The sequence below is a fragment of the Ramlibacter sp. genome (assembly GCF_035627355.1).
In the GTDB taxonomy this organism is placed as follows: Bacteria; Pseudomonadota; Gammaproteobacteria; order Burkholderiales; family Burkholderiaceae_C; genus Ramlibacter.
Genome location: NZ_DASPLW010000002.1, coordinates 1 through 55,986, shown reverse-complemented (window position 1 = coordinate 55,986; position 55,986 = coordinate 1). Strand labels below are relative to the sequence as shown.

The window sequence follows — 55,986 nt, the reverse complement described above, 5'->3', positions numbered from 1 at the left end:
CGGGAGCCGGCGGCTCTGGCACCGTCAGCTGCGGTGCCGGCACGGCGGCTACAGCTGGTGGCGCCTCCACCGGGGACGGCGGCGCGGCGGTCGGCGCGGCGTCGTCACGCGTCCATTGCCAGGCCGCCAGGCCGCCCAGGCCTATGGCCAGCACCACCACTGCGGCCATTCCCGCCGTGCGCGTAGCCGGCCGGTCCGCGGCACTCACCGCGGCCGAATGGGGCTGCGCCTGCAAGCCGGGCAGGCGGCTGCGTTCGCGTTGGGCGTCGGCCTTGCGCAAGGCCTCGAGGATGTAGGACATGGGTCAGGGCAGCGCACGCAGGCGCGGTTCGTCGACGCCGGCACTGCGATTGAGTTGCATGAAGGTCAAGGGGCCCAGCACGCCATCGGCCGGCAGGCCCTGGGCGAGCTGGAACAGCCGGATGCGTTCGCGCAAGCCGCCGCGGGTGTCCTTCGCCTCGCCGCCGGCCTTGGCGAGTTGCGAGGCCACCCACGCGGCTGCCGCGGCGCTGCTTCGCTCGGGCACCTGCGCATCGAGCCCGGGCGGCGCGCGCCACAGCGTCGCCCACTCGCCGTTCCAGCGCGAAGCCAGGGCCGCCAGCGTGACCGTCTGTTCGGAGCCGCCGCCGGCCGACAGCGTGGCGGCCTTGTCGCCCAGCGCGGTGAGCAGCGCATAGGACGGCTTGCCACTGGCGCGATCGAGCACCACGATGCCCGGCCGGTCGAGCTGGCGGATCAGCGCCAGCGGCAGCACTCGCGTGAAGCAGTTCAGCGATTCGCGCGCCAGCGCCCCGCAGGGCTCTCCTTCGCCGGGCTGCGCCTGCCAGGCCTTGGCCAGTTCGCGCCAGGCCTGCCGCTCGTCGGTGAAGAGGGCCGGTGCGGCGGACGCGGCCGCCACGGCGGGAACCGGTGCAGGGGCACGATCCGGTTCGACTGCGACCGGCGCGCTGGCTGCCGCCGAGGCCGGCGCGGCCGCTGCCTGCGCCACGGGCGCAGCCGCCGCCGGCGCATCCACGGCGTTCGGTGGCGGCTCGGACCGGAACCGGGTTGCGGCCAGCAGGCCGGCACCGGCCAGGAATCCGATCCCGAGCAGCATGGCGGGTCGCCATCTCGCCGGCTGCGGCACGGCACGCGATTCGCCGAACACCTCGCGCGCGGCCTGGTCGACGATCGCGGGCGTGACCGCCGGTTCGCTGCGGCCGAAGGCACCCAGCAGCGCCCGGTCGCACAGCAGGTTGATGCGCCGCGGCACCCCGCCGCTGCGCCGGTGGATGCGCTCCAGCGCCCGGCGCTCGAACGGCAGCGCCCGCGAGAGCCCGGCGACTTCCAGCCGATGGCGCACGTACTGCTCGGTCTCGTCCCGCCGCAGCGCATCGAGGTGGTAGCGCGCGATCACGCGCTGGGCCAGTTGCTCCAGGTGCGGCTGCGCCAGCAGCTCGCGCAGCTCGGGCTGCCCGATCAGGATGATCTGCAGCAGCTTGCGTTCGCTGGTCTCCAGGTTGGTCAGCAGGCGCAGCTGCTCCAGCACGTCGGCCGAGAGGTTCTGCGCCTCGTCGATGATCAGCACGCTGTTGCGGCCCTGCGCATGCGACTGCAGCAGGAACGCATTGAGCGGGTCGAGGTAGTCCTTGACCGTGGGCGAGCCCCCGTCGCGGCGCGGCACCTCGATGCGGAACTCGTCGCACACCGACTGCAGCAGCTCGATCACCGTCAGCTTCGGGTTGAAGATGTAGGCGACGTTGCAGTTGTCCGGGATCTGCTCCAGGAAGCAGCGGCACACGGTCGTCTTGCCGGTGCCGATCTCGCCCGTCAGCAGCACGAATCCGCCGCCCCCGCCCAGCCCGTACAGCAGGTGCGCCAGCGCCTCGCGGTGGCGCTCGCTCATGAACAGGTAGCGCGGGTCCGGCGCGATCGAGAACGGCTCCTGCGACAGCCCGAAATACGGCGCGTACATGGGCGGCAAGGATAACCGTCGAGACAGGCGCGCGGGTCTTCCGCGCGCGACCGAACGCGACGGCAGCGATCAGGCCGCGGCCAGGGTGGCGCGCCGCGTCCTTCGCACGTTGAACGCGCTGGCGATCAGCAGCAGTTGCATCAGGGCCAGCCCCAGCCACACGCCGGCGAAGCGGCCGTGGTCCATCAGGCTGCCGAACACCAGCGGCGCGACCGCCTGCCCGATGTCCAGCCCCGAGTAGACGATGCCGAACACCCGGCCGCTGGCATTCGGCGGCGTCGAGCGCTTCACGATCAGGTCGCGCGAAGGGCCGGCGATGCCGCTGGTGAAGCCCATCACGCCGAACAGGACCGGCACCGCCAGCGCCGGCAGCGGCGCCACGCCGATGGCCAGTGCGACCAGGGCCGCCATGCCGAAGCCGGCCCCGACGATGCGCTCGCAGCGCGTGGGATCGGACGCGAGGAACCCGCCCAGCACCATGCCGCCGGCGCCGCAAACCATGTAGATCGTCAGGCAGGCGGCCGCCAGTCCGACCGGCACCGCATGGAGCTGCCGCGCGGCTTCCGGAGCGAAGGCCTGGACCACGCTCAGCACCACCGCGTACACGAAGAAGAACGCGAAGCACATCCACACGGCGGGCATGCGGAGGAAGCCGAAGGTGTCGCTGCCGCTGCCGCCGCTTGCGGCCGATGCGGCAGGCGCTGGCGCGGCCGGCAGGTCCAGCCGGTGCCGGTGCACCCAGAGGACCAGCAGCACGACCCAGGCCAGCACCCCCGCCGCGGCCAGCGCCACCCGCCAGGAGAAGGCGATGGCCAGCGGCACCACCAGCGCCGGCGCCAACGCCCAGCCCAGGCTGCCGGTGATCCCATGGAAGCTGTAGGCATGGCCCAGCCGCGGGCCGCTCACCTTGCGGTTGAGCAGCGTGTAGTCGACCGGGTGGAACACGCCGTTGCCCAGCCCCGCCACCATGGCGAAGCCGGCCATCATCCAGTAGCTGGTGCTGGCGGCGAAACCGAAGGCCGCCACGCCCACCAGCGCCAGCCCGCCGAACAGCACCGGGCGCGGCCCGTGCCGGTCGACCAGAAAGCCCGAGGCCGCCTGCACGCCGCAGGACACCACGAAGAACAGCGTCATCAGGAAGCCGAGCTGCACGTAGTTCACGTCCAGCGCGTCCTTCAGCCACGGGAATAGCGGCGGCAGCAGCAGCTGGCTGAAGTGGCTGATCAGGTGGGCCAGGCCCACCAGGCCGATGACGCCGGCATCCTGTCGCAGCGGTGGGAGGGTGGCAGCGGCTGAACTCATGGCCGGAATGCTATCGGCGCGACCTCGGTTCCGGAATGCGATGGTTTGCCAGCTTCATGCGGATTCCTGCCAGAATGCCGCGGTGCCCCGCAAGCCCCTCCTGCCCCAGCCGCTGGGCGATGCCGAGCCTTTCCGGCCCACGCCCGGCAGGCCGGTGCGGCTGCGCACCCGCTCGCTGCCGGCCGATTCCCACTTCGACCCGCACCGGCATCCCTGGGCCCAGCTGGCCTACTGCGCCAGCGGCGTGCTGCAGGTGACCGCCGAGCGCGGCTCGGGCGCGGAAGACGAAGTCGCCTGCATCGTGCCGCCGTCGCGCGCCGTGTGGATCGCGCCGGGCGCGCGACACTCGGTGCACGTGCTGGAGGAAGCCCAGTTCCGCACCCTCTACCTGCATGCGGGCGTGACGCCCCCTGGCTGGACGGGCTGCCGGGTGCTGCGCGTCTCGCCCCTGCTGCGCGAGCTGGTGGAGGCGCTGGACCAGTTGCCGATCGACCGCGCGCGCGAGCAGCTCCTGAGCGAACTGGTGCTGGAGGAACTGCGGCGCGCCGACCCCCAGGCGCTCGGCGTGCCGCTGCCGCCGCCCGGCGGCGACAAGCGCCTGCGCGCCTTGTGCGAAGCCGTGCTGCGCGCGCCCGGCGAACGTGCCGGACTGGCCGGATGGGCCGTGCAGGTGGGCGCCAGCGAGCGCACCCTGGCGCGGCTGTTCCGGGCCGAGCTGGGCACCGGCTACCAGCAATGGCGCCAGCAGGTGGCGCTGGCCCATGCCCTGCCCCTGCTGGCGCGCGGCACGCCGGTGCACCAGGTCGCGGCCGCCACCGGCTATGCCAGCGAGAGCGCGTTCAGCGCGATGTTCAAGGCCGCCATGGGGCAGCCGCCGCGGCACTTCCAGGCCAGGTCCGCCACGCCATGAATCCCGCCAGCGCCGGGCTGCTGATGTTCCGCCGCCCGGCGGGCGGCTTGCAGGTGCTGCTGGCGCATCCCGGCGGACCCTTCTGGGCACGCCGCGATGAAGGCGCCTGGTCTCTGCCCAAGGGCGAAGTGGGCGAAGGCGAGGACGTTTTCGCGGCAGCCCTGCGCGAGTTCGAGGAAGAGACCGGCTGCAGTCCCTCGGGGCCTTTCATCGACCTCGGCGAAGTCCGGCAGAAGAGCGGCAAGCGGGTGCGGGCCTGGGCCTTCGAGGCGGACTTCGACCCGGCCCGGCTGCGCTGCAACCTGTTCGAGATCGAGTGGCCGCCCCGCTCCGGCCAGCGGCGGCAGTTTCCCGAGATCGACCGGGCCGAGTGGTTCACCCTGGACGCGGCGCGGCGCAAGCTGCTGGCGGCCCAGCATCCTTTCCTCGAACGGCTGGAGCACGCCGTCGCCGGGCACGACCACCCGGCCGACGACCGCCCATGACCGGCAGGCGATAGGCGCTCAGCTCTCCGTACCGCGCGTGGCGGCCGCGTGCAGCAGCGGCTCCAGGTCAGCCAGGTCCACCGGCTTGGTCAGGTGGTGGTCGAAGCCGGCCGCCTGCGAGCGCCGGCGATCCTGCTCGGTGCCCCAGCCCGTGATCGCCACCAGCAGCGTGCGCACGAAGCGCCGGTCGCTGCGCAACTGGGCCGCGACCTCGTAGCCGTTCATGCCCGGCAAACCGATGTCCAGCAGCACGGCATCGGGCTCGAACTCGCACGCCGCCGCCAGCACGCCCTCGCCTTCGTGCAGGACGCGCGTCTCGCAACCGGCCATCTGCAGCACCAGCGACAGCGTCTCGGCGGCATCCACGTTGTCGTCCACCAGCAGCACCTTGAGCCCGCCTGTGGTCGCCGGCCCCTGCGACGCGGGCTCGGCCGGCAGCGGCTGGGCCGTGGGCGGCAGGCAAGGCAGGCGCGCGGTGAAGCGGCTGCCGCGACCCGGCCCGCCACTGCTGGCGATGACGCTGCCGCCGTGCAGGGCGAAGAGGCTGCGCACCAGGTACAGGCCGATGCCCAGCCCGCCCTGCGAACGGTCCATGCTGCCGCGCACCTGCGCGAACAGCGAGAAGATCCGCTCCAGCATGTCGGCCGGGATGCCCTCGCCGGTGTCCTCCACCTCGATCACCGCCGTCTCGCCTTCGCGCCGCACCCGCAGGTCGATCCGCCCGCCCGGCGGGGTGTACTTGGCGGCGTTGCTCAGCAGGTTGCCCACGGCCTGGGCCAGGCGGGTGGGATCGCCCATCAGTTCGATGCCGCCGGCCGGGAAGTCCAGGTGCAGTTCGTGCCGGCCGGCCTCGACGGCCGGCCGGACGATCTCGATCGCGCTCTCGATCACCGAACGCAGCCGCACCCGCGAGATGTCCAGCCGGATCTTGCCGCTGTTGATGCGCGAGATGTCCAGCAGGTCGTCGATCAGGCGGACCAGGTGCGTGAGCTGGCGCTCCATGGTGGCGCGGGCCCGTTCCGAAGCGGGGCCGTTCTGCTTGTCCTTCTTCAGGATCTCCAGCCCGGTGCGGATAGGCGCCAGCGGGTTGCGCAGTTCGTGGGCCAGCGTGGCGAGGAATTCGTCCTTGGCGCGGTTGGCCTCCTGGATCTCGCGCTCGGCCTCCTTGCGCTCGGTGACCTCGATCACCGAGCCCGCCATGCGATAGGGCTGCCCGGCCGGATCCCACAACGCCGCGCCGGCGATGAAGAACCAGCGCCAGTTTCCACCGCGGTCGCGCAGGCGGCACTCGAGCTGGCAGGGCACGCGCTCGCGCAGGTGCCCGCGCACGGCGGACCGCAGCAGCGGCAGGTCGTCCGGATGCATGATCCTGCCCACCGATTCCAGGCGGTCGGGAACCTCCTCGTCGGTGTAGCCGAGCAGCGCCTTGAAGCGCGGCGAGAAGAACATGGTGCCGGCGGCGATGTCCCAGTCCCACAGGCCGGCACTGGAGCCGCGCACCGCGAGCTGGTAGCGCGCCTCGCTGGCGCGCAACGCGCGGTTGGCGTCCTCCAGCGTCTGCGCCCTGCGCCCGAGCTCGTCCAGCATGGCGTTGAAGGCGTCCACCAGGTCGCCCACCTCGTCGTCGCTGGTGCGCACCGCGCGCAGGTCGCGCGTCTCGCCGCGCAGGATCTTGCGGGCCACCTCGCTCACGCCCAGGATGGGCGCGGTCAGCGTCCGTTGCAGCCGGTGCGACAGCAGCAGCGCCACCACGAGGCTGCCGCCGATGACCAGCGCCAGCACGCCCAGGTACTCCAGCGTCTGGCGCTGCCGGTCGTGGCGAAGCTGAAGCCACACCGTGCCCACGTGATCCTGGTTGGAGAACACCGGGCGCCACACCACCGCCCAGTCGCCGTCCACGTGCACGCCGATGACGCCCGGATGCGCGGGGAGCGGCGGCCCCCCCTCTTCGCGGCGGTAGCTGGCGAAGAGCCGGCCCCGCTCGTCATACAGGGCCGCGGCGGTGATGCCGCTTCTCGCGCGCAGCACCGCGAGGTTTTCCGTGGCGACGGCCGGATCGGCAAAGGCCAGCGCCGGCGCGCTGGCCAGAGCGATCACGTCGGCCTGCGCGACCAGGTCTTCGCGCATGTCCTCCAGCTTGGTGCGCAGGTCCACCACCAGCAGCACCACGGCGGCCAGCACCAGCGCGATCAGCGTGGTTCCCGCCAAGGCGAGATTGAGCTTGCTGCGGATGGAGCGCGAGCGGGCCGGCTTCATCGGTTGCGCCCTTCCACCGTCTCGGCCACGGCCAGCAGCCGTGCGCTCAGCTTGAGGCCGCGTGCCTCGGCCGCCGGCAAGGAGGCAGCAAAGCGGACGCGACCGCCGCCCGCCACCAGGTTGAGCACGCCACCGAGCTCCAGCCCGCGCGGCTGCTCGGTGACGACCAGCACCGGGCCCATTGCCTCGGCCGCCTGTTCGCGCACCCGCTCGTCCGGCCCCGCCCCGATGAGGAGGACGTGCAGCGGGGCGGCCGGCTCGTCGGCCTGCAGGCGGCGCACCGAGATGGGCCGGCCTTCGACGCGGCGCCCGACCACGATCTGCTCCAGGTCCGCCGCCACGGCCTCGTTGCCGGCGACGCCGATGACGAGGGGCTCATCCGGGCGCTGGAAGGTGCCGGCCGGCCACTCGACGAAGCCGGCGAACTTGTACAGGAAGGCGGCCTTGACGGCGCTCTCCCGCGCGCTGCCCGGCAGCTGCGCCGACGCCGTCACCATCGACAGCAGGTACAGCAGCAACAGCCACCCGAACCGGGACAGGTGACGCGGCAGGCCCCTGATCACCGTCCGCCCGCCTCGGGTTGCCAGGTGAGCTGCACGAGGAAGCGGCGGCCGATCTCGCTGCCGCCGGCGAACTCCACGTGGCGCCGGTCCAGCAGGTTGGTCGCCAGCACTTCCAGGCGCAGGTCCTGGCGCAAGTGCCAGCCCAGGCGCGCGTCGACCGACGTGTAGCCCGGAATGCGCGGATCGGCCAGCTCGCCGACACGGCGCACGGCCAGGTCGAAGGCGCCCTGGTCCCCGATGTCCAGGCTCGATCGCAAGGACAGTTGCGACCGCGGGTCGTTGCCCAGCCCTGGGAATGAACGCGTCGCGGGGCTCAATCCACCGGAGAAGCGCAGGTCCTTGTGCAGGGCCAGGTACCCGGCCGACAGACGCCATCGCCCTGTCGCCTGCCACTGACCCCAGGCTTCCAGCCCGTCCACCGGCCCCTCGACGAGGTTCTCCACGGTGGCCGGGAACTGCCCGGGCCGGCCGGCCCGCAGCCCCTCGAAGGACTGGCGGAACACCGTCACGGACCCGCTCAGCGTCGGCGACAGCTGGGCACGATGTCCGATCTCCAGCACGGTGGCCGTTTCGGACTGGAAGTCCGGCCCGCCGGCGATTGCCAGCACCCCGGGCGGCAGCGTGACGAAGAAGTCGCGGTCGATCCGGGAGGGCGCGCGCACGGCGCGCGAGAGGGATGCCCAGGTCGTCGCCTGCGGCGAATGCAGCCAGGCCAGGCGCACGCTGGGGAGCAGTTCGGTGCCGCTGTAGCTGTTGCGCTCGACCTTGGCGCCCACGGTAGCCTGCAGCCGCTGCGCCGGCATCCACTGGTACTGCGCGAAGGCATGGGCCCAGCTCAGCGTCCTGCGCGAGGGCATGAAGGCGAGCAGCGGCGTGGCCTGGTTGTCGTCGCGCGAGCGGCGGTAGCCGGCCCCCCAGAGCAGTTGCCCGGGACCGGCGGTGCGCGGTTCGTGGGTGAACTGGAGGTCGAGCGTGTGGGCGCGGTGGCGAAACAGGTTGCCGTCCTCGCGATCGACGGCGTCGTACCCGGCCTGGACCGAATAGGGTGAGCCATCGTCCAGCCGGCTGCTCCAGCGGCCGAGCAGGTGGTGCCCGCTCATCTTCGGCGCCAGGTTGTTGGCCGGCAGGTCGCCGGCGCGGTACGCCTCGCCCTGCAACATGAGGCCGGATGCGCCCTCCTCCCAGTCGGAACGGAACCCGAGCTGGACGCGGCTGCTGGCGTCGGGGCGCTCGGCGCCGCCCGGCAGGCGGGTGTTGCCGCGATCGACCGCCAGGCCATGGAGTCGCAGGTGCGTGTTCTCGCCGACGCGTCCGCCCCAGCGGGCCAGTTCCCGCCCGCCTTCACGCGATCGCGCGACCGACACCAGCGGGCCCTGCGTCTGCGCGGCATGGCGGGTCACCACGTTGATGACGCCGTTGACGGCATTGGCGCCCCAGAGGGTGCCGCCCGGACCGCTGATCACCTCGATGCGGTCTATGTCCTCCAGCACCACGTCGTCGGCATCCCAGAACACGCCGGCGAACAGCGGCGAGTAGAGGGATCGACCGTCCACCAGCACCAGCAGCTTGTTGGAGATCGAGTCCTGGAAGCCGCGCGCGCTGATCGCCCACTGGCCTGAACTCGTCTGCGCCACCTGCAGGTTGGGCGCCAGCCGCAGCGCCTCGGGCAGGGTCGTGGCGGCGGATCGGCGGATGTCCTGCGCCGTGATCACGTAGATCGACGCCGCGGCCTGCTGCAGGCCTTGCGGGCGCCCGGACACCGAAGTGACCGTGATGTTGCTCAGCTGCTCGAGGGTGAGGTCGGCCAGTTGCGGTGCCGATGCGATTTCGAGTGGGGCGCCCTGCACGCCCGCAGCCCAGGCGAGGAGACAGGACGCCAGCTGGGTGGCGTGGGTCGGCTTCATGGTGGCTCGGGAGCGGCGAATCTTAGGTGGACGCACGCAGCCACATGGGCCAAGCACAACAATTGTCGAACTTGTCCTACGCGCACGAAGCCACATTGCGGCCGACCCGCAACAGATGGGCTCGACGGCGCGACTCGACGGTGCGGCAAGGGAGACGCTAACGGCCGTGGGCCGGGTCGGCCGCTCGCGAATCGCGCGCCTCCCGTTCCCAGGCGGCGCGGAAGGCCGCCCGCGCCTCCTGCGGTGTCAGGCGCGAAGCGCCCTTGATCCGTTCCCAGTTGGCGAACAGCGAGCGCTCGGCCTGCTCGTACTCGCCGCCGTACTGCGCATAGCCGACATAGCCCACGCAATAGGCCGGCGCATAGTCCTCGTACTCGCAGCCGGCGCGGAAGTAGCGCTCGCGCCGGTAGGTTGCCCGCCAGTAATCGTCCTGGCGCTGCGGATCGGCCACGATGCACGGAGTGGGCAGGTCATCGTCCTCGTCGGCAACAAGGTGGGGCATGGCGGCCTCGCTGGGTGCGTTGCCCGCGAATGCTGGCGGCCGTCCACACCGCACCACGTAGGACGGGGCCGCAGCCATGCGGCAGCGACCACCCGGAACCCGGCAGTGGATGAACCAGGAAGGGCGCGGCCCCTGCGCGAGGACGCGCTACTTGGGTTCGACGTCGGTCACGTCGACCGGCACGCGCACGCGCCGCGGCTCGAACCCCGGCGCCGGCCGGGTGCTCGCGGCAGTGCGGAAGCGCTGGGCGGCCGCGAAGCCCCGCATGCGCCACACGGCCGAGAGGATGGGCGGCACGGGCTTCCCGGTCAGCCGAGCCCACCCCGCCTTCAGCAGCAGGAACGCGACCGCCACCAGGCCGGCCGCGAGCAGGCTGGCAGCAAGGACGAGGCCGGCGGCAAGGGCCAGCAGGCGGGCAAGGAAGGAAAGGACCAGGGGCATCAGGAATTCAGGCTCGACAGTCGGGCGGTTGGATGGTCCAGTGTGACCGCAGCGCGGCCACGCGGCAACCCGGCGCGGCATTCAACCCTGCCGCGCGTCGGGTACGAAAAGGCCGCCCCCGCCGGAGCGGCCCGGTTCAGGCGGCCGATTCGGCCGGCTCCTGGAGCTCGCCGAAGTGGAACACGCCGGGCTCGAGCACCGGGTTCACTTCCACCGGGATCACGCTCTTGGGCGGGAACCGCCCCTCCAGGATCAGCCGCGACAGCGGATTCTCGATCCGCTGCTGGATCGCCCGCTTGAGCGGCCGTGCGCCGAACACCGGGTCGAAGCCGACCTTGGCCAGTTCCTCCAGCGCCGCCGGCGAGACCTGCAGCGTGAGGTCCATCTTCGCCAGCCGCTGCTCCAGCACCCTGAGCTGGATCTTCGCGATCTGCGCGATGTGCTCGGCACCCAGGCCGTGGAACACCACGGTCTCGTCGATGCGGTTGAGGAACTCGGGGCGGAAGTGGCTCTTGAGCTCGTCCCACACCGCTTCCTTGATGTCCTCGTAGGGCTTGCCCACCATGGCCTGGATCATGTGCGAGCCGATGTTGGACGTCATCACGATCACCGTGTTCTTGAAGTCCACGGTGCGACCCTGGCCGTCGGTCAGCCGGCCATCGTCCAGCACCTGCAGCAGCACGTTGAAGACGTCGTGGTGCGCCTTCTCGACCTCGTCGAGCAGGATCACGCTGTAGGGCTTGCGGCGCACGGCCTCGGTCAGGTAGCCGCCCTCCTCGTAGCCGACGTAGCCGGGCGGCGCGCCGATCAGCCGGGCCACGGAGTGCTTCTCCATGAACTCGCTCATGTCGACGCGGATCAGGTGCTCCTCGCTGTCGAACAGGAACATCGCGAGCGCCTTGCACAGCTCGGTCTTGCCGACGCCGGTGGGGCCCAGGAACAGGAACGAGCCGGTCGGCCGGTTGGGATCGGACAGGCCCGAGCGCGAGCGGCGGATGGCGTTGGACACGGCGCTGATCGCCTCGTCCTGGCCGACCACGCGCTGGTGCAGCCGCTCCTCCATCAGCAGCAGCTTCTCGCGCTCGCCCTGCATCAGCTTGGCGACCGGGATGCCGGTGGCACGCGCCACCACCTCGGCGATCTCCTCGGCGCCGACCTGGGTGCGCAGCAGCTGCGGCTTGCCGCTCTTGCCCTTGGAGGTCTCGGCGGCCTGCGCTTCCTTCAGCTGTTTTTCCAGCGACGGCAGCTTGCCGTACTGCAGCTCGGCGACCTTGTTGAAGTCGCCCTTGCGGGTGGACTCGTCGATCTCGCGGCGCAGCTTGTCGATCTCTTCCTTGACCTGGGCGCTGCCCTGGGCCGTGGCCTTCTCCGACTTCCAGATCTCCTCCAGGTCGGCGATCTCCTTCTGGAGCGTGCCGATCTCGTCCTCGATCAGGGCCAGGCGCTTCTGCGAGGCCTCGTCGGTCTCCTTGCGGACCGCCTCGCGCTCGATCTGCAGCTGGATCAGTCGCCGGTCGAGGCGGTCGATCGCCTCCGGCTTGGAATCGATCTCGATCTTGATCCGGGAGGCCGCCTCGTCGATCAGGTCGATCGCCTTGTCGGGCAGGAAGCGGTCGGTGATGTAGCGGTGCGAGAGCTCGGCCGCGGCCACGATGGCCGGGTCGGTGATCTCCACGCCGTGGTGGACCTCGTACTTCTCCTGCAGCCCGCGCAGGATGGCGATGGTGGCCTCCACCGTTGGTTCGCCCACCAGGATCTTCTGGAAGCGGCGCTCCAGCGCGGCGTCCTTCTCGATGTACTTGCGGTATTCGTCCAGGGTGGTGGCACCCACGCAGTGCAGCTCGCCGCGCGCCAGCGCCGGCTTGAGCATGTTGCCGGCGTCGATGGCGCCTTCGGCCTTGCCGGCGCCCACCATGGTGTGCAGCTCGTCGATGAAGACGATGGTGTTGCCCTCGTCCTTGGCCAGCTCGGTCAGCACGTTCTTCAGCCGCTCCTCGAACTCGCCGCGGTACTTGGCGCCGGCCAGCAGCGCCGCCATGTCGAGCGACAGCACGCGCTTGCCCTTGAGCGTCTCCGGCACTTCGCCGCCGACGATGCGCTGCGCCAGTCCTTCGACGATGGCGGTCTTGCCCACGCCCGGCTCCCCGATCAGGACCGGGTTGTTCTTGGTGCGCCGCTGCAGCACCTGGATGGCCCGCCGGATCTCCTCGTCGCGGCCGATCACCGGGTCGAGCTTGCCCTGGCGGGCCCGCTCGGTCAGGTCCAGCGTGTACTTCTTGAGCGCCTCGCGCTGGCCTTCGGCCTCCGCGCTGTCCACGTTCTGGCCACCGCGCACGGCATCGACCGCCGCCTCGAGGGACTTGCGCGTGAGCCCGTTCTCGCGGGCGATGCGGCCCAGGTCGGACTTGCTGTCGGCCAGCGCCAGCAGGAACAGCTCGCTGGCGATGAACTGGTCGCCGCGCTTGAGGCCTTCCTTCTCGGCCGCCTGCAACAGCCCGACCAGTTCACGGCCGACCTGCACCTGCTCCTGGCCCTGCACCTGCGGGCGCCTGTGCATGGCCGCCTCCGCCGCCGCCAGCAGGCCGGGCGTGTTGGCACCGGCGCGCTGCAGCAGGGCGCGCGGCCCGTCCTCCTGGCGCAGCATGGCCACGAGCACGTGCTCGGGTTCGATGTACGCGTGGTCATTGGCGAGCGCCAGCGTCTGGGCTTCGGCCAGCGCCTCCTGGAACTTGGTGGTGAGCTTGTCGAGTCGCATGGGTGTGGGGGAAATCTCCGGACTGCGTTCCAGCTTGCGCCTTTCCCCGCGGATTTCAAGGGTCTATCAGCGCGTCCGTGGCGCCCGATGGGCTGACTAGAATCAAGCGATGCAGATCCACCAGTTGTCGGTGACCTACCAGGCCGAGCAGGACCGCATCCTGCTGCGCGTGAACAGCATCGGCGGCGAGGAGATGCGCATGTGGCTGACGCGCCGCCTGATGCACGGCCTGTGGCCCCTGCTGGGCAAGCTGCACACCGACCAGGTGTTCAAGAGCGAGCCGTCCGCCAGCGCCGTCGGCAGCGGCGACGAGGAAACCAAGCGCCTGTTCACGGAGTTCCGCAAGGAGGAGTTCCTGCAGAAGGCCGATTTCGACACGCCCTACCAGGACAAGCCCAAGCTCCCCCTGGGCACCGAGCCGCTGCTGGTCACCGACGTGGATGCCACGCCGCTGGCCAATGGCCGGCTCCGGCTGGCCTTCAACGAGCGGGCATCGGTCCGGGGCGCGGCCAAGCCGCGCGGCTTCCAGATGGAGCTGGACCCCAAGCTGATGCAGGGCCTGATGCACCTGCTGGAGCAATCGCTGGCGCGATCGCAATGGCGCGACGCCTTCGCGACGCCGCCGGTCATCGAAGGCGCGACCGCCGAAGAGACCGGCGCCGAGCGTCCGCGCTACCTGAACTGACGGCCAACTGTATACATCCGAGCTGCTGATCGACTCGGCGCCTCGGGTTCCGTTCTTCCGCGCCGACGAGCGGAGACCTCCGCGTTTACCCTGATTTCAGCCGCCAAACGGGGGCGACTTTGCGCTGGATCAAGTCCCGCAAGGGGAGGCTCTTGATCATCCCCATCCACGTTTTCTGTATACAACGTGGATACGAACTGGCTCCTTCCTGACCGCTGCCTGCCAGCGGCGCCCCGATGAAGCGGCTGCGCCACTGGTCGGTACGCCACGCCCGCGGGCTGGCGCGGCTGTACCGCTGGCTGGCGGGACTGGCGCCCCGCTTCGCGCCGCTGGCGCGGGCGATCGGCGTCCAGCGGCTGGCCCGCTGGCTGGTGCCGCTGGAACGCGGCGCGAAGGGGCTGCTGTTCGATTGCCAGATGTGCGGCGACTGCGTGCTGTCGGTCACCGGCATGGCCTGCCCGACCCATTGCGCGAAGCAGATGCGCAACGGGCCCTGCGGCGGCGTGCGCACCGACGGCGGCTGCGAGGTGCGGCCGGAGATGCGCTGCGTCTGGCTGGAAGCCACGGACGGCGACAACCGCATCCAGCCGGGCCACACCGCCACCTGGACCCGGCGCGTCGCGACGCTGGATCATCGGCGCCGCGGCCAGTCCGCCTGGATCCAGGTGATCGCGGGGCGACCGGCCGCACCCGCGCCAGCACCGGCGACCGCGACGGACGCAAACCCTGCGAGTGGGCCGCTCGAAGCGGCGTGGCGAGAGGGCCGCTTCCTCGTGACGGTCGAAATCGCGCCGCCGGACTCGCCCGACCCGGCCGCCCTGCTGCAGCGCGCCCAGCGCTTTCGCGGCCTGGCCGATGCCATCAACATCACCGACGGGGCCGGCGCCAACTGCCACATGTCCAGCGTCGCCGCGGCCTCGGTGCTGGCCGGTGCCGGTTTCACTCCGGTCTGCCAGGTGGGATGCAGAGACCGCAATCGCATCGCACTGCAGGGCGACGTGCTGGGCGCCGCCGCGCTCGGGGTGCGCAACGTGCTGTGCCTGACCGGCGACGACGTCAGCCGGGGCGACCACCCGCAGGCCAAGCCGGTGTTCGACCTCGACGCGGTCAACCTGCTGGCCATCCTGCGCGGCATGCGCGACCGCGCCGAATACGCCTCCGGCCGCAAGCTGGAACAGGCGCCGCGCCTGTTCCTGGGCGCGACCGCCAACCCCTTCGTGCCGCCCTACGCCGAGCGGGTGGCCAATCTGGAACGCAAGATCGACGCCGGCGCGCAATTCATCCAGACCCAGTTCTGCTTCGACCTGGCCATGCTGGAGGACTTCATGCGAGCGGTGCGCGCACGCGGGCTGCACCGGCGCGCCGCCATCCTGGTCGGCGTCGGCACGCTGTCCAGCGCCAAGGCGCTGCGCTGGATGGCCGACAACGTGCCCGGCGTGCACGTGCCCGCGGCCGTGACCGATCGCATCGCCGCCGCCGCCGACCCGCAGGCCGAGGGCCGACGCATCTGCGTGGAGACCATCCACGCGCTGCGCCGCATCGAAGGCGTGGCCGGCGTGCACCTGATGGGCCACCGCAACGAGGAGCAGCTGGCCCGGATCATCGTCGAGGCGGGTCTGCGTCCCGCCCCGGCTCCCCTGACTTCCCATCCCATCCTGGAGACGACGCCATGAGCGACTGGACTGAAGAGGAACGCCAACTCGTGGAGTGGCTGGCCGACATGAACGAGGACGACGCGCTGCCGCTGGCCCGGCGCATGCTGCTGGAGGACGGCGCCGATCCCATGCGCGTGCTGGACCTGTGCCGCGCGGCGATGGACATCGTGGGCAAGCGCTTCGAGGAGGGCGAGTACTTCCTGCCCGAGCTGGTGCTGGCCGGCGAGATGCTCGACACGATCGGCGCCGTCGCCAAGCCGCTGATCAAGCAGCAGGGCGGCGGCGCGGCCGCCACCCACGGCAAGGTGCTGATCGGCACGGTGCACGGCGACCTGCACGACATCGGCAAGAACATCGTCACCTTCATGCTGGACATCAACGGCTTCGAGGTGAAGGACATCGGCGTCGACGTGCCGGTGGCGAAGTTCATCGACGAGATCAAGTCCTTCCAGCCGGACGTGGTCGGCCTGTCCGGCTTCCTGACCCTGGCCTTCGACTCCATGAAGGAGACCATCACCGCCTTCGAGCAGGCCGGCATCCGGGACGGCTTCAAGGTGATGATCGGCGGCGGCCAGATCGACGAGACGGTGCGCGGCTACACCGGCGCCGACGCGTTCGGCGTCAACGCGGTGGAAGCCGTGTCGCTGTGCCGCGAGTGGATCGGGGTGGCGGCATGAGCGCAGCGATGATCGGGCCCTACGAGCAGAGCCCCGCCGCCAAGGCCGCCTACGACGCGCGCTGGGAACGCATCATGGCCTGCGTGCGGCTGGAGCAGCCCGATCGCATGCCGGTCGGCCTGCACAGCTTCTTCTGGCCGGCCACCTACGGCGGCATCAGCTTCAAGGAGCTGATGTACGACTACGACAAGGCCAAGAAGGCCTGCTACGACGCCGTCATCGAGTTCGAGCCGGACGGCGTCTTCCCGCTGGTCCTGGGCACCAGTGCGGGCAACGCGCTGGAGAAGATCGGCTTCAAGCAGCTGCAGTGGCCCGGCCACGGCGTGGGCGAGATGCAGCCCTTCCAGTACCTCGATCGCGAGTACATGAGCGCCGACGAGTACGACGAATTCCTGTTCGACCCGACCGGCTTCTACCTGCAGAAGTACCTGCCGCGGGTGGCCAGCGCCTTCGAGGGCTTCGACAAGCTGCCGGTGTTCCCCGGGCTGCACTACTTCCGCCTGGTCAACGGCATCCGCCCGTTCGCGCTGCCCGAGGTGCGCGCCTCCTTCGAGAAGATCGTGGCGGCTGCCGAGGAGGTGAACGTCATGTTCTCCCACCACGTCGACTGGACGCAGAAGATCAACGCGGCCGGCTACCCGCTGTTCAACGGCGGCAACTCGGTGTCGCCCTACGACTTCATCGCGGACTACTTCCGCGGCGCGACCGGCATGATGAAGGACCTGTTCCGGCACAAGGACAAGCTGAAGCTGGTCCTGGACAAGGCGGCGGTGTTCCTGGCGCGCATGACCATCGCCAACGCCAAGGCGGCCGGCCACCCCATCGTGTTCATCCCGACCCACTGGGCGCCGGACGCATTCATGAACCCCAGGCAGTTCGAGGAGTTCTGGTGGCCGCCGTTCCGCAGGATGATGATCGAGCTGATCGACGCCGGGCTGGTGCCGATGCCGATGTGGGAGTCGGACTGCACCAAGCGGCTGGAGGTGATCAAGGACATCCCGGCCGGCAAGTGCATCTACTGGTTCGAGCGCACCGACATGGTCAAGGCCTTCGAGGTGCTGGGCGACCGGGTCGCACTTCGCGGCAACCTGTCGCCGTCCCTGCTCACGACCGGCACGCCCGAGGACGTGGATGCAGCCGTGAAGCACTTGGTCGACAACGTCTGGAACAAGGGCGGCAAGCTGATCCTGGATGGCGCCTTCGGCATCCCGGACGAAACGCCGGTGGCCAACGTGCGCGCGATGTTCGGCGCCGCCCGCAAGTACGCGGGCTGAATCGGCCGCCATGCCGTCCCTGGACGACGTCGACGTCTTGCGCGAAGTGGAGCGCGGCCGGGTGCCCGCCCACGTCGCGAGGCGCCCGCGGCTGGTCGCCCTGCGCGAACAGGCGCTCGCCATGGTGCGCGAGCAGGCGCTGGTGCGCGCCCGCGCCAGCTGGCGCGTCGTGCCGCTGGAAGGAGAGCCGGGCACGGCCGGCTGGTTGTGCCTGGACGGGCATCGGCTGCAGGCCCCCTGGCTGGTGCCGGGCAGCGGCCAGCTGACCGGCGTGGCCTGCGCCGTCGCCACGCTGGGCGAGGGGCTGGAACGCAAGGTGAGCGAGCTGTTCGCCGAGCGCCGCGCGGCGCTGGCCGTGGCGCTCGATGGCCTGGGCAACGAGCTGCTGTTTGCCCTCTCGCGCAAGGTGCAGGACCGCATGCTGGCCGGCGTGCGCAAGCAGGGCCTGGGCATGGCCGGTGAGTTGCGCGCCGGCGATCCGGGGCTGGCGCTGTCGGCGCAGCAGGTGGTGCTCCAGCTGGCCGGTGCCGGGGACATCGGCGTGGAACTCACCCGCACCCTGATGATGCACCCCGCCAAGTCGACCTCCATCGTGCAGGGCGTGGGGCTGGCGCTGCCGGCGCAGACGTGGTCGCGTTGCGACGCCTGTCCCTCGCGGCCGCGCTGCGTGCTGGCGCTGGAGGCGGCGTGATGGACCTTCGATCGCCCCGCCCCGCGCCGGCGATCGCCGGCCCGGTCCGCTCGCACCAGGTGCAGTTCCCGGCGCTGGATCGCAGCATCGAGTGCCGCGAGGACGAGACGCTGTTCGCCGCCGCCCGCCGGGCCGGCCTGCGCATCCTGGGCGCCTGCGGCGGCGGCGGCACCTGCGGTACCTGCATCGTGCGGATCCGGAACGGCAGCACCCAGCGAGGGGACGAAGGCAGCCGCCGCAAATGGGAGCGCGCCTGCCAGGTGCAACCGCGCTCCGGGCTGGAGGTGGAACTGGCGCCGCGCTCGCTGGCGCCCATCGTGCGGGCGGAGGTGGGCAGCGAAGCCGCGGCCGCGCTGCCGCTGGACCCGGCCGTCTCGCGGCGCTGCGTGCAGGTGGCCCCCGCCAGCCTGGACGACCTGGCCAGCGACGCCGACCGGCTGCGCCGCGCCCTGCTGCGCGAAGACCCGCCGCTGCAGCCGATCGCCATCGAGCGCGGCGCGGCCGCGGCCCTCCCGGCGCTGCTGCGGGCGCACCAGTGGCGCGTCGACGTGCGGCTTGCCCATGGCGAAGCCGGACTGCGCATCGCCGGCGTGGCTGCGCCGCAGTCGCCGCTGCTCGGGCTGGCCGTCGACCTGGGCACCACCAACGCCGCCGGCTTCCTCGTGGACCTTGAGAGCGGCCGCCGGCTGGCCAGCCTGGGGCTGGAGAACCCCCAGGTGCCCTGGGGTGCCGACCTGATCACGCGGATCAACCACGCGATCAAGGACGGCGCCGCCGCGAAGGCGCTGCAGCAGGCCGCAGTGGACGTAATCGCGTCCCTGGCCCACGAGCTGACGCGGGCCGTCGGTGCCAGTGCGACCGACATCGCCGACGTGACGGTGTGCGGCAACACTGCCATGCAGCACCTGCTGGCCGGCTGGCCGGTGGCGCAGCTCGGGCGCTCGCCTTTCGTGGCGGCGGCCAATGAGCCGCTGGACGTGCCGGCCGCGGAACTCGGCCTGCGGCTCGCCCGGGGTGCGCAGCTGCACCTGGCCCCGGGCGTCGGCGGCTTCGTCGGCGGCGATCACGTCGCTGCCCTGCTCGCCACCGAGCCGCTGTGGTCGCAGCCCGGCACGACGCTGGTGCTGGACATAGGCACCAACACCGAACTGAGCCTGGTGCACCAGGGCCGCATCGGGTCGGCCTCCTGTCCTTCCGGGCCGGCACTGGAGGGCGGCAACATCGGCAGCGGCATGCGCGCCGCCGAAGGCGCGATCGAGCGGGTGCGCATCGACGACACGGGCCGGCTGCAGCTGCAGGTGATCGGCGGCAAGGCCCCGGTGGGGCTGTGCGGATCCGGCGTGCTGGACACCCTGGCGGCGCTGCTGCAGGCCGGCTGGATCGATGCGCGCGGCCGCATCGCCGCCGACGCGCCGGCCGTCGGCCAGTTCGACGGCCTGCGCGCCGTGATCCTGGCCGAAGAGACCGAGGCGGCGCCCGCCGTGCGCTTCACCCAGCACGACGTGCGCGCCGTGCAGTTGGCCAAGTCGGCGATCCGCACCGGCGCTCAGCTGCTGTGCGCCGAGGCCGGCATCGACGAGGGGCGCGTGGATCGTTGCCTGATCGCCGGTGCCTTCGGCGCCTACATCGACGTCGGCAGCGCCGTGGCCATCGGCCTGCTGCCGCCGCTGCCGCGCGAGCGCTTCCAGCAGGTCGGCAATGCCGCCGGGCTGGGCGTGCAGCAGATGCTGGCCTCGCGCGAGCGCCGCCGGCGCGCGGCGCAACTGGCCGCCCGCTGCCGCTACGTGGAGCTCAGTTCGCGCAGCGACTTCCAGCGCACCTTCCTGCACCACATCGGCTTTCCGCCACCCAGAGAACCAGCATGAGCACAGCACAGGGCTTTCCCATCCGCATCATCGGCGAGCGCATCAACCCGGGCTTCAAGAGCACCAAGGCGCTGTTCGACAACGAGGACCTGGCCGGCATCCAGGCGCTGGCCGTGAAGCAGGCCGAGGCCGGCGCCAGCTGGCTGAACGTGAACGTGGGCGCCCGCGCCATGACCGACCCGGCCTGGATGGCGCGCGTGATCCGCGCCATCCAGGAGGTCGTGGACGTGCCGCTGTCGTTCGACTTCCCGAGCCGCAAGGTGCAGGAGATCTGCCTGCAGAGCTACGACCCGGCGCGCGCCGGCGGCCAGCTGCCGATCGTCAACTCGATCACCGAGCACCGCTGGGACCTGATGGAGCTGTACGGCCCCTACCGCTTCAAGGTGATCCTGATGGCCTCCGAGCGGGTCGAGGACGGCGTCGCCAAGGGCAACAAGACGGCCGAGGACATCTACGGCACGGCCCGCCGTGGCGCACTGCGGCTGATGAACGACCATGGCATGCCGGCCGACGACATCCTGGTGGACATGTCGGTCAGCGCCATCGTCGCCGACACCGAGCGGCTGAACCGCAGCACCATCGACGCGATCCGCCTGATCGGCCAGGACCCGGCATTGCGGGGCGTTCACATGATGGGCGGCCTGTCCAACATCGGCCAGCAACTGCCGCCCAAGGCGGTGGACGGCTCCGACCTGAAGCACGGCCTGGAGAACGCCTTCCTCACGCTGACGGTGCCGGACGGCTTCGACGTGGTGCTGGGCACGCCCTGGCGCGGCTATGCGCCGCTGGCGGAGGACCACTACGTGCTGCAGGCCTACCGCCATTTCCTGGAGCAGAGCGGCAGCAACGCGCTGCGCGCGGTGCGCAAGTTCTACCGGGCCTGACGCCATGCACTCCGCAAGCCCCGGGCTGGCACTGGTGGTCGCCGAGTGGTTCGACGGCGAGCACCGGCATCGCGGACCGCACACCTTCCGCGTCGACGCCGGCCGCATCGTGCAGGTCGAGCCCGGCGACCACGGCGCCGCGCTGGCGGCCCAGGGCTGGGCGGTGCAGCGCGGTGCGTTCCTGATGCCGGGGCTGGTGGACGCCCATGTGCACCTGTTCCTGGACGGCGGCACCACCGACCCGGCGCAGCGCTCGGCGCACCTGAAGCAGGAGGTCGAAGCGCTGGCCGAGGCGGCCCGCGCCAGTGCGCGCCAGACCCTGGCCTGCGGCGTCACGCTGGTGCGCGACGCCGGCGACCGGCACGGCATCAACAACCGGGTGCGCGAGGAAGCGCGGCGGCCCGGCAGCGGCCTGGCCCAGGTGCGCTCGGGCGGGCTGGGCGTCAAGCGGGCCCGGCGCTACGGTGCCTTCATGGCCACCGACGTGGACGACGCCGACAGCATCCGCAGCTCGGTACGGGGGCTGGCCGCCGCCAACGACGAGATCAAGCTGATCCTGACCGGCATCATCGACTTCGAGGCCGGCGCCGTGACCGACGAGCCGCAGTTCGACGTCGAGGCCGCGCGGCTGGTGGTGCAGACCGCGCACGCCTGCGGCCGCAAGGTGTTCGCGCATTGCAGCGGCGCCAAGGGACTGGCGGTGGCGGCCGCAGCAGGGATCGACTGCATAGAGCACGGCTTCTTCATGAGCCGCGACATCCTGGCCCGCATGTGCGACCAGGAGCAGGCCTGGACGCCCACCTTCTGCCCGGTGCATTTCCAGTGGGCCCATTCCGAGGCCGCAGGCTGGTCGCCCGGGACGGTGGCCAACCTGCGGCGCATCCTGGACAGCCATGCCGAGCACGTGCGGCTGGCCCACGAGATGGGCGTGACGCTGCTGCTCGGCACCGATGCCGGCAGCATGGGCGTGGAGCACGGGCGGGCATTGTTCGAGGAGATCGAGCGCTTCCTCGAAGCCGGCCTGCCGATGGAAGCGGTACTGCAGGCCGCCACTGCCGCCCCGCGGCGCCACTTCGGCGCCGCGCAGCCGCGGCTGGTGGCCGGTGCGCCCTTCGACGCGGTGCTGCTTGCTGCCTCGCCGTTCGACAATCCGGGCGCGTTGCGGCGGCCGCAGCAGGTGTGGAGCGTGGGCGGGACCCGGAAGGCCGCTGTCCCGGCGTGAGCCGGTTCGCGCCGACGCAGGCCCTTCAGGCGTTGCTGGCCCGGATGCCCCAGCGTGCCAGCGCCTCGTCGTCGCTCACCCGGGCGTCGACCCACTGCTCGCCCTGCGGCGTGCGTTCCTTCTTCCAGAACGGCGCCTGGGTCTTGAGGTAGTCCATCAGGAACTCGCAGGCCTGGAAGCTCTGGCCGCGATGGGACGAAGTGACGGCCACCAGCACGATCTGCTCGCCCGGCTTGAGGACGCCGACCCGATGCACGACACGCGCCGCGTAGATGTCGAAGCGGCGATGTGCCTCATCGACCATGGCCTCGATCGCCTTCTCGGTCATGCCGGGGTAGTGCTCCAGTTCCATGTCGAGCACCTCGGCGGCGCCACCGGCGGCGCGCACGGTGCCTACGAAGCTGCAGACGGCGCCGACGCGGTGGTCGGCCTCGCGCAGGCGCTCCAGCTCCTGGCCGACGTCGAAATCGGCAGCCTGGATGGACACGCGGTCCGCCATCTCACCCCCCGGTGACGGGCGGGAAGAAGGCGACTTCGCAGCCGTCGCGCAGGGGCGCCTCACCGTCCGCCATGACTTGGTCGAGCGCCATGCGCACGGCCTTGCCGGCGCCCAGCGCCTGCGCGTAGGGCGCGCCCAACGCCTGCAGTTCCTCGCGCAGGCCGGCCAGCGTGCGCGCGCCGGTCTGGCGTTCCTCCGCGCCGCGGCCCATGGCCTCGCGCACCGATGCGAAATAACGCAGCGACACCTTCATGCCAACAGCTCCGCCAGGGGAATGAACCGGACCGCGTCGCCGCGGGCGATGGTGCGGCCCGGGGGGTTGTCGACCAGGCCGTCGCACCACACCGTGGAGGTCAGCACGCCCGAGCTCTGGTTGGGGAACAGTTCCAGCGCGCCCTCGGCGTTGCGCCGCACTCGCAGGAACTCGCGGCGCTTGTCGGCCCGGGGCCAGTCGAATTGGGCCTGCAGCACCAGGATCGGTGGCTGCAGCCGGCTGGCACCTTGCAGCTTGAGCAGGAAGGGTCGCACCAGCAGCAGGAAGGTGACGAAGCTGGACACCGGGTTGCCGGGCAGGCCGATGAAATGGGCCTCGCCCACGCGGCCATGCGCGAAAGGCTTGCCGGGCTTCATCGCGATCTGCCACAGGTCGAGGGATCCGAGCTGCTGCACCGCCGGCTTGATGTGGTCTTCCTCGCCCACCGACACGCCGCCGCTGGTGAGGATCAGGTCATGGTCCTGGGCCGCCTGCCGCAGGGCGTCGACGGTCGCATCGCGACGGTCCGGCACGATGCCCAGGTCGCTCACCTCGCAGCCGCAGCGCGCCAGCAGCTGGCGCAGGAAGAATCGGTTGGAGTTGTAGATGGCGCCGGGCGGCATCTGCTCGGGCGCGATGGTGCCGGGCATGACGAGCTCGTCGCCCGTCGAGAACAGCGCCACCCGCGGCCGGCGCGCGACCTGCAGGCGGTCGCGGCCGATGCCGGCCGCCAGTCCGCACGCCGCGGGATCCAGTCGATGGCCCTTGTGCAGCACCACGCTGCCGCGCGTCACGTCCTCGCCGCTGCGGCGGATCCACTGGCCGGCTGTCGGCACCGACAGGATGCGCACGGCGCCCTCGCCGGCCGGTTCCGTGTGTTCCTGCATGACGATGGCGTCGGCCCCGGCGGGCACCGGCGCGCCGGTGAAGATGCGCGCCACGGTGCCGGGCTGCAGCGGCTGAGCCGCGTGACCCGCGGCGATGCGCTGGCTGACCGGCAGCACCACGCCCTCGTCGGCGATCTCGGCGCGCCGCACCGCGTAGCCGTCCATGGAACTGTTGTCCTGCGGCGGCACCTGCAAGGGGGACACCAGGTCCTCGGCCAGCACGCGGCCGTCGGCCTCGAAGGTGGCCACGCTGTCGACGGGCTCCAGCGGCCGGGCACGCTCGAGCAGCTCGGCCAGCGCCTCGTCCAGCGGCTTGAGCGGGGGACGCGTGCTCACCGGTGCGTCCCTCCGCGGCCCTGCCCTCGTCCGCTCATCCGTACATCTCCGGGTTGTAGTCGAACCGGGGACCATTCTCGACCAGCCACTGCGCCACTGCACCCGGATCGTTCAGGTCCAGCACGGGGCGAAGGGTTGCTTCCGGGAGCCGGTCGGGCGCATCGGTCGCGATGGCCACGATGAAGTCGTCGTCCGGGTAGCGGGCCTTCTGGCCGGATTCCGGGCGCCACACCTCGATCTTGAGCAGGTCGCTGTCCTTGAAGCCTTCCACCAGCACCCAGTCCACGCCGTCGTAGAGCTCGGCAATCAGGTGGTGCACGGTCAGCTGCGCGTCCTGCTCGAACTCCCGCATCAGCGCCAGCCGGCGACCGGAGGCCACGACCACCTCGAAGGCGCCGGCGGCGCGGTGCCGGAAGGTGTCCTTGCCGGGATGGTCGATGTCGAAGCTGTGGTGGGCGTGCTTGGCGACCGACACCCGCAGGCCGCGGCGCTTGAGCTCAGGGATGATGCCCTCGACCAGCGTGGTCTTGCCCGAACCGGAGAAACCCGCGAAAGCGACGACTTTCATGGCGACCTTCAGGCGCAGTGCGCCGCGATGTACGACTTGACCTCGCCGGCATCGGCCGGCAGCACGGTCACCCGGCGGGGCAGCGACTCCAGCCCCTCGAAGCGCGCGGGACGCTCGGGCTCGCGGCCCAGCGCCTCGACGATGGTGGCGGCGAACTTCACCGGCAGCGCGGTCTCCAGCACGATCATGGGCACGCCCGGCTGCACGTGTTGCCGGGCCACCCGGATGCCGTCGGCCGTGTGGGTGTCCACCATCACCTGCAGGCGCTGCCACGCATCGCGAATGGTCGCCAGCCGGTCGGCGTGCGTGCTCTTGCCGCTGCTGAATCCAAACTGAGTGCCCGCGCGGGCGAACGCCGGATCGCGCGACAGGTCGAAGCGGCCGTTCCGCGGAAGCTCCTCGGCGAACAGCGCGCGGGTGCGGGTCGCATCGCGGCCCAGCAGGTCGAACACGAAGCGCTCGAAGTTGCTGGCCTTGCTGATGTCCATCGAGGGGCTGGAAGTCTCGTGCGTGTCGGCGGCCGCACGCACGCGATAGACGCCGGTGCGGAAGAATTCGTCCAGCACGTCGTTCTCGTTGGTCGCAAGCACCAGCCTGTCGATCGGCAGGCCCATCTGGCGCGCCACGTGGCCGGCGCAGATGTTGCCAAAATTGCCCGAGGGGACTGCGAAGGACACCCTCTCGCTATCGGAGCGCGTGGCCTGGAAGTAGCCGGCGAAGTAGTAGACGACCTGCGCGACCAGCCGGGCCCAGTTGATCGAGTTCACCGTCCCGATGCGGTACCTGCGCTTGAACTCGAGGTCGCCGGAGACCGCCTTCACGATGTCCTGGCAGTCGTCGAACACGCCGCGGATCGCGAGGTTGTGGATGTTGGCGTCCTGCAGGCTGAACATCTGCGCCTGCTGGAACGGGCTCATGCGGCCGTGCGGCGAGGTCATGAACACGCGCACGCCCTTCTTGCCGCGCATGGCGTACTCGGCCGCGCTGCCGGTGTCGCCCGAGGTCGCGCCCAGGATGTTCAGCTCCTCGCCGCGCCGGCCCAGTTCGTACTCGAACAGGTTGCCCAGCAGCTGCATGGCCATGTCCTTGAAGGCCAGCGTGGGGCCATTGGACAGGCCGAGCAGGTACAGCCCGTCCTCCAGCTTCCTGAGAGGTGCGATCGCCTCCGTGCCGAACGCCTCGACGGTGTAGGTCCGTTCGCAGATCGCGCGCAGGTCGGCGGCCGGGATGTCGTCGATGTAGAGCGACAGGATCTCGAACGCGAGTTCGGCGTACGGCAGGCCGCGCCAGCGGGCCAGCGTGACCGCATCGACCTGCGGGTAGTGTTCGGGCAGGTACAGGCCGCCGTCGGGCGCCAGGCCCTCCAGCAGGATGCCGCAGAAGGGCTGGCGGTCCGGATGGCCCCGCGTCGACAGGTATCGCATCAGGCCAGTTCTTCCTTGCGGATGCGCACGATGGGCGCCAGCACGGTAGGCAGCTGCTGCATGCGCCCCAGCACCTCGTTCATGGCACCTTCGCGCACGTCGTGCGTGAGGATGATCAGGTCGGTCTGCTTCTCGCCCTCGCCCGCCTCGCGCTGGAGCATGGCGTCGATCGACACGCCGGCTTCCGCCATCAGGCCGGTGACCTTGGCCAGGACGCCGGGTTGGTCGGCCACGCGCAGGCGCAGGTAATAGCTGGTCACGACCTCCTCCATGCCGAGCACCGGTTCGCTGCTCATCTGGTCGGGCTGGAAGGCCAGGTGCGGCACCCGGTGGGCGGCGTCGGAGGTGTGCAGGCGCGTGATGTCCACCAGGTCGGCGATCACGGCGCTGGCGGTCGGCTCGCTGCCGGCGCCCTTGCCGTAGTGCAGCGTGGTCCCGACGGCGTCGCCGCGCACCACCACGGCGTTCATCGCGCCTTCCACGTTGGCCAGCAGGCGCTTGGACGGCACGAGGCAGGGGTGCACGCGCAGCTCGATGCCCTTGGGCACGCGCTTGGCGATGCCCAGCAGCTTGATCCGGTAGCCGAGCTGCTCGGCATAGCGGATGTCCTGCGCCGCCAGCCGGGTGATGCCCTCGACGTAGGCCTTGTCGAACTGCACCGGGATACCGAAGGCGATGGCGCTGAGGATGGTCGCCTTGTGCGCGGCATCGACGCCTTCGATGTCGAAGGTCGGGTCGGCCTCGGCATAGCCCAGGCGCTGGGCTTCCTTCAGCACCACATCGAAGTCCAGGCCCTTGTCCCGCATCTCCGACAGGATGAAGTTGGTGGTGCCGTTGATGATGCCCACCACCCACTCGATGCGATTGGCCGTCAGGCCCTCGCGCAGCGACTTGATGATGGGAATGCCGCCGGCCACCGCGGCCTCGAAGCCCACCATCACGCCGCGCTGGTGGGCGGCGGCGAAGATCTCGGTGCCGTGCACGGCCAGCAGCGCCTTGTTGGCGGTGACCACGTGCTTGCCGGCCGCGATGGCTTCCATCACCAGCTCGCGGGCGATGCCGTAGCCGCCGATCAGCTCGACGACGATGTCGATGTCGGGATTGGCGATGACCTTGCGTGCGTCGTCGACCACCTGGGCGCGGTCGCCGACGACGGCCTTGGCCCGCGCGGTGTCCAGGTCCGCGACCATGGCGATCTCGATGCCGCGGCCGGCGCGCCGCTGGATTTCCTGCTGGTTGCGGTCGAGGACCGTGAAGACGCCGCTGCCGACGGTGCCGATGCCCAGCAGGCCGACCTGGATGGCTTTCATGATCTTGCCTCCCGACGAGCCGCCTCTAGGGAGGCAAGGGCCCCCTCGGGGGGCAGCGGAGACACGAAGTGCGGAGCGTGGGGGCTCATGAACTGTGACGCTTGCGGTAGTTGTCGAGGAATTTCGCGATCCGGCCGATCGCCTCGCGCAGGTCTTCCTCGTGGGGCAGGAAGACGATGCGGAAGTGCTGGTTGTCCGGGTAGTTGAAGCCCGAGCCCTGCACCAGCATCACGCGCGTCTGCTGCAGCAGTTCGAGGAAGAACTGGCGGTCGTCGGCGATCGGGTACAGCTTGGGGTCCAGCCGCGGGAACATGTACAGCGCCGCCTGCGGCTTGACGCAGGTGACGCCCGGAATCGCGGTGATGAGTTCGTAGGCCAGGTCCCGCTGCCGGCGCAGCCGCCCGGCCGGGGCGATCAACTCGTTGATGCTCTGGTAGCCGCCCAGCGCGGTCTGGATCGCGTACTGCCCGGGCACGTTGGCGCACAGCCGCATGTTCGAGAGCATGGTCAGGCCCTCGATGTAGTCGGCCGCGGCGCGCTTGTCGCCCGACACCACCATCCAGCCGGCGCGGTAGCCGCAGGAGCGGTAGCTCTTGGACAGCGAGTTGAAGGTCAGCGTGAGCACGTCGGTCGACAGGCTGCCGATGGCGGTGTGCCTGACGCCTTCGTACAGCACCTTGTCGTAGACCTCGTCGGCCAGGATCACCAGGCCGTTCTCGCGCGCGAGGTCGACGAGGGCACGCAGCAGTTCGTCCGAGTACAGCGCGCCCGTCGGGTTGTTGGGGTTGATGACCACGATGCCCTTGGTGCGCGGCGTGATCTTGCTGCGGACGTCGTCCAGGTCGGGCATCCAGCCGTTGGATTCGTCGCAGCGGTAATGCACCGGCGTGCCGCCCGACAGGCTGGTGGCGGCGGTCCACAGCGGGTAGTCCGGCGAGGGCAGCAGCAGTTCGTCGCCGTCGTCCAGCAACCCGTTGGTGGCCATGGCGATCAGCTCGCTCGCGCCGTTGCCCAGCCAGATGTCGTCGAGCGTGACGCCCTGGATGCCCTGCTGCTGGGTGTAGTGCATCACCGCCTTGCGCGCCGCGAAGATGCCCTTGCTGTCCGAGTACCCGGCCGAGTTGCCGAGGTTGCGGATCATGTCCTGCTGGATCTCTTCCGGGGCATCGAAGCCGAACACCGCGAGGTTGCCGATGTTGAGCTTGATGATCTTGTGCCCTTCCTCCTCCATCTGCCGGGCCGCGTCCATGATCGGACCGCGGATGTCGTACAGGACGTTGGCGAGCTTGGCGGATTTGTGGACGGTCTTCAAAGCCCCTCCGGGGGATCGCTGGCGGCGGTGAAACCTATAATTTGACCATAGTTCCGATGGGCTCCCGCACCTGATGAGGCAGCCCTTCCGCCCTTCACTCCCCCTCCATGAAGCTGCAGCCCGACCGGTTCGACGTGCAGGCCATCACCGGCTATGGCCCGGGGTGGGTGGCGGTCAACGCGGACCGGATCGCCCACAGCGTCATCATCGATTCGCGCGGCGAGCGCATCGACTGGAACTGCGCGACCTACGAGGAACTCGGCCCCGGGCACTTCGACCGGTTGGCCCAGCTGCAGCCCGAAGTGGCGATCTTCGGCAGCGGCGACCGCATCCGTTTTCCGAAGCCGGCCTGGCTGCGCGAACTGGTGGCGCGCGGGATCGGGATCGAGACCATGGACACGGCGGCAGCCTGCCGTACCTACAACATCCTGGCCCAGGAAGGTCGGCAGGTCGCCGTGGCCCTGCTGCTGGAACAGCCCCGCTGAAGCCCGGTGATAGGGGGAATCGGGTAAAATCGCCCTTTGCGGCACGCCGTGCGCATGCCCAACAACGAGCAACCCCTGTCACACGAGTAGAAATTCCATGGCGATCGTTGTCAACAAGCCCATCCCCGAATTCGAAGCAAATGCCACAGGCGGGTTGAAGGTGAGCAACACCTCCCACCTCGGCGAGGTGCTGGTGCTGTACTTCTATCCCAAGGACAACACGCCGGGCTGCACGACCGAGGCCATGCAGTTCCGCGACAAGTACAAGGACTTCGTCAAGGCGGGCGCCACCGTCTTCGGCGTGTCGCGCGACAACATGAAGTCGCACGACGAGTTCAAGGCCAAGCTCGAGCTGCCCTTCGAACTGATCGCCGACACCGAAGAGAAGATGTGCCACATGTTCGGCGTGGTCAAGAACAAGATCATGTACGGCAAGAAGGTCAAGGGCATCGAGCGCAGCACCTTCCTGATCGGTGCCGACGGCGTGCTCAAGCAGGAGTGGCGCGGCCTCAAGGTGCCGGGCCACGTGGACGAGGTACTCAAGGCCGTCAAGCTGCTCAAGAAGGCGGCCTGACCCGACGCCTGGGCGCAACAGCGAAGGACCCTGCATCGCAGCGCCGGTTGCGTTGTGCATAATGGGTTCATGCAGTTGATTCCGGCGCCTCGCGTCGACACCGCATCCGATGGAAAAGCCGCCCGGCTCGCCTGGCGGCTTTTTCGTTTCCTGACCTGCCTTCCCGGGAAACCCCTGACCCATGCCGCTGCCCCCCGCCCCCTCCCGCCGTGCCGCCCTGCTCCCGCCCGAGGCCTACGACGCCCCGGCGCGGTCCTCGCACAAGGCCGCGCGCAAATCGGAGGCGCCCGCCGTCGACAGTCCGCTGGCTGACCGGCTCACCGCGCTGGACTTCGATCCGCGCAGCGGTGGCGGCGAGCGCGACGCTCCGCACCCGGCCGCGCTGTTCGACGAAGCGCCGGTGCCGGTACAGGACAAGCCACCGGCGCGTCGCCGCCCCGCCGTCGAGCCGACCGCCCGCAAGAAGGCCCGGCCGTCCGGCCCGGCCAAGCTGTTCGTGCTCGACACCAACGTGCTGATGCACGATCCGATGTGCCTGTTCCGCTTCGAGGAGCACGACATCTTTCTGCCCATGGTGGTGCTGGAAGAGCTCGATGGCCACAAGAAGGGCACGACCGAGGTCGCCCGCAACGCGCGGCAGGCCAGCCGTTCGCTCGATGCGCTGGCCGGCGGCCAGGGTGCGGACATCGGTGCCGGCCTGAAGCTCGCCTCCACCGGCCACAGCGAGGCAGGCGGCTGCCTGTTCTTCCAGACGCAGGCCCTGGCCAACCAGCTGCCGTCGAGCCTGCCTCAGGGCAAGGCCGACAACCAGATCCTGGGCGTGGTGCAGGCCCTGCGCGAGCAGTACGCCCCGCGCGAAGTGGTGCTGGTGTCCAAGGACATCAACATGCGCGTCAAGGCGCGCGCACTGGGCCTGGCCACCGAGGACTACCGCAACGACAAGACGCTGGACGACCTGGAGCTCATGTACGCCGGGGCGCTGGCGCTGCCGGCGGACTTCTGGGCCAAGCACGGCAAGACGGTGGAGAGCTGGCAGAGCGGCCAGACCACCTTCTATCGGGTGACCGGACCGATCGTCCCCAACCTGATGATCAACCAGTTCGTCTACTTCGAGGCGCCCGGCGAGCCCAGCCTGTACGCGCGGGTCACGGAGATCCGCGGCAAGACGGCGGTGCTGCGCACGCTCAAGGACTACGGCCACCTGAAGAACGCGGTGTGGGGGGTGACCACCCGCAACCGCGAGCAGAACTTCGCGATGAACCTGCTGATGGACCCGGAGGTGGACTTCGTCACCCTGACCGGCACGGCGGGCACCGGCAAGACGCTGATGGCGCTGGCGGCCGGCCTGACGCAGGTGCTGGACGACCGGCGCTACACCGAGATCATCATGACCCGCGCCACCGTCAGCGTGGGCGAGGACATCGGCTTCCTGCCCGGCACCGAGGAAGAGAAGATGGGCCCGTGGATGGGCGCGCTGGACGACAACCTGGAGGTGCTGGCCAAGACCGACACCGGCGCCGGCGAATGGGGCCGTGCCGCCACCAACGAGCTGATCCGCAGCCGCATCAAGATCAAGAGCATGAACTTCATGCGCGGGCGCACCTTCCTCAACAAGTGGCTGATCATCGACGAGGCGCAGAACCTCACGCCCAAGCAGATGAAGACGCTGATCACGCGGGCCGGCCCCGGCACCAAGATCATCTGCATGGGCAACCTGGCCCAGATCGACACGCCCTACCTGACCGAAGGCTCGTCCGGCCTGACCTTCGTGGTCGACAAGTTCAAGGGCTGGCCGCACAGTGGCCACATCACGCTGGCCCGCGGCGAGCGCTCGCGCCTGGCCGATTTCGCCAGCGAAGTGCTGTAGCGCGAACGGGCCGTGGCGGCCGGCCGCCAGCGGCCCACGAACGGGCCGGCTGCGGCTAAGCTCTGGACTCCCGAACAGCCGGAGCCGCCTCTTGCCCTTCAAACGCATCGTCGCCGCGAGCCTGCTCGCCGCCTGCAGTGGCAGCTGGGCGGGCCTGGGCGGTCCGGCGGCACCCGTCGATGCCGGCGCCGTGGCGAGCACCGCGCGCACGAACTCGGGCACGCCCTACACCCATGTGCAACGCCGGCTCGACTCCGGGACCACGGTGCACGAGTACATCGACGCCAGCGGCACGGTGTTCGCCGTGGCCTGGGCGGGCCCGTTCCAGCCGGACCTGCGCGCGCTGCTCGGCCGCCACTTCAATGCACTGACTGCGCAGGAGGCCAGCGCGCGGGGGCGCGGCGCCGCCGCCGTGCACCGCGCGGACCTGGTCATCGTCTCCGCGGGACGCATGGGCGCCTTCCAGGGACAGGCCTGGCTGCCGCGCCAGTTGCCCGCCGGCTTCGATCCGCGGACGCTGCCATGAGCCGCTTCGCATCGCACACGGGACCAGCGGGAGCCGTCCGCACGCTCCGGTGGCTGGCTGCGCTGTCGGCGATGGCCTTTCTCGCTGCGTGTGGCGGCGGCGGGGGCGACTCGCCGGCGGCGCTGCAGACGGAAACGGTCGGCACCGACAGCGTGGCGGCGCCGGCTCCGTCGGGCTCCAACGTGGCGCAGGTGCTGGTCGACACCGGCACCGACGGCACCTCCATCAACACGCCCTTCGTCACCGTCACCATCTGCCAGCCCGGGACCGCGGCCTGCGTGGAGATCGACCACGTGGTCCTGGACACCGGTTCGTCCGGCCTGCGGGTGGCCGCGTCGGCCGTGCCCGCCAGCCTCAACCTGCCCGTGGTCACGAATGCGGTGGGCGAACTGGTGGGCGAGTGCGCCCAGTTCGCCAGCGGCTTCTCCTGGGGCTCCGTGCGGCGCGCCGACGTCCAGCTGGCCGGCGAACGCGCCGCCAACCTGCCGATCCAGGTGGTCAACGACACCAACACCCCGTGGTCCATGATCCCGGCCGCGTGCAGCAACACCGGCGCCAACATCGGCCCGGGCCGCGGTGCCAAGGGCATCCTGGGCCTGGGCCTGTTCACCGAGGACTGCGGCCCCGCCTGCGTGGGCTCCACGGCGCCCAACGTCTATTTCGCCTGCAATGGCGGCGGCGGCTGCACCTCCACCCGGTTGGCGCTGGCCTCGCAGGTCGCCAACCCGGTGACCTCGTTCGCCGTCAACAACAACGGCGTGGTGCTCACGCTGCCCGAGGTGCCTACGGGCGGCGCCGGGCGCGCCACCGGTTCGCTCGTCTTCGGAATCGGCACCCAGCCCAACAACCAGCTGGGCACGGCCACCGTCTTCGCGACCGACTCCGACGGCTTCTTCACCACCACGTACAAGGGCGTCGACTACCCGCGCAGCTTCCTGGACAGCGGCTCGAACGGCCTGTTCTTCAACGACGGCAGCCTGCCCTCCTGCGGCGACTTCTACTGTCCGCCGGGGGCGCCGCTGACGCTCACGGCCACCAACCTCTCGGACACCGGGACCCGCGGCACGGTCACGTTCACGCTCGACAGCGTGACAGCCATCCGGCCCCATGCCGCCGTGGCCCACATCGGCGGCACCAACGGGCTGCCGGGCAGCTTCGATTGGGGCCTGCCCTTCTTCTTCGGCCGCTCGGTGTTCGTGGCGCGCGAGGGAGCGCCCACGCCGGCCGGACCGGGGCCCTACTGGGCGTACTGAGGCGGGCTCAGAAGTCGTCCGAGCCGCTGGCGAGCGACTCGAACTTGGTCAGCGGCTTGACGAACGCCAGCTTGGCGGTGCCGGTGGGTCCGTTGCGCTGCTTGCTGATGATCACTTCGGCGACGCCGGGCTCCTTGGAGTCCTTGTTGTAGTAGTCGTCGCGGTAGATGAACATGATCACGTCGGCGTCCTGCTCGATCGCGCCCGACTCGCGCAGGTCGCTCATCATGGGGCGCTTGTCGGTGCGCGACTCGACGCCGCGCGACAGCTGCGACAGCGCGATCACCGGGCAGCCGAGCTCCTTGGCCAGCATCTTCAGGCCGCGCGAGATTTCGCCGATGGCGGTGGCCCGGTTCTCGTCGCTCATGCCGGACGACACGCTCATGAGCTGCAGGTAGTCCACCACGATCAGCCCGAGCTTGCCGCCGCACTGCCGCACCAGCCGGCGCGCGTTCGCGCGCAGTTCGCTGACCGTCAGGCCGGGCGTCTCGTCGATGTGCAGCGAGACGTTGCGCAGCTTCTCGATGGCCTCGGTCAGGCGCGGCCACTCCTCGTCGGTCAGCCGGCCCGTGCGCAGGTGCGTCTGGTCGATCCGGCCGATCGAGCCGACGATGCGGACCGCCAGCTGCGAAGCGCCCATTTCCATGGAGAACACCGCCACCGGCAACCCTTCGTGGAGCGCCACGTGCTCGGCGATGTTGATCGCCAGCGAGGTCTTGCCCATCGAGGGCCGCGCCGCCAGGATGATCAGGTCGCCGGCCTGCAGGCCGGAGGTCATGCGGTCCAGGTCGTGGAAGCCGGTGGGCACCCCCGTGATGTCGTTCGGGTTGTCGGCCATCTCGGTGACCCGGTCCAGCAACTGGACCACCAGGCTCTCCATGCCCTGGAACCCCTGCTTCATCCGCGAGCCTTCCTCGCCGATGTGGAAGATCTTCTGCTCGGCCTCGTCGAGGATGTTCTCGACCGGCTTGCCCTGCGGGTTGAATGCGCTGGTGGCGATCTCGTCGGCCGCCGACACCAGCTTTCGCAGGATGGAGCGCTCGCGCACGATCTCGGCGTAGCGGCGGATGTTGCTGGCGCTGGGCACGTACTGGGCCAGCGAGTTCAGGTAGGGCAGCCCGCCCACCTCCTCCGCCTTGCCCAGGCTCTGCAGCTGCTCGTAGACCGTGATCACGTCGGCCGGCTTGGTGGCGTTGATCAGGGTACCGATCACGCCGTAGATCAGCCGGTGCTCGTAGCGGTAGAAGTCGCCGTCGGTGAGCAGGTCGCCCACCCGGTCCCAGGCCGCGTTGTCGACCAGCAGCCCGCCGAGCACGCTGGACTCGGCTTCCACCGAATGCGGCGGCACCCGCAGCTGGCTGACTTGCCGGTCGCGCGGCGGATCGTTGTCGACAGGGCTCAGGACGGCAGACATGCGGGCTTTCGGCTGGGGTTGATCATGCCTCGGCCACTGGAGGAATGTCCATGCACAAGGCTGGGAACAGCAGGTGGAGAAGCTGTGGATGGAGGGTCGGGACCTGTGGATGACCCGGCCCGCAAATGAAAACGCCGCCCCGGAGGGCGGCGTTCTTCTCGAAGGACAAGGTTGCCGCAGGCAACCTTGGTTCGGACCGTAGCGGATTACGCGGTCTCGCCGTACACCGCCACGGCGATGTCCACCACCACGTCGGTGTGCAGCGCCACCTGGACGGTGGACTCGCCCACCATCTTGATCGGGCCGTTGGGCATGCGCACCTGGGACTTGTGCACCTTGTAGCCCTGCTTCTCCAGTTCCTCGGCGACGTCGTGGTTGGTGACCGAGCCGAACAGGCGGCCGTCGACGCCGGCCTTCTGGGTCAGCTTCAGCGTGGTGCCGGCGAGCTTCTCGCCCTGGCCCTGCGCCTCCGCCAGCTTGGCGGCCGCGGCCTTCTCCAGTTCGGCGCGCTTGGCTTCGAACTCGGCCTTGTTGGCCTCGGTCGCACGGCGTGCACGGCCCGACGGGATCAGGAAGTTGCGGGCGTAGCCGTCCTTGACCTTGACGATCTCGCCCAGGTTGCCCAGGTTGACGACCTTGTCCAGAAGAATGACTTGCATGTTCGTCGCCCCCTTCAGATGCGGTGCTGGTCGCTGTACGGGACCAGGGCCAGGAAGCGCGCGCGCTTGATGGCGGTGTTGAGCTGGCGCTGGTAGATCGCGCGGGTGCCGGTCAGGCGCGCCGGGATGATCTTGCCGTTCTCGGCGATGAAGTCGCGCAGGGTGTCGACGTCCTTGTAGTCGATTTCCTCGACGCCGGCGACGGTGAAGCGGCAGAAGCGCTTGCGCTTGAACAGCAGCGACTGGGTATTGCGCTTCGGACGCTTGTCCTTGTTGAATTTCTTGAACGTGGCCATGGTGTGCCTCTTTCTCTCAAACGGATTCGAACGACTGGATGTGGAGCACGGGGTGCCTGCCGTTGCGCGGCGTCGCCAGGAAGCCGGTGAAGCCCCAGGGGCTGCCCACCGGCTGGCGGGCGATGGCTTCCGCCACGGTGCCGATCGCCACCGCCTTCACGGCCGCCTTCACCTGCCGGGGCTGCCCCGCTTCCACCACCTCGGACTCGTGTTCGAGCCTCAGGTCCAGGGCGGGCAGGCCCGCCGGGGTGTGGCGCAGGGAGCCGATCTCGGCGATGCGGGCGCTCAGGGCGACGTGGTTCACCGGCGGGCGGGCCGCGGCGACGAGCGCCTTACGACTGGAACTCCGCCTGCTGGGCCTTGCGCGCTTCCTCGCGCTCGACCGTCTTCATCATGGCCGAGGGGCCGGTCTCGGCCTTCTTCTTCTGCACCGTCAGGTGGCGCAGCACGGCATCGTTGAAGCGGAAGGCATGCTCGAGCTCGCCCATCACGTTCTGGTCGGCCTCGATGTTGATGCAGAGGTAGTGCGCCTTGGCGAGCTTGTTGATCTGGTAGGCCAGCTGGCGGCGGCCCCAGTCCTCGACGCGGTGGATCTTGCCGCCGCCGGCGGTGATCATCCCCTTGTAGCGCTCCAGCATGGCCGGAACCTGCTCGCTCTGGTCCGGGTGGATCAGCAGCACGATTTCATAGTGACGCATGGACTCTCCTTGTGGTTGAGCCACCCGCCGCGTCCATGGCAGTGTGGCAAGGCAAAGCCGCTGATTATAGCCAAGCCGGCCCTACCCTGCCCCTCCTCAGCCCCGGGCGATCCAGCGGCGGCGCGCCGCCAGCCGCTGCACGTCGCGCCAACAGGCGCATTCGGCCGCCACGCGCGGCCAGATGCGCAGCAGCAACTCGCACTCGGCCAGGGCGTCGGCGGCGGCCTGGTGGCGGGCCGCGCAGCGGATGCCGAAGTGAGCCATCCACTCGTCCAGCGAGCGCGCAGCGACGTCCGGGTGGGTGACGCCGCACAGGTGCTCGATGTCCAGCCAGGGTTGCGGCAGGCCGGCGCCGGGCACCGCGCGCGCGTACCGCTGCACCAGCGTGCGATCGAAGGCCGCATGGAAGGCCAGCAGCGGCGAGGTGCCAGCGTGGGCGGCAAAAGCCTGCAGCGCCCGGGCCACCGGCAGCCCGCCGGCCTGGCGGACCACGCCGATCCCGTGCAACAGGATGTTGTCGCGACTGGAGGGCTGCTCCTGCTGCAGCACCGCCTCGAAGCTGTCACCGAGGTCGATGGCCAGCCGGCGCGAGGACCAGTCGACGCGCACCGCCACGGAGGCGATCGCCAGCAATCGGTCGCGCGAGGCGTCGAGGCCGCTGGCCTCCACGTCCAGCACCACCCAGCGGCCCTCGTCCACCGCACGCCCGCGCCACGATCCGGGAAGCCAGCCCACCTCAGCGCTCGTAGTCCAGCCGCATGCGCTGCTGAAGCCGGCGGGCCATGCGGAGGCTTTCCTTGAGAATGCGGCGATCGACGTCGTTCAGGTCCTGCAGCCGGACCCGGTTCGGCTCGTCGGCCGTACCGCGTTCGCCCAGTTGCACGCGCAGCCGAAGCATCTGAAGGAACTCGAAGCCGGCGATCCACGCGCCGGTCTCGGCGTCCGGCAGGCCGATGCGGTCGCCGAAGGCCCGCAGCCGCTCGCGGGTGCCGGTGGCATCGATGCCGTGGGCCAGGCTGTACAGCCGCGCGGCATCGACGAACAGGGCGGCGCCCTGCAGCTTGAGGTCGATGCTGCCCCGCTCGTCGGTCTCGATGCCGCCCAGCCAGTTCAGCGGCGCCTCGCGCGAGAGCGCATTCAGCGCCAGTTGCTTGAGGAAGCGCGGGTTCGCCTGCGCGCGCCCGAGCACGTCGGCGCGCAGGCGCTGCGCCAGCGAGAGGTCGCCGGCCAAACCGCGCAGGTCGAAGTAGATGCTGGCATCGAGCAGGTCGCGGGGCGCCCCGTGCTCGATCCAGCGGGTGAAGCGCTCCTGCCACTCGGACAGCGTCAGGCAGCAGTCCGGCATGCACGCCATCACACCGCCCCGGCACAGCGGGTAGCCGCAGGCGTCCAGCGTGCCGTTCACGTCCAGCGCGAACCGCAGCAGCCGCCGCCGGAATTCGTGGTCGGCGCCGTCCGGCAGGATCAGCGCGTTGTCCTGGTCCGTCGCCACGGTCTGCTCGCTGCGGCCTTCCGATCCCAGGGCCAGCCAGCACACCTGCTCGAGCGCGACGGCATGCTCGGCGGCCTTGAGCTGCAGGATGCGTTGCGCGAGCAGGTCGTTGAGGTGGCTGATCAGCCCGGTGAGCTGGCGGGCCTGCACGCCCTGCCCCAGCAGGCTGCGGGCGAAGCGCCGCACGTCCCCGGCCGCGACCTTCAGGGCGGGGATGTCGGCGGCCAGCCGGATCGAAGTACCCACGTTCTTGAGCGAAAGCCGCTGCAGCGCGAACAGGTCTCGCTCGGACACCACGCCCACCAGCTTGCCCGCGCGGGTCACCGGCACGTGACGGATGCCGTGGCGGGACATCAGCAGCGCCGCGTCCTCCGCGCTGTGCTCCACGGTGAGCGTCTGGACGGGCGCGCTCATTGCGGCCGACACGGGCGTGTCCAGCGGGACCTCCGCCAGCGCCACCCGCTCCAGCACATCGTGCCGGGTCAGGATGCCCTCGGCCACGCCATCGGGCCCGGTGACGACGATCGAGCCGACGCGTCGCCGGCCCATCTCGGTCAGTGCCTCGCGCAGGCTGGCATCCCGGGTGCAGGTCACGGGCGCATTGCGCGCCAGCTCGCTCAGGGGCGTCTCCAGCGACTGCTCCGACAGCACGCCGGAGGCATGTTCGTTGCGCATCGCCAGCCGCGACAGCTCGAGGAAGCGGCCGATGCGGCTGTTGAGGAATTCGGCAAAGGGTGCGCTGCGCGCCGCCAGTTCCTGCATGTCGGCCACCGGCAGTGCGAGCACGAAGGTGTCGCCCGCGGACTCGTAGGTGGCGGTCACCGCGCGCTGGCCCACCGCCGCCGCCAGCGGGAACAGGTCGCCCGCCTCGTAGTGGATTGCGCCGCCGGAGAGCTCGGCCACGCCCTTGCGGCGGGTGACGACGCCCTGGCGGATGAAGAAGACGTCCTGGACCACGCCGTGCCCCGGCGCCTGCAGCACCTCGCCCGGCGCGTAGTAGCGCTGCTGGCTGTGGGCGAGGAAGAAATCGATGGCATCGCTGGTCATCTGCGCGAAGGGCGCGTGTCGCGCCAGCTCCGGGCGCAGCGCCGACAGCAGCCCTGGCGAGGGCGTCAGGCCGGCGTGCGCATCAGGGTCAGCCATCGGACGATTATGGTCAGGTGAGGCACGATGGCCGAGCCTGCCAGCGTGCCTCCCATGAAATCAAAAAAGGCCCCACGGCGGCACCGCGGGGCCTTGCATGCCGTCTATGCGGCTCAGGCGCGAACCAGGTTCGGGTACCGGACGTGCTCGACCAGTTCCTGCACCTTGGCGGTGGGCGCCGGCGTCAGCAGGCTGACGATGACGATGGTGGCAAAGCCCAGCGGCACGCCGAAGACGCCGGCGGCGATCGGCGAGATGCCCCACCAGATGTTGTCGGCGATCGGCGAGGTCACGCCGAACACGCTGCGCAGCCAGGGCTGGGTGGTCGCCATGTAGTAGAACGTGATGCCCAGGCCCACGATCATGCCGGCCACGGCGCCGAGGCTGGAAGCGCGCTTCCAGAAGATGCCCAGCACCAGCGCCGGGAAGAACGCCGAGGCTGCGAACGAGAACGCCGCGGAGACCAGGAACAGGATGTCGGCCGGTTTCTGCGAGGCCACGAAGGCCGCCGCCAGGGCCACCACCAGCAGGAGGATCTTGGACAACATCACCCGGCGCGCGGTCGGGGCGTTGGGGTCGATCATCTTGTAATAGAGGTCATGGCTCAGCGCGTTGGCGATGGTGAGCAGCAGGCCGTCGGCGGTGGACAACGCGGCGGCCAGGCCACCGGCCGCGACCAGGCCCGAGATCACGTACGGCAGGCCGCCGATGGCCGGGGTGGCCAGCACCACGATGTCACCGCCGATCTTGATCTCGCCGAGCTGCAGCAGGCCGTCCTTGTTCACGTCCGTCACCGACAGCAGCGCCGGGTCGACCTTGTTCCAGGCCGATATCCAGTACGGCAGGCTGTCGAACGATGCGCCCACCACCGCGCTGAACATCTCGTACTTCACCAGCACGGCGAGGGCCGGCGCGGTGAAGTACAGCAGGAAGATGAAGAACAGCGACCAGGTGACCGACTGCCGCGCCTCCTTCACGCTGGGCGTGGTGTAGTACCGCATCAGGATGTGCGGCAAGGCGGCGGTGCCCACCATCAGGCAGAAGATCAGCGCGAGGAAGTTGCGTCTCGAGTTGTCGAAGGTGGCGCGTGCCGCCGGATCGCCATTGGGGTCGCCCGTGTAGATCTGGCCGTGGCGCGGCATGCCCGCCAGCGGCTTGTTGCCCGCCTCCGCTGCCGTCTTGGCCGCCGTCCAGGCCTTCACGGCCGCCGCTTCGTCCTTGGGCACCGCGGCCAGTTCCTTCTCGGCGGCCGCGAGCTGGCTCGCCAGCGCGTTGCTCGCCTTCAGGTCGGCCACCTTCTTCTCGGCGGCTGCCCGGTCCGCTGCGAGGGCCGCCTTCGGATCCTTGATCTTTTCGCCCAGCGCGGCCGCCCGCTCGCCGAAGACCTTGCGGACCTCCAGTTCCTTGGGATCCTTGATCAGCTTCTCCTCGAGCGCGGTGACCTTCTCCATCTGGTAGCCGTAGACGAGCTGCGGGATCGGGACGCCGGTCTGCTTCACCGACAGCCAGACCACCGGGATCATGTAGGCGATGATCAGGATGATGTACTGGGCGACCTGGGTCCAGGTCACCGCGCGCATCCCGCCGAGGAAGGAGCACACCAGGATGCCGCCCAGGCCGAGGAAGACCCCGATCTCGAAGGCCACGCCGGTCAGCCGGCTGGTGATGATGCCCACGCCGTAGATCTGCGACACCACGTAGGTGAACGAGCAGAGGATGGCTGCGACGATGCCGAGGAACCGGGGCACGTTGCCGCCATAGCGCTCACCCAGGAAGTCCGGGATGGTGAACTGTCCGAACTTGCGCAGGTAGGGCGCCAGGAACAGCGCCACCAGCACGTAGCCGCCCGTCCACCCCATGATGAACGCCAGGCCGCTGTAGCCGGTGAGGTACAGCGTGCCGGCCATGCCGATGAAGGAGGCGGCGGACATCCAGTCGGCGCCGGTGGCCATGCCGTTGTAGACGGCGGGCACGCGCCGGCCGGCCACGTAGTACTCGGCCGCGTCGGTCGTCCGGCTCATGATGCCGATGCCGGCATACAGCGCGATGGTGGCCATCAGGAAGATGAAGCCGATCCAGTCCCGGTTCAGGCCCAGCTGCTCCAGGATGGCGAGGATCACCACGAAGGCGATGAAGCCCCCCGTGTAGAACCCGTAGACCTTGTTGAGCTGCTTGCGGAAGGCGGCGTTGGCGCCCGCAGTGGTGGTGGTAGCCATGGCCTATTCCTCCTCCGCGACGCCGTATTCCTCGTCCAGCTTGCCCATGTAGTGCGCGTAGTAGCCGATGAGGGCCACGTACACGACCAGCGCACCCTGTGCGCCCATCCAGAAGCTGAATGGCCAGCCGAAGAAATGGAAGTTGAGGTCGCGGGCGAAGTACGCCACGACGTAGGTGACGACGAACCAGATCGCCAGCAGGATGCCGGTGATCCTCAGGTTCTTTCGCCAGTACTCCTTGTGCTTCTCGGTGAGCTGCATGCTCTTGTCTCCTTGTGGACCCTCCGGTCCTGCGCTTCTGCCAACGCCTGCGGCCCCGCCACCGGCTCGCGCCGGCGGCCTTGCAACCGGGCCGCCCAGGTGGCCTCTCAGCTGGCGGGCGAGGCGAGCAGGCCCGTCTCGCGCTCCAGCTGGGCGGCCACTTTCGGCTCGAACCGGCTGAGGTGGCGGATGATCCGCAGTGCCTCGTCAGGTTCCTGCCGATCCACATGGACCCGGGCCAGCTGGTACCAGCCGTAGGGACTCATGGGCTGCAATTGGGTGTTGCGCTTGAGCGCGTCGACGGCTTCGTCGAGGCGCCCCAGCCTGATCAGGCAAAGGCCCAGGCCGTACCACGCGCGGTCCAGCGAGGGCCGCAGTTCGACCGTGCGGCGGAATGCGGCTTCGGCCTCGGCATAGCGCTCGCTGGCTTCCAGCAGGAAGCCGTAGTTGAACCAGTGGGTGCCGTCATCGGGATGAAGGGCCAGCAACTGCTCGGTGGTGGCCAGGGCCGCCTGCGTCGCGCCGGACTGCGCCTGCAGGCTGGCGATGCTGGCCAGCGCATACGCGTCCCCGGGGAATTCGGCCAGCATCGACTGGAACACCCGCAGCGCCGGCTCGCGACGGCCGAACACCAGCAGGGCCATCGCCCGCAACCTGAATCCGCGCCAGCGCAGGCGCCGCGTCAGCCCTTGCACAGATCCACCCCGATGCGCACGCAGATGTCGATCTTGGTGATGGTCGCAACCAGCCAGACGAAGGACAGGAGCAGGAAGGCCACCACCGGCAGGTGGCGGTCCAGCACCAGCTTCGGCGACACGAGCCGCGCGCCGCGCAGCAGCGGGCGGGTCAGCACCTGGAACAGCTGGTAGAACGGGTTCTGTTCCCGCTTGGGGCCGGCCAGCAAGGCCAGCACCCCCTGCCCCAGCAGGCACAGCAGCGCGATTTCGGCGAGCAGCTTGAGGATCTCGACCAGCAGCAGCAAGGGCTTCCTCCGTGAACGGCGGTGCCATGCTTTTTGGGCGCGCTTACGGTCGCCTTACAGGCCGGCTCGCAGGCCCTAGGGATTTCCCGCGGATCGCCACTCGGCCGGCATGGATTGGTGCATGTCCCGACGCATGGCCAAGCTCGGCAGGCCTATGCTGTGCCGACCGACACATCACTGGAGTAGCTGGATGGTCCAGAAGGTTGCGGTCTATCGGAAGTCGGCCAAGGGCGTCGAAGCACTCGCCAAGCGCGATCCGTCCCTGGGCATGCGGCTGCGCTCGCTGCTGATCCTCGTCGACGGCAAGCGCGACGTCGACGAACTGGCCCGGATGTCCGCAACGCCGGCCGAACTGCAGCAGTCGTTCGCGCAACTGCTCGCGCTCGGGATGATCGAACCCCTGCCGCCCCCGGCCACCGCGCCTACGGGAACACCCGCGGCAGCGGTCGCACCGGCCCGCATCGTGACCCTGGTGGAAGCCCAGCGTGCGGCCGTGCGCGGCCTGACGAACCTGCTCGGACCGACGGCGGACGACCTGTGCCTGCGCATCGAGAGTGCGCGGACCGCGCAGGAGCTGCTGGCGGTGATCAAGCGCGCGGAGATTGCGGTGCGATCGGCGCGCGGCGCGCAGGCTGCCGCCACCTTCATGGCGGACATGCAGGCCCACCGGCCGGGCTGAGGTCAGGCCGGCACGAGCCGGCGCCGGCCGGCGAGGCTGCCGAGCACCGTCACGGCCGTTCCCAGGCCGACACCGAACACCCCGGCGCAGACCGGCAGGATGCCGAACCAGCGCGGCCCCTGCCCGGCCAGGCCCAAGGCGTCGCGAACCGGTTCGGCATTGGCCACCATGTAGTACACGGTGACGCCGAAGCCCACGGCCATGCCGGCGACCGCGCCGGCCCGGGTCGTCCCGCGCCAGAAGATTCCCAGCACCAGCGCCGGCACGAAGATCGACGCCGCCAGCGAGAACGAGGCCGAGACCAGCGGCAGGATGTCCGACGGCTTGAGCGAAGCGACCAGGGCTGCCAAAAGGGCCACGGCCAGGAGCGTGAACTTGGACAGGATCACGCGCTGCTCCGGCGTCATGTGCGGGCCCAGGTCATGGCCGTACAGGTCGCGCACCATGGCGTTGCTGATGGTCAGCAACAGGCCGTCGGCGGTGGACAGGGCCGCGGCCAGTCCGCCTGCCGCCACCAGTCCCGAGACGATGTAGGGCAGCCCGCCGATCTCGGGCGTGGCGAGCATGATGATGTCGGCGCCCAGCCGGATCTCGCCGAACTGCACGCGCCCGTCGCCATTGACGTCGGTCACCGAGGCCAGGGACGGATCCACCCGGGCCCACTGCAGGATCCACGCCGGCAGGGCATCGAAGCGGCTGCCCACCAAGTGCTGCATGACCTCGAACTTCACCAGCACCGCCAGCGCCGGCACGCTCAGGTAGAGCAGCAGGATGAAGAACAGCGCCCAGCACACCGAGGTCCGGGCCTGCGCCACGGTGGGCGTCGTGTAGAAGCGCGTGAGCAGGTGCGGCAGTCCGGCCGTGCCCGCCATAAGGCAGAACACCAGCGCGAGGAAGTTCAGGCGCGAGGCTTCGAATTCCGCCTGCTGCGCGGGGGTGCCGTCCGGGTCGCCGGCGAAGGGGCGCGCATGCGGCGGCAGGCCGGTGAGCGGGCGCGCGCGCTCCAGGTTCTCCTGCAGGGCGCGCGTCCACAGCTCGCGCGCGGCCGCCGGATCGCGCGGCAACGCGGCAAGCTCGCGGTGGGCGGCGACGATGCGCTCGGAGGCGGCGTCCTGGGCCTTGAGCCGACGGATGCGCTGTCGCGCCTCGACGCGCTCGCGCTCCAGCGAGCCCTCGACGTCGGCCAGCCATTCGCGATAGCGCTGCGCGCGGCGCAGGTATTCGGCCTGCACCTCCTTCTCGGCCGGCGAAGCCACCAGTTCCCGTTCGATCTCGCCGATGCGCTGCAGCTGGCTGCCGTAGACCAGCGGTGCGAACGGATTGGCCACCTGCTTGTACGCCAGCCAGGACACCGGGATCAGGAAGGCCAGCAGCAGGATCACGTACTGCGCCACCTGGGTCCAGGTGACCGCCCGCATGCCGCCCAGGAAGGAGCACAGCAGCACGCCGCCCAGCCCCAGCAGGATGCCGATCTCGAACTGCACGCCGGTCAGGCGCGACGCGATCAGGCCGATGCCGTAGATCTGGGCGACCACATAGGTGAAGGAGCAGACGATGGCACCCAGCGCGGCGAGCCGCCGCGGCCACTCGCCGCCATAGCGCTGGTGGAAGAAGTCGGGCAGCGTGTACAGCTCCATCGCCCGCAGGTAGGGCGCCACCAGCAGCGCCACCAGGCAGAAGCCGCCGGTCCACCCCAGCACGTAGGCCAGCCCGCCGGGATGGCCGGGGGTCCCGCCGAAGCCTTGCAGGTAGAGGCCGCCCGCCAGGCCGATGAACGAGGCGGCACTCATCCAGTCGGCGGCAGCCGCCATGCCGTTGTACATGGGCGGGATGCGGCGGCCCGCGACGTAGTACTCGTGCGCCTGGCTGGTCCGGCCCCACACGCCGATGGCGGCGTACAGCATCACGGTGGCGAACAGCAGGAAGGGGCCCAGCCAGTGGCGCGACAGCCCCTGCTGCTCGGCCCAGGCGAGCAGCAGCAGCACGGTGCACAGCCCCAGCACGTAAGAGGCCAGGATGCGCGCCAGGCTGCGCTCGTATTGCCGGTCCCGCTGCGCCATGCGATGAGCCCCTCCTCGCCGGCCCCATCATCGCACTGCAGGGCTGGCCGACGCCAGCGGGCCGGGCCTCAGCGCGCGGCCAGCTGTTGCCAGGTCGCGATCACGCTGTCGGGATTGAGCGAAATCGACGCGATGCCCTCGGCCGCCAGCCACTGGGCGAAGTCGGGGTGGTCGCTGGGGCCCTGGCCACAGATGCCGACGTACTTGCCCTGGGCGCGGCAGGCGCCGATGGCCCGCGAGAGCAGCGCCTTCACGGCTGGATCGCGCTCGTCGAACTCGGCCGCCAGCAGCTCCAGGCCGGAATCGCGGTCCAGGCCGAGCGTGAGCTGGGTCAGGTCGTTGGAGCCGATCGAGAAGCCGTCGAAGAACTCCAGGAACTGCTCGGCGAGGAGCGCGTTGCTGGGGATCTCGCACATCATGATCACCTTCAGGTCGTTCTCGCCGCGGCGCAGGCCCTGGCGGGCCAGCAGCTCGGTCACGCCGCGCGCCTCGCCGAGCGTGCGCACGAAGGGCACCATGACCTGCACGTTGGTCAGCCCCATCTCCTCGCGCACGCGCCGCAGGGCCTCGCACTCCATCCGGAAGGCTTCCTGGAAGGCGCCGCTGATGTAGCGGGCCGCGCCGCGGAAGCCCAGCATCGGGTTCTCTTCCTCCGGCTCGTAGCGGCTGCCGCCGATCAGCTTGCGGTACTCGTTGCTCTTGAAGTCCGACAGCCGCACGATCACCGGCTTGGGCCAGAACGCGGCGGCGATCGTGGCCACGCCCTCGGCCACCTTGTCGACGTAGAACGCGCGCGGCGACGCATGGCCGCGGGCCACCGACTCCACCGCCTTCTTCAGGTCGGCATCCACGTTGGGATAGTCGAGGATGGCCTTGGGGTGCACGCCGATGTTGTTGTTGATGATGAACTCCAGCCGCGCCAGGCCCACGCCCTCGTTGGGGAGCTGGGCGAAGTCGAAGGCCAGCTGCGGGTTGCCCACGTTCATCATGATCTTGGTGGCGACCGGCGGCATCTCGCCGCGCTGCACCTCGGTCACCTCGGTCTCCAGCAGGCCGTCGTAGATGTGGCCGGTGTCGCCCTCGGCGCAGCTCACGGTCACAAGGGTTCCGTCCTTGAGCAGCTCGGTGGCGTCGCCGCAGCCCACGACGGCGGGAATGCCCAGCTCGCGCGCGATGATGGCGGCGTGGCAGGTGCGGCCGCCGCGGTTGGTGACGATGGCGCTGGCGCGCTTCATCACCGGCTCCCAGTTGGGGTCGGTCATGTCGGTCACCAGCACGTCGCCCGGCTGCACCCGCTCCATCTCGGCCGGGCCGTGCACCAGGCGCACCGGACCGGTGCCGACCTTCTGGCCGATGGCACGGCCCTCGGCCAGCACGTTGCCCTTGCCCTTGAGCTTGTAGCGGGTCTCGGTCTTGCCCTGCTGCTGGCTCTTCACCGTCTCGGGTCGCGCCTGCAGGATGTAGAGCTGGCCGTCCTCGCCGTCCTTGCCCCACTCGATGTCCATGGGGCGGCCGTAGTGCTCCTCGATCACCAGCGCGTACCGCGCCAGCTGCTCGACCTCGGCGTCGGTCAGCGAATAGCGGTTGCGCTGCTCGAGCGGCACCTCCACCGTCTTGACCAGCTTGCCGTCCTGCGCCTTCTCCTGCGGCGTCGAGAACACCATCTGGATCAGCTTGGAGCCCAGGTTGCGGCGGATCACGGCACGCTTGCCCGCGCGCAGCATGGGCTTGTGCACATAGAACTCGTCCGGGTTGACGGCGCCCTGCACCACCGTCTCGCCCAGCCCGTAGCTGGCCGTGACGAAGACGACGTCCGGGAAGCCGGACTCGGTGTCGATGGTGAACAGCACGCCGGCGGCGCCCAGGTCGGAACGCACCATGCGCTGCACGCCCGCCGACAGCGCCACGTTCGAGTGGGCGAAGCCCTTGTGCACGCGGTAGCTGATGGCGCGGTCGTTGTAGAGCGAGGCGAACACCTCCTTGATCTTGTCCAGCACGTGCTCGATGCCGTGCACGTTCAGGAAGGTTTCCTGCTGGCCGGCGAAGGAGGCATCCGGCAGGTCCTCGGCCGTGGCCGACGAGCGCACGGCGAAGCTGGCGTCGGCATTGCCGGCGGACAGGCGGGTGAATTCCTCGCGGATCGCCTTGTCCAACCCGGCCGGGAACGGCTGCTCCATCACCCAGCGCCGGATCTCCGCGCCGGCCGTGGCCAGGGCGCGCACGTCCTCGGTGTCCAGGGCGTCGAGGCGGGCCTGGATGCGGTCGGCCAGGCCGCCGTAGGCCAGGAATTCGCGGAACGCGTGGGCGGTGGTGGCGAAGCCGGTGGGGACACGCACCCCCTGCGGCAGCTGGGAGATCATCTCGCCGAGGCTGGCGTTCTTGCCGCCGACCACCTCGACGTCGGTCATCCTCAGGTTCTCGAAGGGTACGACCAGGGCGGCCGGATCAAAGCGTGCAGACATGGAAAAGCTCCGGAAGTTGAAATCGGGTCTGCGCTCCAGCGGCGCGCGCGGGCGTGTCCGGCGAGTCGGCTTTGTAGGGCTTGTAATGGGCCTGATCGCGTCATGACATGCGGCGGATAATTGCCGGCCATTGTAGGCACCCCGCCCCCTCCGGGGCCGTGCGCCCGGCCCGAAAGCACCGATGTCCAACCTGCACACACGCACCGTCTTCTTCATCTCGGACGGCACCGGCATCACGGCCGAAACCTTCGGCAACGCCATCCTCGCGCAGTTCGAATTCCGGCCCCGGCACGTGCGCCTGCCCTTCGTCGACACCGTCGACAAGGCGCACCAGGCCGTGCGTCAGGTCAACCACGTGGCCGAGCTGGAGGGCCGCCGCCCGCTGGTCTTCACCACGCTCGTGAACGTGGAGATCCTGCAGGTCATCGAGGAAGGCTGCCGCGGGATGCTGCTCGACATGTTCGGCACCTTCGTGCGCCCGCTGGAGATCGAGCTGGGGATGAAGTCCAACCACCGCGTGGGGCGGTTCTCGGACATCAGCAAGAGCAAGGCCTACCACGACCGCATCGAGGCGATCAACTACAGCCTGGCGCACGACGACGGCCAGAGCCACCGCGACCTGGAGCACGCCGACGTGGTGCTCGTGGGCGTCAGCCGCAGCGGCAAGACGCCGACCTCGCTGTACCTGGCGATGCAGCACGGCCTGAAGGCGGCCAACTACCCCCTGATCCCCGAGGACTTCGATCGCAGGCAACTGCCCGCCGCGCTGGTGCCGCATCGGCGCAAGCTGTTCGGGCTGACCATCCAGCCCGAGCGGCTGGCCGAGATCCGCAACGAGCGGCGGCCCAATTCACGCTACGCCTCGCTGGAGAACTGCCGCATGGAGGTGGCCGAGGCGGAAGCCATGATGCGCCGCGCGGGCATCCGCTGGCTGTCGACGACGACCAAGTCGATCGAGGAGATCGCGACCACCATCCTGCAGGAGATCCAGCCCGGACGGCTGGAGTACTGAGGCGGTCAGGCCAGGCTGGTGATCACCCAGCGATGCTGGCAACGCCGGCAGCAGACCTCGGCCTCGTCGCCGCCCGTCCGGGGCGACACCACCTTGAAACGGCCGTATTCGCCGCAATCTTGGCATTGGGCCTGGTTGGCCACGATCTCGGCGCGCGTCAGCAGGAACAGGTACCGCCTGAGCGCCCACGCACCGATGGCGGCGGACAGCAGGACGTAGACGAGGTTGGCCAGCTGGTCGGCGGTGGCTGCGCCACGGGAGGCCTCGAGGGCAGCGAACACCGCGACCAGGCTCAGGAAAGCCAGCACCAGGTGCGCGTGGCTCGACAGCAGTTCACGCTCATACCACTTGCGGAAACCGGCGCGGCTGAAGGCTTCGGCCAGGCCGCGCGGCAAGGGAGCGGGGCGCAGGAGGTTCTTCATCGCTGGATCCTCATACGGGCGGCGCGGGCGCGCTGCCGGCAGACGGAGTGTGGGTCCGTCGGACGCGGATGTCACTGGGCCGGCCCACCCTCTGAATAGATAAATGGCATTGGCGGCATTGCCCCAATAAATTGGATCAATAGGAACCCCGCGCCTAACCTACGGGTCTCACAGGCATCCACAACGCAACAGCAAAAGGAGTTAGCAACCCATGTCCCTGATCAACACCCAGATCACCCCCTTCCAGGCCACCGCGTACCACAACGGCAAGTTCGTGCCGGTGTCGGACGAGAGCTTCAAGGGCAAGTGGTCCGTGGTCGTGTTCTACCCGGCCGACTTCACCTTCGTCTGCCCGACCGAACTGGGCGACCTGGCCGATCACTACGCCGAATTCCAGAAGCTGGGCGCCGAGGTGTACGGCGTGTCCACCGACACCCACTTCACCCACAAGGCCTGGCACGACACGTCGGACACCATCAAGAAGGTCAAGTACCCGCTGATCGGCGACCCCAGCCACCAGCTGGCCCGCTTCTTCGACGTGCTGATCACCGAGGGCGAGGACACCGGCCTGGCGCTGCGCGGCACCTTCATCCTGGACCCGGAAGGCCGCATCAAGACCGTCGAGGTGCATGACAACGGCATCGGCCGCGACGCCACCGAGACGCTGCGCCGCCTGAAGGCCGCCCAGTACATCGCCGCCCACCCGGGCGAGGTCTGCCCGGCCAAGTGGAGCGAAGGCGCCGAGACGCTGAAGCCCTCGCTGGACCTGGTCGGAAAAATCTGACCCACCCCGAAGCGGGCGCTACGCGCGCCCGCCTCCCCTCAAGGGGCACACCAGCGGCCCGGCAAAGCCGGTTCCGCGGTGTCCCGAACTGTCCCATCCACACCGCTGACACTCGGAGGAGGAGCCGTGCTCGACACCCAACTGAAGGCCCAGCTGGCCGCCTACATGGAACGCATTTCGCAGCCGGTGGAGATCACCGCGCTGCTGGACGACACGCCCGCCTCGCGCGAGATGCAGGCGCTGCTGCGCGACGTCGCGGAGACGTCGCCGCTGGTCCGCGTGAGCGAGACGACGCAGGCACAGGGGCCGCATCGCACGCCCTCCTTCTCGATCAACCGCCCCGGCGAAAGCCACGGGCCGCGCTTTGCCGGCCTGCCGATGGGCCATGAGTTCACCTCGCTGGTGCTGGCGTTGCTGCAGGTCGGCGGCTACCCGCCCAAGGTGGAGCAGGACGTGCTGGAGCAGATCCGCGCGATCGACACCGACCTGGAATTCGAGGTCTACGTCTCGCTGACCTGCCACAACTGCCCGGACGTGGTGCAGGCGTTGAACCTGATGGCGGTGCAGAACCCGCGCATCAAGGCGACCATGATCGAGGGCGGCCTGTTCCAGGACGAGATCGAGCAGCGCCAGGTGATGGGCGTGCCGACCGTCTTCCTGAACGGGACGATGTTCGGCACCGGCCGCATGAGCCTGGAGGAGATCCTGGCCAAGGTCGACACCGGCGGCGCCCAGCGCGAAGCGAGGAAGATCGCGGCCAAGGACCCGTTCGACGTGCTGATCGTCGGTGGCGGACCGGCCGGCGCCGCCGCGGCGGTGTACGCCGCGCGCAAGGGCATCCGCACCGGCATCGCCTCCGAGCGCTTCGGCGGCCAGGTGCTGGACACGCTGGGCATCGAGAACTTCGTGTCGGTCAAGGAAACCGAGGGACCGAAGTTCGCGCTGGCGCTGGAGGAGCACGTGCGCCACTACGACGTGGACATCATGAACCTGCAGCGGGCGAAGTCGCTCAAGCGCGATGCGGACCTGATGGAGGTGCAGCTGGAAAACGGTGCCTCGCTCAAGAGCCGCACGGTCATCCTGAGCACCGGCGCGCGCTGGCGCCAGCTGGGGGTGCCGGGCGAACAGCAGTACCGCAACAAGGGCGTGGCCTACTGCCCGCACTGCGACGGGCCCCTGTTCAAGGGCAAGCGCGTGGCGGTGATCGGCGGCGGCAACTCCGGCGTGGAAGCGGCCATCGACCTGGCCGGGATCGTCGGCCATGTGACGCTGATCGAGTTCGGCGAGCAACTGCGCGCCGACGCGGTGCTGCAACGCAAGCTGGCCAGCCTGCCGAACGTGACCACGCTGGTGAACGCGCAAACCACCGAAATCACGGGCGACGGCCAGCGGGTGAACGGCCTGGTCTACAAGGACCGCGCGAGCGGCCAGGAACATCGCGTCGAGCTGGAAGGCGTGTTCGTGCAGATCGGCCTGGTGCCCAACACCGAGTGGCTCAAGGGCACGCTGGAACTGTCGAAGCACGGCGAGATCGTCGTGGATGCGCGCGGGCAGACCTCGATGCCCGGCGTGTTCGCCGCGGGCGATGCCACCACCGTCCCGTTCAAGCAGATCATCATTGCCGCGGGCGATGGCGCCAAGGCCGCGCTGGCCGCGTTCGACCACCTGATCCGCACCTCGGCACCGGCCGATGCAGCGGCGCAAGAGAAGACTGCCGAGCCCGTACCTGCCTGAACGCGAATGCTTCTTGCGTGCAGGCACAGGCCTTCATGGGGGCATGTGCCGCGCGCTGCGATTCGGGCGAGAATGCCCGCATCGCAGCCCGCAAGGAGAACAACAATGCAAGGCAACCCGCAAGTCCTGCAGCAGTTGCAGGCACAGCTGAAGAACGAGCTGACGGCGACCAACCAGTACTTCCTGCACTACCGCATCCTCAAGCACTGGGGGTTCGAGCGGCTGGCGAAGAAGGAGTACGAGGAATCGATCGGCGAGATGAAGCACGCCGACCGCCTGATCGAGCGCATCCTGGTGCTGGAGGGGCTGCCGAACCTGCAGGACCTGGGCAAGCTGCTGGTGGGTGAGGACATCCCGGAAATCCTCGACTGCGACCTGCAAAGCGAACGCGGCGCCCAGGCCACCGTCAAGGAAGGCATCGCGGCCTGCGAGGCCGCACAGGACTACGTCTCCCGCGAGATCCTCACGGACATCCTGGAGGACACCGAGGAACACATCGACTGGCTCGAGACGCAGATCGAGCTGCTCGACAAGGTCGGGCTGCAGAACTACCTGCAGTCGCAGATGGGCGAGGGCAGCTAGTCCCCGGGGCGCCGTTCGCGCCCTGCCTTCTCGATCCTCGACATGCAACACGGGCCCCTCGGGGCCCGTTTCTTTTCAGGCGCTTCTTATCCAGTCTTAATGCGACCGATTCGCATTTGCGATACACTCGGCAGCACCGCACTTTTCATCCATCGGCCAGCCAGCCGCGCGCCAGCCAGCCTCGTCGTCGAACCGGCCCCCCGGGGCCGCCCTCGTTGGAGGTTTACCTGGTGTCATCCGAAACGCGGCCGTCGAGCACGGCCTGTCCCGCCGATCCCGCATCGGTTCCCGCTCCCCTGCTGCCCCTGGGCGCGCTGCTGCTGGCGGCGTCCTGCAACGGCCTGGCACAGACCGCTCCGCCTGCATCGAACGATGCGAACCGCGCCTTGCGCGAGATGGTGGTGCGCGAGATGCCCGACGCAGCGACCGGCAAGCAGACCCTTCGCGCCACCACCACCAGCATCGGCAAGGGCAAGCAGGCGATCCGCGACATCCCGCAGTCGGTGACCGTGCAGACCGAGCGGCTGATGGACGACCGCAACCTCGACGACTTCCGCGAGGTGCTGCGGACCACGGCCGGCGTCACCTTCCAGGCCGGCGAGACCGGCGAAGAGGACGTGCGCATGCGCGGCTTCTCGCTGCAGCAGGCGGGCGACATCTTCACCGACGGCCTGCGCGACGGCGCGCTGTACGAGCGCGACACCTTCAACTTCGACCGCATCGAGGTCCTCAAGGGATCGGCCTCCATGCTGTTCGGCAAAGGCTCCACCGGCGGCATCGTCAACCAGGTGAGCAAGCAGCCATTCCTCATGGACCAGCACGAGGTGGACTACACCCTCGGCACCGGAAACCTGCACCGCCTCACCGGCGACTTCAACTTCCACACGGGCCAGGACGCGGCCTTCCGCCTGAACGCGATGGCGCACGATGCCGACAACTGGGGGGCGAAGCAGCGCAAGGTCGGCCTCGCGCCGACCTTCCGCTGGGGCATAGGCACGCGCGACGAGTTCTCGGTCGGCCTGTACCACCTGGACATCGAAGGGCGGCCCCTCTACAACCACCCCTGGTTCCTGAGCAACGGCACCCAGGGCACGATCATCCCTTCGCTGCCGGCCCGCAATTTCTACGGCCTGGCCAACGACCACCTGGACACCAGCGCGACCTACGGGACCCTCAGCCACATCCATCGCTTCGACCACGAGGGCGAGCTGAAGACCGTGCTGCGCCACGGGCGCTTCAAGCGCGACCTGCTGGCGAGCGTGATCCGGTTCGCGCCCGGCACCACGCAGGCCAACCTCGATGGCAGCACGGTGCTCACCCGCTCGGCCAAGGGCCGCATCGGCATCAGCGACCTGACGCAGCTGACCAGCGACTACGCCGGCAACTTCCAGTGGGGTGGACGCCGGCACGAGTTGCTCGCGGGCATCGACTACTACCAGGACGACGCCCGGCGCAACAACAACTTCGTCGCCGGCCTGGCGCCCGCGCCGACCACCACGGTCGGCACCCCCAACGACGGCGCGACCCGTCCGGACACCCGCGGTCCGGTGCCCTTCAGCACCTTCGATGCCCGCAACATCGGCCTGTACGTGCAGGACACGGTGTCCATCACGCCGACGGTCAAGCTGCTCGGCGGCCTGCGCTTCGACCGCTTCACCGCGTCCTACCGCGACCCCGCCGGCGTGCAGACGGACGCCCGCGGCGAGAGCCTGTGGTCGCCGCGCGTGGGGCTGCTGTACCAGCCCAGCGAACTAGCCTCGTACTACGCCTCGTTCGGCACCTCCTACAACACCTCGGGCGACACCTACCAGTTCAGCCCCAATCCCACCGGCAACCCGCAACTGGCCCAGACGCCGGCCGAGAAGAGCCGCAACTTCGAGGTCGGCGGCAAGTGGGAACTGTTCGAACGGCGCGCGCTGCTCGGCGTGGCCTTCTTCTACAGCGAGAAATACAACGAGCGCAACACCGACCCGCTGGTCAACCAGATCCTGCTGTCCGGCAAGCGCCACGCCGCCGGCATGGAGTTCAACCTGGCCGGCCGCTTCACGCCCAAGTGGGAGGTGTTCTTCAACCACACCTGGATCCCGCGCGCCAGGATCGACGAAAGCCTCCAGCCGCTGGCCGCCAACGGCGGTGGCGCCCAGGTGCAGGGCGACCGCCCCGCACTGACCCCGCGCCACAGTGGCAGCCTCTGGACCACCTACCGCGTGCTGCCGCAGCTGCGTCTCGGCCTGGGGCTGAACTGGCGCGGCTCGCAGAACCCCGAGGGCAATCGCGCGGTCACGGCCGACGGGTTCGTCACCGCCGATGCGATGGCCGAATACATGATCAACGAGCAGTGGACGGCCAAGCTGAACGTCACCAACCTGGCGGACAAGCTGTATGCCGACACGCTGTACCGCGGCTTCTTCACCCCGGGCTCGCCGCGGCGGGTGGAACTGACGCTCAAGACGATGTTCTGAACGCCCCCATGCTGCTGCACCTGAAGAAGATCCTCACGGCCGACGAAGTGGCGAGGGCGCGCACCCTGCTGGGGCCCGACGCGCCCTGGATCGACGGGGGCAGCAGCGCGGGCGCGCAGGCGGTCTCGCGCAAGAACAACGAGCAGCTCGCACAGGACAGTGCCGCCGCCGCGCAGTTGCGCGAGATGGTGCTTGCGGCCCTGCAGCGCGACCCGCTCTTCTTCTCCGCGGCGCTGCCGCGCAGGATCTTCAATCCGCTCTTCAACCGCTACAGCGGCGGCAACAATCATTACGGCGAACACATCGACGGCGCCGTGCTGCGATCGCACCACCCGCCCCAGTGGGTGCGCACCGACCTGTCCTGCACCCTGTTCCTCGCCGATCCCGACGAGTACGACGGCGGCGAGCTGGTGATCCGCGAGCCCCAGGGCGAGCGCCGGCTCCGGTTGCCGGCGGGCGACATGGTGCTGTACCCCGGCACGACGCTGCACGAGGTCACGCCCGTCACGCGCGGCGCGCGCATCGCGAGCTTCTTCTGGGTGGAGAGCATGGTGCGCAGCGGCGAGCAGCGGCGCCTGCTGTTCGAGATGGACATGGCGCTGCTCAAGCTGCGCGCGCGCGAGGGCGAGGATCCGGCGCTCGTGCAGCTCACGGGCACTTACCACAACCTGCTGCGCATGTGGGCCGACACGTGAAGGCGCAACCCCTGCCGCCGGACATCGTGGGCCTGGAAGACCACCGGCGACGCGCGCTGGCGCGGCTCGACGCGAACGCCCAGGCCTACCTGGAGAGCGTCGCCGGCGACGGCCTCACGGCGAGCGCCAACCGGGCCGCATGGGACGGCTTGCGCCTGTGGCCGCGCGTGCTGCGGCCGCTGGCCGGCCTCGACACCCGCGTGCAGCTGCTGGGCCGCCAGCTCGCGCACCCGATCCTGCTGGCCCCGCTCGCCTACCAGCGCCTGTTCGACGAGGATGGCGAACTGGCCAGCGCGGTCGCCGCGTCGGCCCAGGGGGCCGGCTACGTGCTGAGCACCTTGTCCAGCGTGCCGATGGAGATCGTCGCGCAAGCGGTGCTCGGCGATGCCGGCCGCGGCCCGCTGTGGTTGCAGCTCTATTGGCAGGGCGACCGGTCCCGCACCCACGCGCTGGTGCAGCGCGCGGAGGCCGCGGGGTACGAGGCCCTCGTGCTGACGGTGGACGCCCCCGTGAACGGCGTGCGCGATGGCGAGCGGCGCGCCGGGTTCCAGTTGCCCCAGGGCATCCGGGCGGTCCACGTGCAGGCCGCACCGGCCCAGCCGTTCCCGGCCCTG

The 55,986-nt window shown here is 69.8% G+C and carries 52 protein-coding genes and 1 pseudogene; 23 read left to right on the top strand and 30 right to left on the bottom strand.

Annotated features, from left to right (window positions below; translation table 11 throughout):
• The 3 genes and pseudogenes from VEC03_RS00585 to VEC03_RS00575 all read right to left on the bottom strand — a co-directional run.
• Positions 1-301, bottom strand: a pseudogene (locus VEC03_RS00585) (hypothetical protein); the annotation flags it as partial.
• A gap of 3 nt (positions 302-304) precedes the next feature.
• On the bottom strand, positions 305-1,954 hold the full coding sequence (locus tag VEC03_RS00580; RefSeq protein ID WP_324912178.1) for an AAA family ATPase: 1,650 nt from the start codon (positions 1,952-1,954) through the stop codon (positions 305-307).
• 69 nt (positions 1,955-2,023) lie between these two features.
• On the bottom strand, positions 2,024-3,256 hold the full coding sequence (locus VEC03_RS00575; RefSeq protein ID WP_324912177.1) for an MFS transporter: 1,233 nt from the start codon (positions 3,254-3,256) through the stop codon (positions 2,024-2,026).
• Positions 3,257-3,338: 82 nt separating this feature from the next.
• Here VEC03_RS00575 and VEC03_RS00570 point away from each other — a divergent pair, with 82 nt between their 5' ends.
• A complete protein-coding gene (locus tag VEC03_RS00570; RefSeq protein ID WP_324912176.1) occupies positions 3,339-4,166 on the top strand; it encodes a helix-turn-helix transcriptional regulator in 828 nt (275 codons plus the stop codon).
• Positions 4,163-4,651, top strand: a complete 489-nt coding sequence (locus VEC03_RS00565) for an NUDIX domain-containing protein (RefSeq protein ID WP_324912175.1) — start codon at positions 4,163-4,165, stop codon at positions 4,649-4,651. Before VEC03_RS00570 ends, VEC03_RS00565 begins: the two co-directional genes overlap by 4 nt.
• Positions 4,652-4,669: 18 nt before the next feature.
• Here VEC03_RS00565 and VEC03_RS00560 read toward each other — a convergent pair whose 3' ends face one another.
• From VEC03_RS00560 to clpB, 6 genes are all read right to left on the bottom strand, one after another.
• Positions 4,670-6,907 carry an ATP-binding protein gene (locus VEC03_RS00560; RefSeq protein WP_324912174.1) on the bottom strand — a complete coding sequence of 746 codons (2,238 nt, stop codon included), beginning with the start codon at positions 6,905-6,907 and terminating at the stop codon, positions 4,670-4,672.
• Positions 6,904-7,470, bottom strand: a complete 567-nt coding sequence (locus VEC03_RS00555; protein ID WP_324912173.1) for a YfiR family protein — start codon at positions 7,468-7,470, stop codon at positions 6,904-6,906. The genes VEC03_RS00560 and VEC03_RS00555 overlap by 4 nt, the downstream gene beginning before the upstream one ends.
• Positions 7,467-9,374: a TonB-dependent receptor plug domain-containing protein gene (locus tag VEC03_RS00550; protein WP_324912172.1), complete on the bottom strand. Its 1,908-nt coding sequence runs from the start codon at positions 9,372-9,374 to the stop codon at positions 7,467-7,469. Before VEC03_RS00550 ends, VEC03_RS00555 begins: the two co-directional genes overlap by 4 nt.
• 157 nt (positions 9,375-9,531) lie before the next feature.
• Entirely contained in the window at positions 9,532-9,876 is a 345-nt protein-coding gene (locus VEC03_RS00545; protein ID WP_324912171.1) for a hypothetical protein, read from the bottom strand.
• Positions 9,877-10,023: 147 nt separating this feature from the next.
• The gene (locus VEC03_RS00540) at positions 10,024-10,317 is read right to left on the bottom strand and encodes a hypothetical protein (RefSeq protein ID WP_324912170.1); all 294 of its coding nucleotides are present in this window, start codon (positions 10,315-10,317) and stop codon (positions 10,024-10,026) included.
• Between the two features lie 136 nt (positions 10,318-10,453).
• Positions 10,454-13,072, bottom strand: a complete 2,619-nt coding sequence (gene clpB / locus VEC03_RS00535; RefSeq protein ID WP_324912169.1) for an ATP-dependent chaperone ClpB — start codon at positions 13,070-13,072, stop codon at positions 10,454-10,456.
• Positions 13,073-13,181: 109 nt separating this feature from the next.
• Here clpB and VEC03_RS00530 point away from each other — a divergent pair, with 109 nt between their 5' ends.
• From VEC03_RS00530 to VEC03_RS00495, 8 genes are all read left to right on the top strand, one after another.
• Positions 13,182-13,757, top strand: a complete 576-nt coding sequence (locus tag VEC03_RS00530) for a hypothetical protein (protein ID WP_324912168.1) — start codon at positions 13,182-13,184, stop codon at positions 13,755-13,757.
• A 236-nt stretch (positions 13,758-13,993) separates the two neighbouring features.
• Positions 13,994-15,430, top strand: coding sequence for a methylenetetrahydrofolate reductase C-terminal domain-containing protein (locus VEC03_RS00525; protein WP_324912167.1), 1,437 nt, complete (start codon positions 13,994-13,996; stop codon positions 15,428-15,430).
• Positions 15,427-16,089 (top strand): cobalamin B12-binding domain-containing protein, encoded by a 663-nt coding sequence (locus tag VEC03_RS00520; protein WP_324912166.1) that lies wholly within the window; start codon positions 15,427-15,429, stop codon positions 16,087-16,089. The genes VEC03_RS00525 and VEC03_RS00520 overlap by 4 nt, the downstream gene beginning before the upstream one ends.
• The gene (locus tag VEC03_RS00515; protein ID WP_324912165.1) at positions 16,086-17,363 is read left to right on the top strand and encodes a uroporphyrinogen decarboxylase family protein; all 1,278 of its coding nucleotides are present in this window, start codon (positions 16,086-16,088) and stop codon (positions 17,361-17,363) included. The genes VEC03_RS00520 and VEC03_RS00515 overlap by 4 nt, the downstream gene beginning before the upstream one ends.
• Before the next feature lie 10 nt (positions 17,364-17,373).
• Complete coding sequence (locus VEC03_RS00510) at positions 17,374-18,054, top strand: hypothetical protein (RefSeq protein ID WP_324912164.1); 681 nt, start codon at positions 17,374-17,376, stop codon at positions 18,052-18,054.
• Positions 18,054-19,919, top strand: a complete 1,866-nt coding sequence (locus VEC03_RS00505) for an ASKHA domain-containing protein (protein ID WP_324912163.1) — start codon at positions 18,054-18,056, stop codon at positions 19,917-19,919. Before VEC03_RS00510 ends, VEC03_RS00505 begins: the two co-directional genes overlap by 1 nt.
• Positions 19,916-20,803 (top strand): dihydropteroate synthase, encoded by an 888-nt coding sequence (locus VEC03_RS00500; RefSeq protein WP_324912162.1) that lies wholly within the window; start codon positions 19,916-19,918, stop codon positions 20,801-20,803. Before VEC03_RS00505 ends, VEC03_RS00500 begins: the two co-directional genes overlap by 4 nt.
• Before the next feature lie 4 nt (positions 20,804-20,807).
• A complete protein-coding gene (locus tag VEC03_RS00495; RefSeq protein ID WP_324912161.1) occupies positions 20,808-22,025 on the top strand; it encodes an amidohydrolase family protein in 1,218 nt (405 codons plus the stop codon).
• 25 nt (positions 22,026-22,050) lie between these two features.
• On the opposite strand, the gene VEC03_RS00490 is transcribed toward VEC03_RS00495, so the two are convergent.
• The 7 genes from VEC03_RS00490 to VEC03_RS00460 all read right to left on the bottom strand — a co-directional run bounded on the left by VEC03_RS00490 (position 22,051) and on the right by VEC03_RS00460 (position 28,614).
• Positions 22,051-22,524, bottom strand: coding sequence for a molybdenum cofactor biosynthesis protein MoaE (locus VEC03_RS00490; RefSeq protein WP_324912160.1), 474 nt, complete (start codon positions 22,522-22,524; stop codon positions 22,051-22,053).
• A gap of 1 nt (position 22,525) precedes the next feature.
• A complete protein-coding gene (gene moaD, locus VEC03_RS00485) occupies positions 22,526-22,777 on the bottom strand; it encodes a molybdopterin converting factor subunit 1 (RefSeq protein WP_324912159.1) in 252 nt (83 codons plus the stop codon).
• On the bottom strand, positions 22,774-24,000 hold the full coding sequence (gene glp, locus VEC03_RS00480; protein WP_324912158.1) for a gephyrin-like molybdotransferase Glp: 1,227 nt from the start codon (positions 23,998-24,000) through the stop codon (positions 22,774-22,776). Before glp ends, moaD begins: the two co-directional genes overlap by 4 nt.
• Positions 24,001-24,034: 34 nt before the next feature.
• Complete coding sequence (gene mobB, locus VEC03_RS00475; protein WP_324912157.1) at positions 24,035-24,568, bottom strand: molybdopterin-guanine dinucleotide biosynthesis protein B; 534 nt, start codon at positions 24,566-24,568, stop codon at positions 24,035-24,037.
• 8 nt (positions 24,569-24,576) lie between these two features.
• Entirely contained in the window at positions 24,577-25,992 is a 1,416-nt protein-coding gene (gene thrC, locus VEC03_RS00470) for a threonine synthase (RefSeq protein WP_324912156.1), read from the bottom strand.
• Entirely contained in the window at positions 25,992-27,302 is a 1,311-nt protein-coding gene (locus VEC03_RS00465) for a homoserine dehydrogenase (RefSeq protein ID WP_324912155.1), read from the bottom strand. The genes thrC and VEC03_RS00465 overlap by 1 nt, the downstream gene beginning before the upstream one ends.
• 85 nt (positions 27,303-27,387) lie before the next feature.
• Positions 27,388-28,614: a pyridoxal phosphate-dependent aminotransferase gene (locus tag VEC03_RS00460; RefSeq protein WP_324912154.1), complete on the bottom strand. Its 1,227-nt coding sequence runs from the start codon at positions 28,612-28,614 to the stop codon at positions 27,388-27,390.
• A gap of 107 nt (positions 28,615-28,721) precedes the next feature.
• Between VEC03_RS00460 and VEC03_RS00455 the strand changes: the two genes are divergently transcribed.
• From VEC03_RS00455 to VEC03_RS00435, 5 genes are all read left to right on the top strand, one after another.
• Positions 28,722-29,099 carry an Mth938-like domain-containing protein gene (locus VEC03_RS00455; RefSeq protein ID WP_324912153.1) on the top strand — a complete coding sequence of 126 codons (378 nt, stop codon included), beginning with the start codon at positions 28,722-28,724 and terminating at the stop codon, positions 29,097-29,099.
• Between the two features lie 97 nt (positions 29,100-29,196).
• A complete protein-coding gene (locus tag VEC03_RS00450; protein WP_324912152.1) occupies positions 29,197-29,673 on the top strand; it encodes a peroxiredoxin in 477 nt (158 codons plus the stop codon).
• Between the two features lie 181 nt (positions 29,674-29,854).
• Complete coding sequence (locus VEC03_RS00445) at positions 29,855-31,540, top strand: PhoH family protein (protein ID WP_324912151.1); 1,686 nt, start codon at positions 29,855-29,857, stop codon at positions 31,538-31,540.
• A 91-nt stretch (positions 31,541-31,631) separates the two neighbouring features.
• A complete protein-coding gene (locus VEC03_RS00440; RefSeq protein WP_324912150.1) occupies positions 31,632-32,066 on the top strand; it encodes a DUF2844 domain-containing protein in 435 nt (144 codons plus the stop codon).
• A 71-nt stretch (positions 32,067-32,137) separates the two neighbouring features.
• Complete coding sequence (locus VEC03_RS00435; protein ID WP_324912149.1) at positions 32,138-33,319, top strand: DUF3443 domain-containing protein; 1,182 nt, start codon at positions 32,138-32,140, stop codon at positions 33,317-33,319.
• Positions 33,320-33,326: 7 nt separating this feature from the next.
• Here the strand turns inward: VEC03_RS00435 and dnaB are convergent, their stop codons facing one another.
• The 11 genes from dnaB to VEC03_RS00380 all read right to left on the bottom strand — a co-directional run bounded on the left by dnaB (position 33,327) and on the right by VEC03_RS00380 (position 42,480).
• Positions 33,327-34,733: a replicative DNA helicase gene (gene dnaB, locus VEC03_RS00430; RefSeq protein ID WP_324912148.1), complete on the bottom strand. Its 1,407-nt coding sequence runs from the start codon at positions 34,731-34,733 to the stop codon at positions 33,327-33,329.
• A 206-nt stretch (positions 34,734-34,939) separates the two neighbouring features.
• On the bottom strand, positions 34,940-35,392 hold the full coding sequence (gene rplI / locus VEC03_RS00425; RefSeq protein ID WP_324912147.1) for a 50S ribosomal protein L9: 453 nt from the start codon (positions 35,390-35,392) through the stop codon (positions 34,940-34,942).
• 14 nt (positions 35,393-35,406) lie between these two features.
• Entirely contained in the window at positions 35,407-35,688 is a 282-nt protein-coding gene (gene rpsR / locus VEC03_RS00420; RefSeq protein ID WP_048438842.1) for a 30S ribosomal protein S18, read from the bottom strand.
• A gap of 16 nt (positions 35,689-35,704) precedes the next feature.
• A complete protein-coding gene (gene priB / locus VEC03_RS00415) occupies positions 35,705-35,992 on the bottom strand; it encodes a primosomal replication protein N (protein WP_324912146.1) in 288 nt (95 codons plus the stop codon).
• A gap of 28 nt (positions 35,993-36,020) precedes the next feature.
• Positions 36,021-36,386, bottom strand: coding sequence for a 30S ribosomal protein S6 (gene rpsF, locus VEC03_RS00410; RefSeq protein ID WP_324912145.1), 366 nt, complete (start codon positions 36,384-36,386; stop codon positions 36,021-36,023).
• 96 nt (positions 36,387-36,482) lie between these two features.
• Entirely contained in the window at positions 36,483-37,121 is a 639-nt protein-coding gene (locus VEC03_RS00405) for a 3'-5' exonuclease (RefSeq protein WP_324912144.1), read from the bottom strand.
• A 1-nt stretch (position 37,122) separates the two neighbouring features.
• Positions 37,123-39,021, bottom strand: a complete 1,899-nt coding sequence (locus VEC03_RS00400) for a DUF294 nucleotidyltransferase-like domain-containing protein (RefSeq protein ID WP_324912143.1) — start codon at positions 39,019-39,021, stop codon at positions 37,123-37,125.
• 113 nt (positions 39,022-39,134) lie between these two features.
• Positions 39,135-41,237: a sodium:solute symporter family protein gene (locus VEC03_RS00395; RefSeq protein ID WP_324912142.1), complete on the bottom strand. Its 2,103-nt coding sequence runs from the start codon at positions 41,235-41,237 to the stop codon at positions 39,135-39,137.
• A gap of 3 nt (positions 41,238-41,240) precedes the next feature.
• A complete protein-coding gene (locus VEC03_RS00390; protein ID WP_324912141.1) occupies positions 41,241-41,498 on the bottom strand; it encodes a DUF4212 domain-containing protein in 258 nt (85 codons plus the stop codon).
• Positions 41,499-41,605: 107 nt separating this feature from the next.
• The gene (locus tag VEC03_RS00385) at positions 41,606-42,142 is read right to left on the bottom strand and encodes a tetratricopeptide repeat protein (protein WP_324912140.1); all 537 of its coding nucleotides are present in this window, start codon (positions 42,140-42,142) and stop codon (positions 41,606-41,608) included.
• Positions 42,143-42,180: 38 nt separating this feature from the next.
• Positions 42,181-42,480: a hypothetical protein gene (locus VEC03_RS00380; protein WP_324912139.1), complete on the bottom strand. Its 300-nt coding sequence runs from the start codon at positions 42,478-42,480 to the stop codon at positions 42,181-42,183.
• Between the two features lie 190 nt (positions 42,481-42,670).
• Here VEC03_RS00380 and VEC03_RS00375 point away from each other — a divergent pair, with 190 nt between their 5' ends.
• Entirely contained in the window at positions 42,671-43,159 is a 489-nt protein-coding gene (locus tag VEC03_RS00375) for a hypothetical protein (protein ID WP_324912138.1), read from the top strand.
• A gap of 2 nt (positions 43,160-43,161) precedes the next feature.
• On the opposite strand, the gene VEC03_RS00370 is transcribed toward VEC03_RS00375, so the two are convergent.
• Both VEC03_RS00370 and ppsA read right to left on the bottom strand, forming a co-directional pair.
• Entirely contained in the window at positions 43,162-45,219 is a 2,058-nt protein-coding gene (locus VEC03_RS00370; RefSeq protein WP_324912137.1) for a VC_2705 family sodium/solute symporter, read from the bottom strand.
• Between the two features lie 68 nt (positions 45,220-45,287).
• Entirely contained in the window at positions 45,288-47,681 is a 2,394-nt protein-coding gene (gene ppsA, locus VEC03_RS00365; RefSeq protein WP_324912136.1) for a phosphoenolpyruvate synthase, read from the bottom strand.
• A 190-nt stretch (positions 47,682-47,871) separates the two neighbouring features.
• Between ppsA and ppsR the strand changes: the two genes are divergently transcribed.
• Positions 47,872-48,693, top strand: a complete 822-nt coding sequence (gene ppsR / locus VEC03_RS00360) for a posphoenolpyruvate synthetase regulatory kinase/phosphorylase PpsR (RefSeq protein WP_324912180.1) — start codon at positions 47,872-47,874, stop codon at positions 48,691-48,693.
• Positions 48,694-48,698: 5 nt separating this feature from the next.
• On the opposite strand, the gene VEC03_RS00355 is transcribed toward ppsR, so the two are convergent.
• Entirely contained in the window at positions 48,699-49,115 is a 417-nt protein-coding gene (locus tag VEC03_RS00355; protein ID WP_324912135.1) for a hypothetical protein, read from the bottom strand.
• A 211-nt stretch (positions 49,116-49,326) separates the two neighbouring features.
• Here VEC03_RS00355 and ahpC point away from each other — a divergent pair, with 211 nt between their 5' ends.
• From ahpC to VEC03_RS00325, 6 genes are all read left to right on the top strand, one after another.
• Entirely contained in the window at positions 49,327-49,899 is a 573-nt protein-coding gene (ahpC, locus tag VEC03_RS00350; protein WP_324912134.1) for an alkyl hydroperoxide reductase subunit C, read from the top strand.
• A 126-nt stretch (positions 49,900-50,025) separates the two neighbouring features.
• Positions 50,026-51,633 (top strand): alkyl hydroperoxide reductase subunit F, encoded by a 1,608-nt coding sequence (gene ahpF, locus VEC03_RS00345; RefSeq protein WP_324912133.1) that lies wholly within the window; start codon positions 50,026-50,028, stop codon positions 51,631-51,633.
• 105 nt (positions 51,634-51,738) lie between these two features.
• A complete protein-coding gene (bfr, locus tag VEC03_RS00340; protein ID WP_324912132.1) occupies positions 51,739-52,215 on the top strand; it encodes a bacterioferritin in 477 nt (158 codons plus the stop codon).
• 230 nt (positions 52,216-52,445) lie between these two features.
• Entirely contained in the window at positions 52,446-54,677 is a 2,232-nt protein-coding gene (locus tag VEC03_RS00335; protein ID WP_414708436.1) for a TonB-dependent receptor, read from the top strand.
• A gap of 8 nt (positions 54,678-54,685) precedes the next feature.
• Positions 54,686-55,372 carry a Fe2+-dependent dioxygenase gene (locus tag VEC03_RS00330; RefSeq protein WP_324912131.1) on the top strand — a complete coding sequence of 229 codons (687 nt, stop codon included), beginning with the start codon at positions 54,686-54,688 and terminating at the stop codon, positions 55,370-55,372.
• A partial coding sequence (locus VEC03_RS00325; protein WP_324912130.1) for an alpha-hydroxy acid oxidase occupies positions 55,369-55,986 on the top strand: 618 nt, incomplete at its 3' end. The genes VEC03_RS00330 and VEC03_RS00325, both read left to right, overlap by 4 nt.

What these genes read in the sequence shown, in the direction of transcription:
- mobB (WP_324912157.1), bottom strand. Translation starts at nt 24,568, where the DNA reads ATGAAAGTCGTCGCTTTCGCGGGTTTCTCCGGTTCGGGCAAGACCACG.
- thrC (WP_324912156.1), bottom strand. Translation starts at nt 25,992, where the DNA reads ATGCGATACCTGTCGACGCGGGGCCATCCGGACCGCCAGCCCTTCTGC.
- VEC03_RS00385 (WP_324912140.1), bottom strand. Translation starts at nt 42,142, where the DNA reads ATGGCCCTGCTGGTGTTCGGCCGTCGCGAGCCGGCGCTGCGGGTGTTC.
- VEC03_RS00400 (WP_324912143.1), bottom strand. Translation starts at nt 39,021, where the DNA reads ATGGCTGACCCTGATGCGCACGCCGGCCTGACGCCCTCGCCAGGGCTG.
- moaD (WP_324912159.1), bottom strand. Translation starts at nt 22,777, where the DNA reads ATGAAGGTGTCGCTGCGTTATTTCGCATCGGTGCGCGAGGCCATGGGC.
- VEC03_RS00495 (WP_324912161.1), top strand. Translation starts at nt 20,808, where the DNA reads ATGCACTCCGCAAGCCCCGGGCTGGCACTGGTGGTCGCCGAGTGGTTC.
- rpsR (WP_048438842.1), bottom strand. Translation starts at nt 35,688, where the DNA reads ATGGCCACGTTCAAGAAATTCAACAAGGACAAGCGTCCGAAGCGCAAT.
- VEC03_RS00435 (WP_324912149.1), top strand. Translation starts at nt 32,138, where the DNA reads ATGGCCTTTCTCGCTGCGTGTGGCGGCGGCGGGGGCGACTCGCCGGCG.
- ppsA (WP_324912136.1), bottom strand. Translation starts at nt 47,681, where the DNA reads ATGTCTGCACGCTTTGATCCGGCCGCCCTGGTCGTACCCTTCGAGAAC.
- dnaB (WP_324912148.1), bottom strand. Translation starts at nt 34,733, where the DNA reads ATGTCTGCCGTCCTGAGCCCTGTCGACAACGATCCGCCGCGCGACCGG.
- rpsF (WP_324912145.1), bottom strand. Translation starts at nt 36,386, where the DNA reads ATGCGTCACTATGAAATCGTGCTGCTGATCCACCCGGACCAGAGCGAG.
- VEC03_RS00355 (WP_324912135.1), bottom strand. Translation starts at nt 49,115, where the DNA reads ATGAAGAACCTCCTGCGCCCCGCTCCCTTGCCGCGCGGCCTGGCCGAA.
- VEC03_RS00560 (WP_324912174.1), bottom strand. Translation starts at nt 6,907, where the DNA reads ATGAAGCCGGCCCGCTCGCGCTCCATCCGCAGCAAGCTCAATCTCGCC.
- VEC03_RS00580 (WP_324912178.1), bottom strand. Translation starts at nt 1,954, where the DNA reads ATGTACGCGCCGTATTTCGGGCTGTCGCAGGAGCCGTTCTCGATCGCG.
- VEC03_RS00520 (WP_324912166.1), top strand. Translation starts at nt 15,427, where the DNA reads ATGAGCGACTGGACTGAAGAGGAACGCCAACTCGTGGAGTGGCTGGCC.
- ahpC (WP_324912134.1), top strand. Translation starts at nt 49,327, where the DNA reads ATGTCCCTGATCAACACCCAGATCACCCCCTTCCAGGCCACCGCGTAC.
- rplI (WP_324912147.1), bottom strand. Translation starts at nt 35,392, where the DNA reads ATGCAAGTCATTCTTCTGGACAAGGTCGTCAACCTGGGCAACCTGGGC.
- VEC03_RS00530 (WP_324912168.1), top strand. Translation starts at nt 13,182, where the DNA reads ATGCAGATCCACCAGTTGTCGGTGACCTACCAGGCCGAGCAGGACCGC.
- VEC03_RS00330 (WP_324912131.1), top strand. Translation starts at nt 54,686, where the DNA reads ATGCTGCTGCACCTGAAGAAGATCCTCACGGCCGACGAAGTGGCGAGG.
- VEC03_RS00545 (WP_324912171.1), bottom strand. Translation starts at nt 9,876, where the DNA reads ATGCCCCACCTTGTTGCCGACGAGGACGATGACCTGCCCACTCCGTGC.
- VEC03_RS00375 (WP_324912138.1), top strand. Translation starts at nt 42,671, where the DNA reads ATGGTCCAGAAGGTTGCGGTCTATCGGAAGTCGGCCAAGGGCGTCGAA.
- VEC03_RS00465 (WP_324912155.1), bottom strand. Translation starts at nt 27,302, where the DNA reads ATGAAAGCCATCCAGGTCGGCCTGCTGGGCATCGGCACCGTCGGCAGC.
- VEC03_RS00525 (WP_324912167.1), top strand. Translation starts at nt 13,994, where the DNA reads ATGAAGCGGCTGCGCCACTGGTCGGTACGCCACGCCCGCGGGCTGGCG.
- VEC03_RS00510 (WP_324912164.1), top strand. Translation starts at nt 17,374, where the DNA reads ATGCCGTCCCTGGACGACGTCGACGTCTTGCGCGAAGTGGAGCGCGGC.
- clpB (WP_324912169.1), bottom strand. Translation starts at nt 13,072, where the DNA reads ATGCGACTCGACAAGCTCACCACCAAGTTCCAGGAGGCGCTGGCCGAA.
- VEC03_RS00565 (WP_324912175.1), top strand. Translation starts at nt 4,163, where the DNA reads ATGAATCCCGCCAGCGCCGGGCTGCTGATGTTCCGCCGCCCGGCGGGC.
- VEC03_RS00550 (WP_324912172.1), bottom strand. Translation starts at nt 9,374, where the DNA reads ATGAAGCCGACCCACGCCACCCAGCTGGCGTCCTGTCTCCTCGCCTGG.
- VEC03_RS00395 (WP_324912142.1), bottom strand. Translation starts at nt 41,237, where the DNA reads ATGGCTACCACCACCACTGCGGGCGCCAACGCCGCCTTCCGCAAGCAG.
- VEC03_RS00500 (WP_324912162.1), top strand. Translation starts at nt 19,916, where the DNA reads ATGAGCACAGCACAGGGCTTTCCCATCCGCATCATCGGCGAGCGCATC.
- bfr (WP_324912132.1), top strand. Translation starts at nt 51,739, where the DNA reads ATGCAAGGCAACCCGCAAGTCCTGCAGCAGTTGCAGGCACAGCTGAAG.
- VEC03_RS00455 (WP_324912153.1), top strand. Translation starts at nt 28,722, where the DNA reads ATGAAGCTGCAGCCCGACCGGTTCGACGTGCAGGCCATCACCGGCTAT.
- VEC03_RS00450 (WP_324912152.1), top strand. Translation starts at nt 29,197, where the DNA reads ATGGCGATCGTTGTCAACAAGCCCATCCCCGAATTCGAAGCAAATGCC.
- VEC03_RS00445 (WP_324912151.1), top strand. Translation starts at nt 29,855, where the DNA reads ATGCCGCTGCCCCCCGCCCCCTCCCGCCGTGCCGCCCTGCTCCCGCCC.
- VEC03_RS00490 (WP_324912160.1), bottom strand. Translation starts at nt 22,524, where the DNA reads ATGGCGGACCGCGTGTCCATCCAGGCTGCCGATTTCGACGTCGGCCAG.
- VEC03_RS00505 (WP_324912163.1), top strand. Translation starts at nt 18,054, where the DNA reads ATGGACCTTCGATCGCCCCGCCCCGCGCCGGCGATCGCCGGCCCGGTC.
- VEC03_RS00540 (WP_324912170.1), bottom strand. Translation starts at nt 10,317, where the DNA reads ATGCCCCTGGTCCTTTCCTTCCTTGCCCGCCTGCTGGCCCTTGCCGCC.
- VEC03_RS00575 (WP_324912177.1), bottom strand. Translation starts at nt 3,256, where the DNA reads ATGAGTTCAGCCGCTGCCACCCTCCCACCGCTGCGACAGGATGCCGGC.
- VEC03_RS00515 (WP_324912165.1), top strand. Translation starts at nt 16,086, where the DNA reads ATGAGCGCAGCGATGATCGGGCCCTACGAGCAGAGCCCCGCCGCCAAG.
- VEC03_RS00370 (WP_324912137.1), bottom strand. Translation starts at nt 45,219, where the DNA reads ATGGCGCAGCGGGACCGGCAATACGAGCGCAGCCTGGCGCGCATCCTG.
- VEC03_RS00390 (WP_324912141.1), bottom strand. Translation starts at nt 41,498, where the DNA reads ATGCAGCTCACCGAGAAGCACAAGGAGTACTGGCGAAAGAACCTGAGG.